This window comes from Streptomyces sp. NPDC088817, assembly GCF_044750345.1.
Lineage (GTDB): Bacteria > Actinomycetota > Actinomycetes > Streptomycetales > Streptomycetaceae > Streptomyces.
This window is the reverse complement of record NZ_JBIVJN010000002.1, coordinates 228275-284451: the sequence shown is the minus strand read 5'-3', so window position 1 is coordinate 284451 and position 56177 is coordinate 228275. Positions and strand designations below refer to the sequence as shown.

Sequence of the window (56177 nt, the reverse complement as noted above, 5' to 3'; positions counted from 1 at the left end):
TGCAGGTCGCGAGATCCCCGGCTGGCGGCCCCCATCCGTGGAATACACCTATACGACACCGCTCGCCCGTGACTCGGCTGAGGCCATCACTGTCGTCTGCACCCATACGCCAGGCATGGGGGTGACGGTCGTCTACTACTTCCGTGATCCTCAGGTGGTCGACTGAGGCCGTTGTCCAGTCCTTTGGCTGAAGCTTTCGGATTGCTTTCGCCACACCTCCCTCACCGGTCCATCCCCTGAACAGACCGTTCCTGTTCGATTACTGTGCTGAACTGTTGGGCGTACGGACGGGTAACTGCCGGGAGGTCTCAGCGTGGGTGCGACGTCCGGGGGCCTCTGGGGGCGTGGCGAGCAGCAGGACTTCCGGAGCCGGGTGCGGGGGACGTTGCTCGGGGTGGCCATGGGGGACGCGCTCGGGGCGCCGGTGGACTGCCTGGGCCTCGGAGCGATCAGGCAGGCCCACGGACCCGAGGGGATCCGCGACCTCGTGCCCGCCCACGGCCGCCGCGGCGCCGTCACGCACGTCACGCAGCTCACCTTGTTCTCCGTCGACGGGCTCATCCGGGCGCAGGTCCGCCGCGACACCGGCGCCTGGCACCCGCCCACCGATCTGCACCGCGCGTACCTGCGCTGGGCCGCCACCCAGCGCGACTGGGGGCCGGACGAGCGGCGCGAGGAGGACGGCTGGCTGGCCCGCGAGGAGTGGCTGTACGCCCGGCGCGCTCCGAGCAGGCCGCTGCTGATCGGGTTCGGCGACGACACCATGGGCACCCTGGAGTCGCCCAAGAACCCCGCCGAGGCCGGTCCGGAGGCGGTCGCCAGGTCGGCGCCCTTCGGGCTGCTCGTCGGCTGGGAGCCGCAGCTCGTCACGCAGCTCGCCGTCGAGTGCGCGGCGCAGACCCACGGGCATCCCACCGCCTGCCTCGCCGCCGGCGCCTACGCCGTGATCGTGCACGCACTCGCCCGCGGCGACAGCCTCGACGGCGCCGTGCAGAAGGCGATGGCACTGCTCGCCGCACGCCCCGGTCACCAGCCGGTGTCGGAAGCCCTCCAGCACGCGCTGGGCGCGGTACGGCAGGGCATGCCGACCCCGGACCGGGTGGAGGAACTGGCGGGGCAGGGGACGGCGGCGGGGCTGCTCGCCGTGGCCGTCTACTGCGCGCTGGTGAGCGAGGACGTACGCCACGGTCTGTGCCTGGCGGTGAACCACAGCGGGTCCTCCGGCGCGGCCGGTGCCCTCACCGGCGGGCTGCTCGGCGCCCTGCACGGAGAGACGGCCCTCCCGCCGGCCTGGCTGGCCGAGCTGGAGGGCCGTCCCACTCTGCTGGTCCTGGCGGACGACTTCGCGATGGAGATGACCCAGGGACCCGCGCTGCACGGGCCCACCGGGTCCTCCCCGGCGTGGCTGGCACGCTATCCGCGCGGGACCCGGTAGCCGTACGGGCGCGCCGCTACGGCTGTTTCCCCACCACGTCGTCGCCGGCGTCCGCCGGGGCCGGTACCGCGGCGGCCGCCGCCGGGTCCCCGTCCCCGTCCGTGTTGACCTTCTCGATGACCGCGAGGCGTTCCGGTGTGTCCTCCGGCTTGGCGAAGCCGATGCCGATGTAGAGGACCAGCGAGACCGCGAGCGGCACCGACACCTGGTACTGCAACGGCACTCCGCCGTCGACGTTCCAGTTGATCGGGTAGTTCACCAGCCAGAAGGCCAGCAGGCCCGCCGCCCAGCTGGTGAGCGCCGCCGTCGGACCGGAGCGGCGGAACGGGCGGAGCAGGCCCAGCATCATCGGGATGGCGATCGGCCCCATGAGACCGGCGACCCACTTGATGACGACGGTGATGATGTCCTTGAACGTCGGCGAGTTGACCTGCGTGGCCACCGCCATGGACAGCGCGAGGAAGACCACCGTGGTCAGCCGGGCGGCGACCAGCCCGCTGCGCTGGTTCCAGGCCCGAGCCCGCGCGGAGACGACGGGCGCGATGTCCCGGGTGAAGACGGCCGCGATGGCGTTGGCGTCGGAGGAGCACATGGCCATCGTGTGCGAGAAGAAGCCGACGATCACCAGACCCAGCAGGCCGTGCGGCAGCAACTGCTCGGTCATCAGGGCGTAGGAGTCGGAGCCGTCCGGCTTCTGCGCGTGGACCAGCAGCGGCGACATCCACATGGGGAAGAACAGGACGAGCGGCCAGACCAGCCACAGGACGGCGGAGAGCCGCGCGGAGCGGGTGGCCTCACGGGCGGACGCGGTGGCCATGTACCGCTGCGCCTGGTTGAGCATTCCGCCGTTGTACTCGAACAGCTTGATGAAGAGGAAAGCGAGCAGGAACACCGTCCCGTACGGGCCGACCAGCGGCTTGGCGTGGCCGTGCAGCGCCGGCTCGTCCCACACGCCGAAGAAGCCGCCGTGCGGGCCGAGTTCGGCGACCACGGCCACGAACATGGTGATGCCGGCCAGCAGCTGGATGACGAACTGGCCCAGTTCGGTGAGGGCGTCGGCCCACAGGCCGCCGATGGTGCAGTAGACGGCTGTGATCACGCCGGTGATCAGGATGCCGTGGTTGAGGGACATGCCCGTGAACACGGAGAGCAGGGTGGCGATGGCGGCCCACTTGGAGGCCACGTCCACGACCTTCAGCAGCATCCCGGACCAGGCGAGGGCCTGCTGGGTGGGCAGGTTGTAGCGGTTCTTGAGGTATTCGAGCGGCGAGGCCATGTGCAACCGGGACCGCAACCGGTTGATGCGCGGGGCGAACAGCCTCGACCCGATGGCGATGCCGAGCGCGATGGGGAAGGACCAGGTGACGAAGGACGTGACGCCGTAGGTGTAGGCGATGCCCGCGTAACCGGTGAACATCACCGCGCTGTAGCCCGACATGTGGTGCGAGATGCCCGACAGCCACCAGGGCATTCTGCCGCCCGCGGTGAAGAAGTCGCTGACGTCGCCGACGCGCCGGTGGGACCAGACACCGATGGCCACCATGACACCGAAGTAGCCGATGAGCACGGCCCAGTCGAGACCGTTCATGGGTTCATGGCTCCCTTCCAGGGTCCGCCTTGTGAACTCCGCCCAGCTGGTTGGCACTTCGCCTGAACGGGGTAGGGGCGAGGAAGGTCGCGAAGTGCCCGCTCATCGTGGGTTCGATGAAGTGGGCACGACAAGCGAGCATCAGGTCAAGGAGAGGTAAAGATGTTCGACTTGCTGACCTTCGTTCACATGTATGAATGAGTGCGAGGCCGACGTCGAGACACAAGCGGAGCCCCCTCGGCAAGGACGGCGAACTCGTCGAGAGGGCCCATCAGTTGGTGCTTGTTGCAGTTGTCGTGCGGTTGTCTTCTCAAGCCTTGAGCGACGTCACGAACGTGTTCCACGAGTCGGCGCGGAAGCCGAGCACCGGGCCCGCGGGGACCTTGGAGTCACGGACCGCCATGGCCGCGACCACCGGTGACTTGACTTCGACGCACGCGCCGTTGCCCGTGGAGTACGAGGACTTGGTCCACGTCTCCGTGACGCCCTGACGAATTGCCATTTCTGCTCCGGATTGCGAGTGGAGTGGTTTGCGCCACCGTTGTTGCTCGATGGCGTGATCGACGCTACCCGCCGCACTCCGAGTCCGAAGCGACGATTCATCCTTATGGATGGCATATTCCAATGGAGTCTTCCGCATTGGCCTGGTGAAGGTGTACGGTGCGGCACCTTCAAGCCGTATTGCCGTAATGCGGAAGCGAAACAGCCCGCTCAGCGCGTGTGCCCCTTCGCCATCTCCGCGATGAACTGCCGTGACTGCTCCACGTTCAGCGCCTGCGCGCGCAGGTGCTCGTACATCACGCTGTACTTCTGGACGTCGTTCGCCTTCTCCAGATACAGGTCGCTGGTGACGCCCTCGATGTAGACCACGCTGGAGTCCGCGGTGTCCGGGAACTCCAGGATCGCGTACTGCCCGTTGAGCCCCGGATGCGCGCCCATCTCGAAGGGGATGACCTGCACGGTCACGTGCGGCAGCCGGGTCTGCTCGACCAGGTGCTCCAACTGGTCCCGCATCAGGGCGGGGCTGCCGACGACCCGGCGCAGGGCGGCCTCGTCCAGGACCGTCCACAGCCGCAACGGGTTCTCGGCGGCGGAGATTCGTTCCTGCCGGCGCATTCTGACCTGCACCCGCTTCTCGATGTCGGCGGGCGCCGTCTCCGGCAGGGCGCCCGCGATGAGCGCCTCCGCGTACTGGCGGGTCTGCAGCAGCCCGGGAACGACCTGGGGGTCGTAGATCCGCAGGCTGGCCGCGTCCGTCTCCAGGCCGATGTAGACGCTGTAGGGGATGTCGCCGAAAGAATGCCACCAGCCCTGCTGGCGCGAGTCCTTGGCCATCTGCATCAGCGAGTCGACGATCCGGTGGTCCTCCACCTCGTAGACCCCGCACAGATCGCGGACGTCACGCTGGCTGATGCTGCGCCGGCCGTTCTCCAGGCGGCTGATCTTCGACTGGGACACCAGCAGCCTCTCGGCCACTTCCTCGGCCGTCATGCCCTTGAGTTCACGCAGCCTGCGCAACTCCTGGCCCAATCGGCGTCGCCTGACAGTGGGATTGACATTGGACGCCACGGGACGTGCACCTCCGGCCGCATGCCTCTACTTTGCGTATCTGCTGCTGAGCAGATTGCCACCAAGGGGCTTACTACCGCTGGAAAACGCCGGATATGCAGCGGGTACACGTCAGTTCGGCACCGCGCTGTGCACCCGGACGTGGCCGCGAGGGCGGCGGGACGCGTACGAGGTGTACGGTCCCGCCGCTCCTGTCGAACCTGCGGCTCCCGGACCGTCGTTCCGGGACGGGGGACTGCGGTGCGGCGTTGTCGCTCTGCGGTGCTGCGTCGTGCGGTGCTGCGTCGTGCGGTGTGGCGCTGTGCGGCGTGGCGCTGTGCCGCGTGGCTCAGTGGGCCACGGCACGGGCCATGGAGCCGCGGCGTGGCTGCATCGGAACGCCGCGAGCGGGTTCCGCCGCGGGCCTGGCGCCCGCGCCGCGGCGCGGCTGCGCCCCCACGCCGTTCTGGACGTCCATCACGGCGTGTGCCACGAGGCCGCCCATGGGGTCGTGCCGGATCAGGTCCCTGAGCCGGGACCGTGACGACCGTCCCTCGTTGCCGGGGTACAGGTGCTTGCCGAGGCCGACCGCGTGCGCCAGCGCGGCGAGCGCCGCGGTCCGCGGGTCCGGCGGTACGCCGGTGCGGATCGCGGAGTCCAGCCGGGCCCTGATCTCCCGGCTGATCTCGGTGTCCGTCGCCTGGTAGCGAGTTGTCGGCAGCACCCCGCACATCTGGCCGGCCACGGCATGCACCATGCCGCACCGCTCCAGATGCGAGAGATACGTCTGGCGGAGCCCGAGACGCGGCCCGCCGATCCAGTGGACGGCCCGTACCGGAGCGCCGCGCCTTCGCAGCAACTCCAACGCGCAGTCCAGAGTTGGATCTCCTGTCGGCCGTGGCGCCACCACGGCGATACGATCCCCGTCTGGGGCTATCCGTCCGGCCAGCGCCAGCTCCACTAGCTGTGCTCCGGCCAGACCCAGGTCGAGCGACTGCGGCTGTGCAGTGGTACCCGTGGCCGGGTCCAGTGCCAGCAGCAGAAGCTCCTCCGGAAGTGTTCTGCGGCTCCTGCCCATCCATGCCTCCCCGCGTGGATGAAAGACAGGGTGACCCCTCTCACATTGGTCTGTCGAGGGTGCGTGACCGGTTCGTAAGGGAACCGGTAGCTATGTCGTTCTCGTCTACCGCGTGGGTTTGGCCCGTACACAGGACACTGGTACATGGTTCGGACAGCGGTACGGCCAAGGGTTCGGCCGCGTCGTCCGGGTGGCGGTTCAGATCGTGATTCACGGTTCGGTAGCGGCACGTTGGGCGTGCGGCACATGAGGAGGCATCGGTGGCGGGCGAGTCCCCCGACAGGTCGAAGCAGCGCGAGTCGTCGGCACGAACGACGTCGGGGAGCGCGGACTCGGTTCCCGAGTCCAGGAAAGAGACGGGCGACCCCCGCCTCGCGTTGACCGGGGAGCCGGACGGGGCCGGCGCGTCCGGCGCGTCCGGCGGTTCCGAGGGGCGCGGCGGGGTCGACACGGCCACTCGGGTGCTTTCGGTACGGGATGTGAAGACGAAGTCGGAGACGGATCCGAAGACGGAGACCGACGTCGACGACGTCGATGACACCGAGGCCGCCGCGGAGAGCGAGGAGGAAGCCTCCGAGGCCGCCGCCGACGGCGACGAGACCGACGGGGCGGGCAACACACGCCTGCGTTCGGCGGTGGCCGCCTGGGTGGACTCCGACGCGGACGGGAAGGACGCGGAGGACGCGTCCGGGGCCGGCACCGAGGAGACGGAGGCATCGGAGGACGCCGAAGACTCCGACGACGCCGACGACTCCGAGCCTGCGAAGGCCGGGGCCGCGCCCGAGAGCGACGCGGAGGAGCCCGAGGGCGCCGCGCGCGGCAAGGACGGGGCTGAGCCCCAGGGCGCCGACGAGGCCGCGGTGGACGCTTCCGACGCGGAGGACGCCGACACTTCCTTCGACGACGACGACGAGCGTGCCGACGCCGAGGCCGGGACCGCGTCCGAGGCCCCCGAGCGTGCCAAGGCCGTGGCCGAGCCCGAGGACGACGCCGAGGCGCCCGAGGACGGCGACGGCGAGCGTGCCGAGGACGACGCCTCCGGGGCCGGTGACGACGACCGGGACGGCGACGAGGGCGACGGCGACGGCAAGCGCGCCGAGGACGACAAGGCGCCCGCGGGCGACGCGGGTCCGGGTGAGAAGCCGCCCGTGGACCAGCCCACCACCATGCTGAAGCTCGGCGGTGCCGCCAAGCCCCAGGTCGACCAGCCCACCACCATGCTCAAGCTGGGCGGTGCCAAGAAGCAGGCCCCCGAGGCCGAGGCGGAGCGGACCAGCAAGTTCGTCGCGCTCAAGCCGCTCGACGCCCCGCCGGCCCGCAAGCCGCAGCTCCCGAAGTCGCCCACGCCCCCGCAGTCACCGACGTCCGCGCCCAAGCCCGCGCCCGCGGCCCCCACGGCTGCCGTCCCGCAGCTCGGCCCCGAGCGCACCACCCAGCAGCCGCTGCCGCCCAAGCCTCCGCTGGACCTGCTGGCCGAGCTCACGAACACTCCGCCGCCCCCGGAGACCCCGCTGCGCACCACGGTGCGCCGCGTCAAGATCTGGACCCCGCTGGTCATCCTCCTGCTGATCGTCTTTGCGGTCGTGCAGTCCGTGCGTCCGCTGCCGGAAACCAGCCTCGCGCTGACCGCCGAGGACACCTACACCTTCGACGGCGACCCGGTGAAGCTGCCCTGGCCGGACGAGGGCCAGGGCTGGATGGACGTCGACGGCGTCGGCACGATGGACCATTTCGGCGAGCAGAAGCCGGTCCCCATCGGCTCGGTCGCCAAGACCATGACCGCGTACATCATCCTGCGCGAGCACCCGCTGAAGCCCGGCGAGGAAGGCCCGAAGATCGAGGTCGACCCGACGGCCGAGAAGGAGGCCGGCTACAGCAAGGACGGCGAGTCCACGCTCGACAACGTCAAGGCCGGCAGCTTCCTCACCGAGAAGCAGGCCCTGTCCGCCGTCATGATCCCCTCCGCGAACAACATCGCGCGCCTGCTGGCCCGCTGGGACGCCGGCTCCGAGGCGGAGTTCGTCAAGAAGATGAACGCCACCGCCAAGGAACTCGGAATGTCCAACACGACGTACACCGACCCCTCGGGCCTGAACAAGACCACCGTCTCCACCGCCGAGGACCAGGTGAAGCTCGGCACCGCGGCCATGAGGATCCCGGCCATGGTGGCCATCACGAGCGCGGCCAGCTGGACCGACCCGACCGGAAAGAACTGGCCCAACTACAACCAGTTGCCCTTCACCATCGGCGCGATCGGCATCAAGACCGGCTCCACCACCGCGGCCGGCGGCAACCTGCTCTTCGCCGCCCGCAAGGAGGTTGGCGGCCGGTCGGTGACCATCGTCGGCGCGATCCTCAGCCAGTACAAGGCACAGTCGATCCTCGACCTGGTCAACGCGGTCAGCAAGACCGCGCTGCTCGCCGCCCAAAAGGTGCCGACCTCGGCGAAGATCCTGAAGAAGGGCGACGTCGTCGGGTACGTCGACGACCGGCTCGGCGGTCACACGCCGGTCGTCGTCACCAAGGACGTCACCGCGGTCGGCTGGGGCGGCCTGCGGCTGAAGCTGTCCCTCACCACCAAGGACGCGCTGCCGCACACCGCGAAGGCCGGCACGGAGGTGGGCATGCTCACCGTCGGTGAGGGCGCGGAGAGCGCCGTACAGGTGCCCGTGGCCCTCCAGGACGACCTCGCCGAGCCGGGCTTCCTGGCCAAGCTGACCCGCGTCGGCTGATCTCCGCACCGTTCCGGCGGCCGTCGCCGCCCCCGCCCACCCCGTCGGGCAGCCCCACCCGGGAGCTGGCCCGGCGGGGTGCGTGCTAGCGTCACGAAACGGACACGTCGCCGGTCGCGGGACCCGGCTGCGAACAGAGAACAGGACACGGGGAGAGCCGTCAGGTGGCCACAGCGGATCCGACACGTGCCGACGACGCCGATCCGGGCCGCCCGGAGGACGGACCGCGAATAGGCGGGTCGACGACGGACACGAACGACGACCACCGACGGCAGGACGGCCCGGCGGACAGGTCGGGGGACGGTCGTGGCGGCGACCGGGACGGGGAGCGGGGCGGCGAAGGTTCCCGCGCCCGCGCCGCGGTCATGGCGGTCCGGGAGCGGATGCTGCGGCACCCCGTGCTGTCCGTCACCGCCCTGGCGGGCCTGCTGCACGTCGTCTGGTTCTTCACGCTCGCCAACAGTGGCGGCGACCTCGCGGCGCAGGACGCCTGGGCCGAGTTCGTCGGCCGGCACCCCGACTCGGCGTACAACCTCGCCTGGTACGGCGGCATGCACCCGGTGTCGTACAGCGTGGTGTCGCCGTACCTGATGTCCCTGCTGGGCGTCCGGACGACGATGATGATCGCGGGCACCGTCTCGGCGGGCCTGCTGATGCTGGTCCTCATCCGCAGCCGCTCGGTCAGGAACCCCCTGTGGGCCGCGCTGACCGGTGTCTTCGGGCTGCTGTGCAACGCGGTGTCGGGCCGGGTGACCTTCGGCCTGGGCACGATGTTCGCGCTCGGCGCGGTCGCAGCCGTGTTCTGCTGGCCGCACCGCTGGCGCTTCAAACGCTGGGCGAAGGCGCTGGTCGCGGCCCCGCTGGCCGCGCTCGCCACCATGTCCTCGCCCGTGGCGGGCCTGTTCGTGGGCCTGATCGCGGTCGCGCTGTTCTTCCAGAAGCGCCGCCCGGGTGCCTGGGCGCTCGGCCTGGCCCCGGCCGCGGTGGTGGCCGTGTCGGCCTGGCTGTTCCCCTTCTCCGGCACCCAGCCGATGGCGTTCGCCTCGGTGATCCTGCCGCTGATCTACTCCGTGCTCGCCGTCGTCCTCGTCCCCCGGGACTGGAAGACGGTCCGGATCACGTCCGCGGTGTACGGCCTGGCGGTCGTCATGGTCTGGTTGATCAGCTCCCAGATCGGCTCCAACATCACCCGGCTGGCCATGCTGTTCGCGGGGGTGGTGCTGGTGGCGGCGCTGCCGTTCGCGGTGCCGCGCTCGCGCACCTGGTACACGATCGTGGTGGCCGTCGTCGGCTTCGTCGGCTGGATAGGGTTCAAGTCGGTCGACGACACCGTCAACACCACCCCCGCCGCCTCCTGGGCGCGCGAGCTGGCCCCCCTGGTCAACCAGTTGCAGCGGGCCGGCGCGGAGAAGGGCCGCGTCGAGGTGGTCCCCGCCCGCTCCCACCGCGAGGCCTCCGCGCTGGCGCCCTACGTGAACCTGGCCCGCGGCTGGAACCGCCAGGCCGACATGCAGCGCAACCCGCTCTTCTACGACGACACGCTCAACTCGGCGAACTACCACGACTGGTTGCAGCGGTGGGCGGTGCACTACGTGGTGCTGCCCAAGGGCGACGTCGACGGCAACGGCGCCGAGCGCGAACGCGCGCTGGTGCAGGAGGGCATGCCGTACCTGAAGCAGATCTGGGGCGACGCCAACTGGCAGCTCTTCAAGGTCACCGACCCGGCGCCGCTCGCCGAGCCGGACGCGGTCGTCGAACGCGCCGAGCAGGGCGAGATGACCCTCCAGGTGCGCACGGCGGGCCGCATCCTCATCCGCATCCCGTACTCGCCCTGGCTGAGCCTCGTCGACGACCAGGGCAAGAGCCTCAAGGCGCCCCAGGAGACCGACGCCTCCAAGCACCGCGCCGAGGGCGAGCCGAAGACGTACGACAACGTCAACGGCTGCCTCATGGAGACGGAGCAGGACAGCGAGGGCGACAAGTGGACCGAGCTGCTCGCGCCGAAGCCGGGCACGTACCGGCTGGCGGCGCCGTACCAGCTCCCGCGCGGCACTCCCTGTCCCGACGAGCTGAAGAAGTGACCGTCCGCCGGCCCGGGAGCCTCGGCCCAGGGCCGGCGAACCGTTCACCTCTCGGGACGGGGCTCGTCAGGCGAGCTGCTCCTCGACGGCCGTGACCAGCTCGGTGGCATCCGGGGCGGTCTGCGGGGAGAACCGGGCGACGACCTTGCCGTCCCGTCCGACCAGGAACTTCTCGAAGTTCCAGCGGATGTCCCCGGTGTAGCCCTCGGCGTCGGCGAAGCCGGTCAGACGCTCGTAGAGCGGGTGGCGCCCCTCCCCGTTCACCTCGGCCTTCTCGGTCATGGGGAAGGTGACGCCGTAGGTGGCGGAACAGAACGCGGCGATCTCCTCGGCGCTGCCCGGCTCCTGCCCCATGAACTGGTTGCACGGCACGCCGAGCACGGTGAAGCCCTGCCCCGCATACCGCTCGTGCAGTTGTTCGAGTCCGGCGTACTGCGGGGTGAGCCCGCACTTGGACGCCACGTTCACGATGAGCACGACCTGCCCCGCGTACTGCCCGAGTCCGGCCGCCCCGCCCTGAAGGGCACCGATCTCCACGGCCAGGGGGGAGTCCGGGGCCAGGGCGCTGCTGCTGTCTGAAGTCGTCATGAGCGGATGCTAACTGTGCACCGTTGCCTCCGAGGCTGCCGCCTCGACGAGGACCTGGCCCGCGCCGGTCCGTGAGTACAGCACCGAGCGTCCGGCCCGGCGGCGTTCCACCAGGCCCGCGTCCAGGAGTACGCGCAGGTGGCGGCCCACGGAGCCCAGGGTCTGGCCGGTCACGGCGGTCAGCTGGGTGGTGCTGAGGGGGGAGGCGAGCAGGAGCAGGACCTCGGCGCGGGCGCGGCCCAGCAGGGCCCCGAGGCCCGTGGGTACGGAGGCGCGGCGCGCGTCGGTGTCGGCGAGGGCGCCGGCGCAGGGATAGACGACGGCGTAGCGGCGACGCGGTTCGTCCCACGCCACCCAGCCGGCCTTCGGGGTGACCGGCACGAAGACGAGCTGGGCGCCGGAGATCTCCCGCGGCGGATACTCGTGTGGTTGACCTGGAACCGGTTCTCGCCGAGCCAGCGCGTGCCCGGCCGCAGGGTGTCCAGCACCGCGGCCCAGCCGCCCCGGCTGACCTGCGCGGTCCGTGCGACGACATCGGCTTCGAGGATGTGCCGCCGCCGGGTCCAGGAGGGCCGTACGGTCTCCGCCCAGACGTGCTCGAGGAGCCGGGCCGCGCGTTCGGGCAGGTCGTCCCGCTCCAGCGCGGGCGGCAGCGGTCCGGCGAGCGAGGTCCGCAGGTGCGCGCGGGCCGCCGCCGGGTCGGTGGCGCGCACCCGTTCGACGCCTTCCTCGAAGGACTCCTCGTCCAGGGGTGTGGGGGTGAGGAAGTCGGCGATCCAGTCCCGGCCGAGTCCGGCGCGGACGAGGAGCGCGGTGACGGGGTCGCCGGCGAGGAGCCGCCGGTAGGCGGGCAGGTGCGCGCGCAGCCACGCCTGTTCGCCGGGGTGGGTGCCGGCGCCCGCGTGCAGCAGTTCCAGGCTCGCGAAGGTCTCCGCGAGAGGCGAGAGCACGAACCGGCTCCCGGCGAGTGTGTCGGCGTTGATCTGCCACCAGCCCATGGACTCTCCCCCCGGCGAGCTTTCGCGCCCGTGCGAAACAATAACCACCGGCCCCGTGCCCGCCGGAGACTCCGGCGCATGCGCAGCTACCAGCAACTCTTCCGCACCCCGGAGTTCACTCCGCTCTTCCTCGCGTCCTGTGCGCAGACGGTGGCCCAGACGGCGAGTGGACTCGCGCTCGGCACCCTGGTGTACCGGGCGACGGACTCGCCCCTGCTCTCGGCGGTGAGCATGTTCGGGCCCTCGCTGGCCCAGGTGCTCGGCGCGACCCTGTTCCTGTCCGGTGCGGACCGGCTGCCGCCGAGGCGTGCGCTGGTGGGCGTCTGCCTGTCCTTCGCGGCGGGCACGGCACTGCTGGCGGTGCCCGGCCTGGCGCTGTGGGCGGTCTTCGCGGTGATCCTCGCGCAGGGGCTGGTCGCATCCCTGGGCGGGGGAGTCCGCTGGGGCCTGCTGAACGAGATCCTGTCCAAGGACGGCTATCTGCTGGGGCGTTCGGTGTTCAACATGATGAGCGGCGTTATGCAGATCATCGGCTTCGCGACGGGCGGGCTGCTGGTGGCGGCCCTGTCACCGCGGGTCTCGCTGCTGCTGTCCGCCGCGCTGTACGCGGTGGCGGCGGCGGTGCTCCGCCTCGGCCTGACCCGGCGGCGTCCGCGCACCTCCGGGCGCCCGTCCATCTCGGCGACCTGGCGCACCAACGCCCTGCTGTGGTCGTCCCGTCCGCGCCGGCTGACCTACCTGGGCCTGTGGCTCCCCAACGGCCTGGTGGTCGGCTGCGAGTCCCTGTACGTGTCCTACACCCCCGCGGCGGCGGGCACGCTGTTCGCGTGCGCGGCGTTCGGGATGCTGGCCGGGGATGTGGCGGTGGGCCGCCTGCTGCCTCCGGCGGTACGCCGCCGGGCGGCCACGCCGCTGCTCCTGCTCCTGGCCGCCCCGTACCTGCTCTTCGTCCTCCACCCGCCCGTACCGGTGGCCGCCTGCCTGGTGACCCTCGCCTCCGTCGGCTTCGGCGCGAGCCTGGTCCAGCAGGAACGCCTGATGGCCTCGACCCCCGACGAACTGGCCGGCCACGCCCTGGGCCTGCACTCCGCGGGCATGCTCACCCTTCAGGGCGCGAGCGCAGCCCTGGCCGGCACGATCGCCCAACTCACGTCCCCGGCCACGGCGATGACGGCGACAGCAGCGGCCTCCACAGCGATCACCCTGACCCTCGCCGCAGCCTCCCGCCGCCCTAACCCCGATAACCCCGCCTCACCCAAGCCCGACACCCCCACCACCCAAGCCCCCCAACCCCCAACCCCACAAGAAGAGCACCCCAGTCGATGACATGCGGCAACCCGGGAAAGAAGGCGAAGAAGGCAAGGACGACACCGAACCCGACGAGGAAGCCGCAAAGTCCGGCCCGCCGCCGCACCGTGTCGGCTCGCTCCTCCGCCGGTCCAGCCGCCTTCCCCTGCTGCCGCTGCTGCTCGCTCATACTTGGCTCACTTCGTGACGTGATGGCACTGACTGACCCGCCGCACGCCGTTGACGTGGAGGTGGGCGCATGTCTTGCCATAACGAGGGAGCGTCTGAGGAGAGTTGCTCCGCATGGGGTCGATCTTGCACTCGTCGTGCGTCCTGCCGCGCGAGGTGCGGTAGGTGCGGTTGCCGGTGTCGGCGTAGGTGAAGTCGATCCGCCAGTTGCAGAAGCCACTGCTGAGCGCCCCCACGAAGGCGCAGTCGACGCCGGCGTTCTGGTAGGTGATCCGAAGTGCGCTGCCTCGGATGATGTGCGTGAACATGCAGCCCGTGGGGACCTTCATGGTCACGCCGCCCACGCTGTACTCGAAGGTCCGCACGGGTGTCGAGCCGACCGCGCCGGCACTGGCGCCCGTCGCCGAGGTGAAAACCAGCGCGACGGCGGCGCCCAGGACGGTGATGAGACGCGCGACCTGCGGAATGACCATGGTGATCCCCTCCTGATGGCCTCTTGCCAATCACGGAGGACAACCGCGCCCAGGTCGGGCGGGTTGCGGGGCTCCCGTCCGGTTCACCGTCCCAGGTGATCGCGAAAAGCCCGCGCTGACCTGCAGAAACGTTATGGGCGGCGCGGCGGGTTGTGCCGCCCGCCGCGGCGCGGAGGGTCCACGCCGCTCGGTGGGTGGCTTGGTGCGGTCGTCCTAGTCCTTGACCGCCCCCGCGTTCGCGCCCTGGACGAAGTGGCGTTGGAAGGAGAAGAAGAGGAGGGCCACGGGGAGGGTGGACAGGAGGGCCGCGGCGAGTTTCAGGGGGTACTGGGTGCCGCCGCCCAGGCCGCCCGAGACCATGCGGGCGAGACCGGTGGTCAGGGTCTCGTACTGGCTGGACTGGGTGGCCACCAGGTAGTGGGTGAACTCGTTCCACGAGCCCTGGAAGGCCAGGATCGTCACGGTGATCAGGGCCGGCCGGGCCATCGGCAGGACGACCGACCAGAAGGTCCGGAAGACACCGGCGCCGTCGACCCGCGCGGCCTCCTCCACCTCCCGGGGGATCGACTCGAAGAACTGCTTCATGATGAACACCTGCGTCGCGTCCACCAGCAGCGGCAGGATCATGGCGGCGTAGGTGTCGAACAACCCGAAGGCGTTGAGCACCAGGAACCGCGGGATCAGCAGCACGATCGGCGGCACCGCGATCACGGTGAGCAGGAAGCCGAACAGCAGCGTGCGGCCCGGGAAGCGCAGCCGGGCCAGCGCGTACCCGGCCATGGAGGCGAACAGCACCCGCCCCGAGGTGATGACGACCGTGACGAAGACCGAATTGCCCAGCCAGCGCGGGAACGGCACGGCGTCCCCGGCCTGGCTGATCCCGAACAGCCGCTGGTAGGCGGCGATCGTCGGAGTGATGGGGAACAGCCCGAGCGGATGGGCCGCCGCCTCCGGATCCGTTTTGAACCCGGTCGCCAACTGGATGGCGAACGGCAGGACGTACAGCAGCCCGAGCCCCACCACCAGCGTGTACCCGAGGATCCGCAGGGGCCGGGGAAAACGTCCGAGCACCGGACGCCCCTGCGCCCGGGCGGCCGTGGAATGCGCGCTCATCGGTTCCTCCGGGGACGGGCGGCACGCTCGCGCAGCAGGAAGCGTTGCAGGGCCGTCATGGTCAGGATCAGTACGAGCAGGATGAAGGCGATGGCCGCACCCTGGCCGAAGTCCGCGTCGTCGAACGCGGTCGAGTAGGACAGGAAGGCCGGCGTGAGCGTCGTGTTGCCGGGCGCGCCCTGGCTCATGACGTACACCTGGTCGAAGACCTGCCAGGTGGCGATCAGCCCGAGGGTGAGCACGAGGAACAGCACGGGCCGCAGCGCGGGCAGCGTCACGTACCGCAGCATCTGGAGGCGACCGACGCCTTCGATCGCGGCCGCCTCCTCCAGCTCGCGCGGCACGTCCTGGAGCGCCGCGAGGAAGATCAGCATGAAGGTGCCTGAGGTCGTCCACACCGCGAGCAGGATGATCGTGCACATCGCGACCGACGGCCCCGACAGCCACTCGAACCAGGACAGCCCCATGAAGGAGTGGTCGGCCAGCACACCCGAGGGATGGCCGGTGTCGACGACGCCCAGTCCGCCGAGCAGCAGGGACAGCACTCCCCGCGGGTCGTTGAACCAGTTCGGGCCCTTCACCCCGATCCAGGACAGCGCCGAGTTGACGGCACCGCTGCCCTGGAACAGGAACAGGAAGATCGTCGAGACCGCGATCGAGCTGGTGACGGAGGGGAAGAAGAACGCGGTGCGCAGGGCGCCCCGGCCACGCAGCAGCCGCTGATTGACGACGAGCGCCAGACCCAGCGCGAGGAAGGTCTGGAGCGGCACGGTCAGCAGCACGTAGTACACGGTGTTGCGCAGCGAGGTCGCGAACAGGGTGCGGTCGAGGCCGTCATCGGTGAGCAGCGCCCGGTAGTTGTCCAGGCCGGCGAAGTCCGCCTGCGCGCTGAACGGGTTGGACTGCCCGTCCCAGTGCAGCAGGCTCACCCACAGCGCCATCAGCGTCGGCAGGACCAGGAACAGGCCGAGGACGAGCACCGCGGGGCTGACGAACAGCCAGCCCCAGGCGCCCTCCGAGCGGCGCCCCACCCGCCGGGCGGGTGCCGCCGACTTCGGGCCGGGCCCGCCGGGCGTGTCAGGTTCGCCCGGCGGGCCGGCCGTACGGGACCCCTGGCCGGCGCGGGAACGCGGCTCCGGCCCGGGGTGGTGTGACGTACGCACGGACACGGTGGGTCAGTTGCCCTTCGTGAGCGCGTGTTCGCCGTTGCGCTGGAGGTCGGCGAGGATCTTCTTCGGGTCGGCGGTGGCCAGCCCCGCGAGGTCCGTGTTGAACTGGCCGAGCACCTTGTCGAATCCGGCGAGCGTCACCGGGCCCTGCGCGTAGGCGCTGCCTTCGACCCACGCCTTCGCCGCGGGGTTCTGCTTCGCGTACTCGGCCAGGGCGCTGGTGCGCGAGGGCATCACACCGAACGCGTCGGCGTTCTTCAGCTGCTGCGCGCTGGAGTTGAGGTACGTCACCAGGTCCACGGCGGCCGCCCGGTGGGCGCTCTCGGCGGCGACGCCCCAGCACTGGCTGAAGGCGAGCGTGCCCTGGCCGGCCGGACCGGCGGGCAGCGGCACCACCTTGTACTTCACGTCGGGGTAGTCGGCCTTCATGGCGCCGTCGAGCCAGTTGCCCTCGATGGTCATGGCGGCCTTGCCCTTGCCGAATGCCTCGCCGCCCCAGTTGGTGTCGACCTGGCTGGCGTACTTCATGGAGCCGGACTTCAGCAGGGACTGCACGTACTGGAGCGCCTGCACGTTCTGCGCGCTGTCGGCGGTCATCTTCGTCTGGTCGGCGTTGGTCATCCAGCCGCCGGCCTCCCTCATGAAGACGCCGAGCCGCGCGTGCTCGGCACCCACGACAAGACCGGTCGCACCCTTCCCGGTCAGCTTGCCCGCGACCTTCTTCAGCTGGTCCCAGTCCGCCGGGTAGTCCTTCTCGGTCAGGCCCGCCTTCTTCCACAGGTCGGTGTTGACCGCCAGGGCGAGCGTGGAGGTGTCCTTGGGCAGGCACACCAGCTTGCCGTCGTGGGTGAAGGAGGCGCGCAGCTGCTCGGAGAAGTCGTCGGCGTCCTTGACCTTGTCGCCGTAGGCGTACAGGGAGCCGCCTCTGGTGTAGTTCGCGAACTGGTCCGAGTTGACGTAGAAGGCGTCCGGCGGCTTGTGCCCGGCGAACGCCTGGGCGAGCTGCTGGTTCATGTCCTTGGCGACGTCGACGGTCACCGTGTTGCCGGACTGCTTGGCGTACGCGGCGGCCGCCTCCTTGACGGCCTTGGTCTCGGCGTCGCCGGAACTGGCTATCAGCACCCGCAGGTTCTGGTGGGAGCCGGTGTCCTGCTCGGTCTTCTTGTCGCCGCCGAAACTCGACGAGCAGCCCGCGGTGACCAGCAGTGCCGCGCAGGTGGCGAGGGCCGTGGCGGCCGTACGGTGGGACATGGTTTCCTCCGGGGTTCGGGGATGGTGAGTACGAGTACGACTCCGCCCGGCGGCACGAAGGACGGCCGGGGTGGAGGCGAGGAGAACTCGGGTTGGGCCGGGGGCGGTTGGACCGACACGGAGGGGGGCGGGTCGGGGCGGGATGGGGGCGGTGGGGACGGTGGGGACGGGGAAGGACCCCGTGGGGACGGGGATCGTCGGGACGGTGCCGACCGGGACGGGCCCGGGTCGGGGCGGGGACGGTCGGGCAAGTGCCGACCGGGACGGGGCCGGGATGTGCCGGCCGGGATCGTGCTGATCGGGACGGCCGGCCGGGATGGTTCCGGTCGGGACGGTGCTCGCCGGGGGTGACCGGCGTCCGCCAAGTCCGTCAGTCGGTTGGGCCGTCGAGCCGTCGAGCTGTCGGGGGCCTTGGTCCGTCGGACTGTCGGGCCCTTGAGCCATCGGGTCCTTGGGCCGTCAGCCCGTCAGCCCGTCGGCCCGCCGTCAGACGGTGGTCGCGGTCACGGCGGGAGCGGCCCGGGTGCTGTCCCGGACGACCAGGGACGGCGGCAGCAGGATGCGTTCGGGCGGCGCGTCAGGCGCCGCCAACCGCGCCAGCAGCAGTCGTACGCACTCCCGGCCGACCTCCTCCAGCGGCTGGGCGATGGAGGTCAGCGCGGGCGACAGGAGCTCGGCGGTCGGCGAGTCGTCGAAGCCGACCACGGCGACGTCCCGACCGGGGGCGTCCCCGCGTTCACGCAGCGTCTGGTAGCAGCCGAGCGCCAGCATGTCGCTGGCCGCGACCACCGCGGTCGCCCCCGCGTCGAGCAGCGGCTTCACGGCCGCGCGGGCCGCGTCGATGTCGTTCACGCTCTGCGCGCGCCGCCCGCGCGTCGGCAGCCCGTGCCGTTTCATGGCCCGCTGCCAGCCCTCGGCCCGGTCGTCACCGGCGCCGGAGGAGCCGCGCCCCCAGCCGAGGAAGGCGATTCTGCGATGCCCCAGACCGATCAGGTGCTCCACGGCGGCGTCCGTGCCCGAGGCGCCGTCGACGTCGATCCAGTCGCCGATCTGCCGCCGCGACCACATCCGGCCGAAGGCGACGAACGGCACGCCCCGCTTGGCGAGCCAGGCCTGGCGCGGGTCGTTGTGCTCGGTGCCGCTGAGCACGAAGCCGTCGACCTCGTGCTGGTCAAGCAGCTCCTCGTAGCCGTCCAGCGTCGGAGTGCCGGGCCGGCAGGCGAACAGCAGGATCCGGTACCCGGCCTCGTCGGCGGCCTGCGACAGGGCGTGCAGGAACCGGTCGAGGACGGGACTGCTGGCCGGAAGGGGCTGGATGCCGTATCCGATCAGCCTGCTGGAGCGGGTGCGCAGGGTCTGCGCGGCGCGGCTGGGGCGGTAGCCCATCTCGTCGATCACACGGCGGACCCGCTCCAGGGTCTCGGAACGCAGCAGGTCCGGCGAGTTGATCGCGTTCGACACGGTCTGCGGGGAGACCCCGGCCCGGCGCGCGACCATGGCGAGCGTCACCGGACCGCCCCTGGCGGGCGGGTCGTTGCTGGAGCGGGGCATTGCGGCCTCCGGCGTGCAGAGGGAACGAGGAGCAGTTTTAGCGTTCCAAAAGCATTGTCAGCGCTCCGACGAGTCACTTAATGTCTTTGGAACGATCAAACGCTGAGAGGTTCTACTCCCTTGGACTCGACTGTCAAGACCCCGGACGCCAACGGCTCGGTCACGCCGCCCCCCGCGGTGACCGAGGGCCTTCAGCCGTTCCTGCACGACGCGGTCGTCACGCTGCACGCCCCCAGCTTCGTGATCTCACGCGCCGACGGGGCCTTCGACGGAGGCGCGGACGGCTTCTTCCACGGCGACCGCCGGGCGCTCTCGCGGCTGACCGTCACGGCCGAGGGCGTCCCGTTGGCGCCCGTCGGACACGGGCTGCGCGGGGCGGACCGGGCGGACTTCCGGTCGATCCTGCGGGGCCTCGGAGAGGTGACGGCCGACCCCGCGGTCGCCCTGCGCCGCCGCCGGACCACGACGTCCGGAGGGCTGGAAGAGGTCCTCGACGTCACCAACGCGGGCACGCGGTCGGTCCGTTTCCGGCTGACGGTCACGGCCGGCACGGACCTCGCCACCATGGAGCAGGTCAAGTCGGGCCGCCCGGCCCAGGCGGCACCCGCGCGGGCCGCCGGCACCGGCGAACTGTCCTGGGCGAGCGACGGGTTCGCCGTACGCCTGGCCAGTGAGCCCGCGCCCGACACGCTGGACGTGCCGGCCGGCCGGCTGTCGTACGACATCGCCCTGGACCCGGGCGCCTCGTGGACGGTCACCCTGCGCTGCACCGCCGCCCACGCGGACGGCGACCAGTTCCCGGCGCCCCCCGCGGGCTCCCTGCCGTGGCGCACCCCCGTCCTGCGCAGCGCGGACCGGGGCCTCGACCGGTGGCTGGAGCAGTCGCTCGCCGACCTGGACCGGCTGCGCCTGACCGACCCGCGCTCGCCGGGGGACCGGCCGGACCAGTTCCTCGCCGCGGGCGCGCCCTGGTTCCTGACCCTCTTCGGCCGCGACTCGCTCTGGGCCGCCCGCATGCTGCTCCCGCTCGGCACCGAGCTCGCGGCCGGCACCCTGCGCACCCTCGCCCGTCGCCAGGGCGGCGTCGACGACCCGGCCTCCGAGGAGCAGCCGGGCAAGATCCTGCACGAAGTCCGGCGGGACACCTCGTCGTTCAGCGACACGTTCTCGCTCCCGCCGGTGTACTACGGCACGGTCGACGCCACCCCGCTGTGGATCTCCCTGCTCCACGACGCCTGGCGCTGGGGCCTGGCGCCGGAGCAGGTCGAGCGGATGCTGCCGCACGCCGAGTCGGCGCTGGCGTGGATGCGCGACCAGGGGGAGGCCGGCGGCGACGGCTTCCTCAAGTACGTCGACCAGTCGGGCCGGGGCCTGGCCAACCAGGGCTGGAAGGACTCCGGCGACTCCATCCGGTACCGCGACGGCAGCCTCGCCCGCCCGCCGATCGCGCTGTGCGAGGTGCAGGCGTACGCCTACGAGGCCGCGCGCGGCGGAGCGGCGCTGCTGCGGTCGTTCGGCCGCCCGGGGGCCGACGAGTGGGAGGAGTGGGCGGACCGTCTCGCCACGCGCTTCCGCGAGCGCTTCTGGGTGGAGGACGAGGGGGGCCCGTACCCGGCGGTCGCGCTGGACGGCGACGGCAGGCCGGCCGACTCGGTCACCTCGGGCTTCGGTCACCTCCTGGGAACGGGGCTGCTGAACCACGAGGAGAGCGCCCTCCTGGCCGCCCGGCTCTCCGGCGGCGACCTGGACTCGGGGCACGGTCTGCGCACGCTGAGCGGCGAGGCGGCGGGCTTCAACCCGTACGGCTACCACATCGGTTCGATCTGGCCGCACGACACCGCGATCGCCGTGCACGGCCTGGTCAGGTCCGGCTTCCCGGACGCCGCGGCGTCGCTGGCGGACGGCCTGCTGACGGCGTCGGCGGCGTTCGAGGCCCGGCTGCCCGAGCTCTTCGCGGGCCACGGCGCCGAGGCAGGGCCGCGTCCCGCGCCCTATCCGGCGTCCTGCCGGCCCCAGGCGTGGGCGGCGGCGTCCTCGGTCCTCGTCCTCCAGTCGGCCCTCGGCCTGAGCGCGGACATCCCGGCCGGCACCGTGACGGTCGCCCAGGGCTTCGCCCGCGCCTACGGTCCGCTGACGGTCACCGGGCTGGAGGCCGGGGGGAAGCGGCTGGACATCGCGGTGGCGGGGGACGGATCGGTGGAGGTGTCGGCGCCGGAAGGGGTGACGGTGATCACCGGCTGACCGTGTGCCCCAGGAGTCGGCGTCACGCGTAGGAGTCGGCGTCGGCGTGGGCGAGCGTGTCGGTGTCGGTGTCGGTCGTGGGGGTCGGCGTCACTCGTCGTCGGGTGGCGCCGCGGACTCCGCGAGCCGTTCGCCGATGTCGTCCGCCCATTCCTGGGCCCAGCGGCGGAGCTCGGCGATCGCCCGGTCGCCGAGCCCGCAGGCGGCGAACTCACGGTCGTCGATCCACTCGGACCCGACGAGGCGGGTCTGGAGATCGGCGAGGTCGAAGACGTCACCGGCGTGTCGGCGGCCGAGTTCCTCCAGCTCCGGGTGGCTCCACCGGTCGGCGGCGGCGTGGACGTCGACGAGATCGGGGGCGAGACCCTGCCCGGCCAGTGCGCGCACCCTGGTTCCGACAAGGTCCTCAAGGGAGAGAACCGGCCCGAACTCGCCCACCTCCAGCGGCCGCCACAGCACCTCCTTGACCACCTGCACGATGAACTCTTCCGTGGCACTGGTCTCGGTCCCGGCTTCGGTCCCGGTCCGGGCCTCGGTCTCGGTCCGGGCCTCGGTCTCGGTCCGGGCCTCGGTCTCGGTCCGGGCCTCGGTCTCGGTCCGGGCCTCGGTCTCGGTCCGGGCCTCGGTCTCGGCTGCGGGCCGGGCGCCCGTCTCGGCCCTGGTCTCGGTCCCGGCCTCGGCTGCGGCCCCGGTCCCGGTCTCGGTCCCGGCTCCAGCCTCCCGGCCGCCCACCCCCGGCTCACCGACCACGAGCCGGGCCGCGAGTGGTTCCGTCTCCGACGTCCGCACCCGCCAGCCGCGTTGCTCCAGGCCGGTGAGTACCGCCGTGACGATGTCGCCCGCCCCGACCGGGCTCTCGGTGGCCACCTCGATGTCCCGGCCGGGCCGGTCCACCAGCCCGTGCGCCCGCACCGCGTCCGCACCGGCGAGCGCCAGCCCGTACGGCGCCCCGACCGCCAGCAGATCGCCCAGCAGCCGCCGTCGCACCTCACCGCCGTTCACCCGACGATTATCACCACCGCGCGCCGAGCGGGGCGGGACCGGCGCCAGGCCGCGCGTCGGCGTACGCGGCCGGCCACTTCGCGAAGAAATCTCGCGTGGGTGTCATCCGGAAGCGGTCCCGACGGGGTTTGAACGGGTGGAGAGGCGCCCTCCTTCCACCAGCCGTTCCGGATCCCCCTGGGGTCCGTGTTCCACGAGGAGTTGCCCGTTCATGAAACGGACGCTGAAGTACCTGGCCTGCGCCGCCGCCGTCGCCGCCGTGGCGGGGACGGCCACGGCCGCGTACGCCGTACCCGCGAAGGCACCGCACGCCACGGTCGCGCAGGCGGGAACGGCGCAGACCCAGGCCGCTTCCGCCGCGAAGGCCCAGGCCTCCACGCCACTGCGGCCGACCGCGAAGAAGACCGCCCCGACGCCCCGGATCGTCGCCTCCGGTGAGCATGTGACGGCGGCCCCCGGCTTCGAGCTGTGGCTCACGGCGGAGGGCAAGTACTGGACGACGCCTTCCATGCCCGACGATCCGCAGTTCCGCAGCGTGGTCGACGGCAACATCGACCGGAGCACCCCCGGCGTCTCGATGCAGTCCGAGGGCGACCGCAGTCGCGTCTACCTCTCCGGCGTGTACTACGGCGGCAAGGGCATTGCGTCGAGCGTCGAGGTCGAGACGGCGGACGGGACCGTACGGGGCAAGCTCATCGAGCTGCCCGGCAAGCCCGGCTGGGGCGCCTGGTACGCCGTCGCCGACGTCAAGTCCGGCAACGGCTCCTGGGACTACGTGTCCCGGATCACCGTCCACGACACCAAGGGCAAGGTCTACGCCCAGTTGAAGCTGCGCTGACCTCCCGGGGCGGGGGCCCGCGCGGCCCCCGCCCCCGGAGCGCCCCGGCTCTCCTCCTCCCCGTACCCGACCCACAGGGACCTTCGTGCCGCAGTACGAGAGATTCGCAGCCTCCTCCGGAAGCACCGACTTCGCCGCCTACGCCAGTGCGGCCTGGACCCGTCTGCTACGGACCGCCCTGCTGCTCACCGGCGACCACCACGAAGCCGAGGATCTCGTGCAGACCACCCTGGCCAAGGTGTACGCGCGGTGGGGTCGCATCCCGCCCGACGACGTCGACCTCTACGTACGACGCTCCCTCGTCAACAACAACCTCAGCCGGATCCGCAGAAGACGTGTCACGCATCTGCTGATGCCGTTCCTGCCCGAGCGGGTGCACCAGCCGGACAACGGCCACGCCGAGTCCGTCGAGCGCCGCGCCGCGGTCACGCAGGCGCTCGCCACACTGTCCGCCCGGCAGCGGACGGTGCTCGTGCTGCGCTACTGGGAGGACCTTCCCGAAACCGCCATCGCCGAGGTGCTCGACTGCTCGCTCGGAACGGTCAAGACCCATGCGCGGCGCGGCCTCGCGGCTCTGCGCTCCCACCCGGCCTTCGAGGCCTTCGCCGCCTCCTCCGCATCCCCCGCCTCCTCCGACGCCTCCGACGCCTCCGACCGCTCCCACCCCGTCACCGGAGCCCGCTGATGAACCACCCCAGAACCGAAGCAGAGTCAGGTCCGGGACAGGCCGAGGCCGCATGGCTGCGCGAGGCACTGGCCGAGGCCGCACACGAGTTCAGGCCGCCCCCGCTGCCGCTGGCGGACGTAGAGCGCCGGGGGCGGCGGATCCGGCTCAGGCGGCGGACGGCCGTACTCGGCGCGGGCTGCGGGCTGCTGCTGGTCCCGCTGGCCGTGGTCGTGCTGCGAGGCACGGAACCCGGCGCCGCCCACGACGCGCCTCCCGCGGCGCCCGCGTCCGTCGCGCCCTCGCCGTCCGCCTCCTCGGCGGCCCCGGCCCCGACGCCCCGAGTCGTCGCCCCCGGTGAGCATGTGACGGCGGCCCCCGGCTTCGAGCTGTGGCTCACGGCGGAGGGCAAGTACTGGACGACGCCTTCCACGCCGGACGAGCCGCAGTTCCGGAGCGTGGCCGACGGCAACATCGACCGGAACACCCCTGGAGTCGGGGTGCAGTCCGAGGGCGACCGCAGTCGCGTCTACCTCTCCGGCCTGTACTACGGCGGCAAGGGCACCGCGTCCAGCGTCGAGGCCGAAACGGCCGACGGGACGGTGCGGGGCAAGCTCATCGAGCTGCCCGGCGATCCGGGATGGGGTGTCTGGTACGCCGTCGCCGAGGTCAAATCCGGCGGCGGTTCCTGGGACTACGTGTCCCGGGTCACCGTCCACGACACCAAGGGCAAGGTCTACGCCCAGTTGAAGCTGCGCTGACCTCCCGCGCGGCCCGCGCCGGAGGTCACTCCTCGAAGCCCTGCTCGCGCAGGATCCCGTTGACACGGGCGCGGTGGGCTGCCTCCCACGCGTCGAGGGTCTCGTCCGCCTCCTTGGCCAGCCTGGCCCGTGCGGCGGCGAGGATCTCCCCGCGGCGGGCGGCGGGGACGACCACGACGCCCTCCTCGTCGGCGACCACGACATCGCCGGCGCTCACCTTCGCCCCGCCGCAGGTCACCTCGGTGTTCAGCGGCTCCACGGCCATCTTGCCGCCCGGGATCGGGATGACGCCCCGGGCGAACACGGGGAAGCCGGCCTCGCGGACCTCGCCCAGGTCGCGGATCAGACCGTCCAGCACGAAGGCCGCGACACCGCGGCGCTGAGCCACGGCGCACACGTTGCCGCCCGCCAGGGCGTAGTCCAGGTCGCCGGACTCGACGACGATGACGGAGCCCGGGGCGGCACGGTGAATGGCCGCGTGCAGCATGAGGTTGTCACCGGGAGGGCACCGCACGGTGAACGCCGGCCCGGCCACGCGCGGCACAGGCGACCACAGCGGGCGGATGCCGATGTCCATGACCTGCGCCCGGCCGAGGAGGTCGGCCAGCGTGGTCGTCGGGATGTCCGCGAAACCGGCGGCGGGAGCGGTGGGGTCGGTGGCGTCCGTCATGGCACCTCTGATCGTCTCGGGTGTGGTCGTCCCTGAGGCCGGCTGGCCCGTGCCCGACAGTAGGGGCCCTCGTCGCACGTGGTCCATCGGGTTTGCCGGACGGCGGTGTCATCGAGGAGCCTGATCAGCACGAACGACGAACGACGAACGACGACGGAGACCACTGACATGCCCCTGCGCTGCGCCGTGCTCGACGACTTCCAGGACGCCGCCCTCGCCTCCGCCGACTGGAGCCCGGTCGAGGACCGGGTGGAGATCGTCACGTTCCGCGAGCACCCCGTCGACGAGGACGAACTCGCCGGTGCCCTCGCCGACTTCGACATCGTCGTCACCCTGCGCGAACGGATCCCCTTCCCGGCCACGCTGCTCGACCGCCTGCCCCGCCTGAAGCTGCTCGTCGCCTCCGGCATGCGCAACTCGGTCATCGACTACGCCGCCGCCGAGCGCCGCGGCGTCACCGTGTGCGGCACGGGCAGCTCCTCCACGCCGCCGGTGGAACTGACCTGGGCGCTGCTGCTCGGCCTCGCCCGCAACCTGGTGACCGAGAGCAACGCGCTGCGCGAGGGTGGCCGTTGGCAGTCCACTGTGGGCGCCGATCTTCAGGGCCGCCGCCTGGGCCTGCTCGGGCTCGGCAAGATCGGCAGCCGCGTCGCGCAGGTGGGCCTCGCCTTCGGGATGCGGGTCAGCGCCTGGAGCCAGAACCTCACCGAGGAGCGCACCGACGAGGTGGGCGTAGAACTCTCCGCATCCAAGGAGGAGTTGCTCTCGACGAGCGACTTCGTCTCCGTCCACCTCGCACTGAGCGACCGCACCCGCGGCCTGCTGGGAGCCACCGAACTCGCCCTCCTCAAGCCCACCGCGTACCTGATCAACACCTCCCGCGCCGCCATCGTCGACCAGGACGCGCTGCTCGCCGCCCTGCACGAGGGCCGCATCGCCGGCGCCGGAGTGGACGTGTTCGACATCGAACCACTCCCCGCCGACCACCCGATGCGCACGGCCCCACGCCTGCTCGCCACCCCCCACCTCGGCTACGTCTCCCGGACCAACTACGCGACGTACTACGGCGACGCGGTGGAAGACATCGAGGCCTACCTGTCCGGCGACCCGGTACGCATCCTGGGCTGACACGCCCCGCGACCGACAGGTCGACGGCCACCGCCCCGGATGAAGCCCCGCGAGACCGCTGAGGTCGCGGTCCTCGCAGGCCGGGGCCGGGTCCGCACCCGAATATCCGGTCGGCGATTGTCGCTGACATGCCATACGCTGCTGCTTCGGCGGCGTCCACGCACCCGTAAGCCGGTGCGCGGGGGGACACGCGGCCTGTCCGTTTCCGCCCGGCGAGGACCGGGCTTCTTCTGTGGGGGTTCCATCACTGTGCGCAGGCGTAGCATCTCGGCCGCGACGGCACTCGCGGTCGTGTTCAGTTCCGTGGCCCTGGCCACGGGCATGGCGGGTCCGGCGGCGGCCGACTCCGCGAAGGTCCTTCCGGTGAACTCGGTCGGCGACATGGTCGTGGACGGTGTCCACCAGCGGGTCTACATCTCCGACCCTGACGCCGGCAAGATCCTCGTCACCGACTACTCGGGCACCGTGAAGGCGACGCTCAGCGGTCTTTCCGGCGTGACCGGCCTCGCGCTGTCCGCCGACTCCGGCGAGGTGTACGCCGCCGTGAAGAACGACCACCGGATCGTCTCGGTGGAGACGGGGACGTACACCCGCACCGCGAGCTACCCGGTCGACGCGGCGCCCGACGACCTGGAGGACGTGGACGGCCGGATCTGGTTCTCCTACGACGGCGACTTCGGCTCGCTCGACGTCTCCGGCCCCGAACCCGTCATCCACCTTGCCCAGCGCGGCGACGCCGGCTCCTACCCGGGCGCCGGGACGCTGCTGGCCGCCGACCCGGCCGTCCCGGGTGTCCTGGTGGCGGGCAACGGCTCCATGCTCGCCGTGTACGACGTCGACGCCGACGGCGCCACCCTGCGCGCCGAGGGCAACATGGGCAGCGGCGTCAAGCAGTTGGACCTGATGCCCGACGGCAGTCAGGTGCTCACCTCGTGGGGCCCCGGCTACAGCATCGGCGCCTACTCGGCCACCGACCTCACCCAGCGGCCCGGCTACCCCGTCGGCCCGTACCCGAACGCCGTGCGCGTCGCGCCCGACGGCACCATCGCGGGCGGCAGCTTCTCCTGGTACGACCCCGACGTCCACATCCACCGGCCCGGTGACCCGGTGCCGGTGCGGGAGTACGACTTCCCCAACACCGGCAACAGCAGCGGCGCCGACACCCTGGTGGACGGAGCGCTGGCCTGGGCGCCCGACTCGAGCCGGGTCTTCGCCGTCTCCGTGAACACCTTCGGCGTCCACACCCTGCGCGCCCTGACCGACCCCACCAAGGAACTGCCCACCCTCAAGGTGTCGGTCCCCGCCAAGTCGGAGCGCGCCAAGGCGCTCACCGTCAAGGGCAAACTGACCTCGAAGACCCTGCCCGCCGCCGGCACCGCTCTTAAGGTGACCCGCACCGACGTCGAGTCGCCGAACGGCAAGGCGCTGGCCGCCGCCAAGACCAAGGCGGACGGCAGCTTCTCCTTCACGGACACCCCGCCCGCCGGCGGCAAGGTCACCTACAAGGTCACCTACGCGGGCGACGCCGCCCACATGCCCGCCTCCGCCTCGGGCGCGGTGGACGTCTCCCGCAAGGCGGCCACGCTGACCCTGAACAACAAGGGCAAGCTGTACGCGTACGGCAAGAAGGTCACCTTCACCGCGCACCTCGGCACGACGTACAAGAACCGCACCGTCTCGATCTACGCGGACCCCTTCGGCCCCGACAAGCCGAAGAAGCTGCTGAAGACGGCCAAGGTCAACTCCAAGGGCAACCTGTCGGCGACCGTCAGCATGACCCGTGACACCACGGTCAGCGCCGTCTTCAGCGGCGACGCCCGCTATGCCGCGAAGACCGTCAAGTCGACCGCGTACGCCCAGGTCAAGGTCTCCACCGCCGTCTCCAAGCAGTACAAGACGGGCAAGATTGGCTCCACGACGTACTACTACTTCCACAAGAAGACCGACCCGCTGTTCACCACGACCATGACCTACTACCCGGGCCGCAAGCAGCGCTTCCAGCTCCAGGTGTACTACCAGGGCAAGTGGTACGACTCGGGCTACGAGTACTTCGCCCTCGGTACCAGCGGCAAGTCGGCCGTGAGCCTGGAGGCACCGGGCGAGGCCGGCATCCGCGCCCGCATGCGCTCGTCGTACATCAACGGCTCCTCGGGCGACAACGTCAACTCCACGACCCACGGCGCCTGGAAGTACTTCGCCTTCACCAAGTAACCACCCCCTGCCCCGAACCGGTACGGCCCCGACACCCGGGTCCGTACCGGTTCGGTTCAGCGAGGCGATAGGCGCCAACCGGTCTCCGACCGTCGCGGCCGTATGGCATGACGGCGAACAGCCGCGACAACAACGACCTTGCCCCCAGGGGCCGTTGGTAGATTCCCGCCATGAGCGACGACGAGGAGTACCTGGACAAGAGCCCGGCCGCCGCACGGATGGGAAAGGCCGCCGAGTACCTGGTCGCGGCCTCGTGCATCCTGGCCACCCGCGGTGAGTTGAACGTCTCCACCTCGCTGGTCGACGACGAGGGAGTGGATCTCGTCTTCCACCGGCGGGGCGGCTCAGCGACCCTGGCGGTGCAGGTGAAGGCCCGGATGTCCACCGGAGTACAAGTCCAGCAGGGCAGGTTGATGGCTTTCGTCCGGTCGCAGACCTTCCACCCTCGGGCCGATCTGGACATGCTCTTCGTCGCCGTGGACGTCGAGTTGGGGGCGGTGACGACGGCCTGGCTGATACCGAGCGGCACGTTCGGCGAGATGGTGACCGAGCCCAACAGCAAGGGCCGCTTCCGCTTCTCGGCGTCGATGAAGGCCGACTCGAAGGACCGCTGGAGCCCGTACCGGCTGACGGCCGCGGAACTCCCCAGGCGCATCCTCGCCAGGCTGGCCGAGTTGGAGACGCCCGGGAACTGAGCAGGCACCCGGCCGTCGGCGGCGACCGCCACGGACCCGCACCCGAACACGCGGTGGCTCACGCCCGCCCTACCGCAGATGCACGCCCCGCAGCCCAGCCGGACCGAGAACAGGCCCTCCGCCACGGCCGGCGCCAGCCCGGCCGAGTGCCCGTGCACCCCGGCCGCCGCACTAGCGGGGAACGAAGCGGCTGACCAGCAGCGTGATGCGGTCGGAGGCGTGGTCGGCGGGCAGCCGGCCCGCCCGGGTCAGGATGACCAGCCCATGCAGCGCGGCCCAGAACGTGTCCACGTACAACCCCGGCTCATCGGGATGTGCGTGATCGACGAGCGGATCCAGCAGCGCCTGGAACGCCTCGCGCAGCGGGGGAGGCGTGGCCTCGCCGGCGAAGGGGAGGCCGTTGTCGAGGCTGAACATCGCGTCGTACAGGGCGGAATTGCGCGCGGCGAAGTCGGTGTAGGCGCGGGCCACCGCCGCCACGGTCTCCCGGACGGCGGGCCCTTCGGGTACGGCGGCGCGCAGCGCGATCGCCAGCTCGGCGAACCCTTCCAGCGCAACCGCCCCCACGATCTCCTTCTTGCTGCGGAAGTGGCTGTAGAGCACGGGCTGGCTGTACTCGATCCGCTCAGCGAGCCGACGCGTCGTGACAGCGTCCCACCCATGGTCCTCGGCGAGCTTGCGAGCGGTGGAGACAATCATCCGCCGGCGACTGGCCCGCTCACGTTCCTTGCGTTCACGTACCGACATGAGCTCGATGCTAGGGCTGTTAGACATCAAGGCGATGACACGTCGCTCCGCAGGTGGTTTCCTTGCCCGCTAACTGTTCCGCTGAAATGCGCGCCGCAGCCGAGTAACGCGCCACGGAGTCAGCGCCATCGCGCCCCCACCCACAAGCAGGCTGCCCATTGCGATCCCCCAGCAGGGGAGCGAGTATCCGGGCTGATCCGTCCAGTCCCACTACCGGAACCGCCCCAGGTCGTCGACCTGCCAGTACGTCAGAGGGAACAGGGTGACCAGGGGAAGGATCCAGGAAAATCTCCATCCCCACACCCGCCCGGACAGCCTCACGGTCAGGAACTCCACGCAGCCACGCGCTGTACCTGACGAAATCGTAGACAGAAAAGGACGGATAGTATCCGAACTCCTGAGGCAAGTAGCCGATCATGGGGCGAACAGCCCTGGCCGTCCGCTCGGAGTGCACCGTCCTGCCGCAGACGTCCAGAGTCCCCCTCCTGGGGAGGCGCGACCGTGGCAAGGGTGCGGAGAAGCGTTGTCTTTCCGGCACCGTTGGGGCCCAGAAGTCCATAAACCCCCACGCCGAGATCCCAGTCGAGTCCCGTGATCACCTGGTGTCGGCCGTAACCCTGAGCGATCCCGGACAGCGAAGCGATCGGTTCCACGTTGTTCCTTTCAGGCGCGTGACCGGGCGCCCGCTCGGCTGGCGCCCGGTCACATCACCCTTGCCGGGCGAGAGGTGATGATCAACGCGCAACCCGTACAGTTGATGTGTACACGCTGTGCAATATGGGCGGGGGCCGGTATGACCCGTCGGACTGGTCCCCGCAAGCGCCGCGTCGTCCGGCGACCGAGAGCCGCGAGCTCGGATATCAGGTCATCCAGGTCGTACGGCGCGGGCACTGCGAACCCATGTTCCATGGGCTGGCCTCACCATCCGCAGTCGATGTCGGTCAACCCTCCACGGAGGACCGGATCGGTGCTCGTACCGCTGATCTGCAGAAGACCGCCGTCCCGACCCCACTCCAACTCGTACGTGCCTGCGTCGAAGGGCCGGTAGCCGTCGTCGACCGCCCAGGACCCCGACTCGCCCAGGGCCAGGCCGGTGCGCCTCACCGCGTACACCTCGCCAGTGCCGATCACGAGAAAGGACGTCTCCCGCACCACGGCCGTGCAGCCCCCCGGCCCCTCGGGGCGCAGCACGTGGTACTTCGCGCTCGAGATCAGGTCGTCGATCGCTCCGCATGCCGTGCCGAACACCGCCGTAGTGATCAGGAGCGTGTTCCCCAGGTGTGCCCACGTGGCCCGCTTCTGCGAGAGCCCCGAAGCACCCGCCGTGCGGCCCTTCCGGATGAGGACCCATCGGAGAACGAGCGACAGAACAAGAAGAACCGCACTCACGCCCCAGCCGGGGATCACCTGCCCCCGCACGACCAGCAGCAGGCTGCTCCAACTCGCCACGGCGGCGATGATCAGAGTGCCGGCGCCTGCTGCCGTGGAGACGGCGGGCGGCAACCTCAGACTGCGCTGCGTACGGTTTTCGGTCATGGAGGGGCCGACTCTCCGAACCTGCCGCAGGTTGCGCCGAGAGCCCGAAGCGCGGCGGGCGACGGATCGGAAGCCTCGGCCTCCCGGGAATGTCAGTGGCTGGTGGCAGACTCCGTAGGCATGAGTGATCAGGTGCGTTTACGAGACGTCGAAGCGGCCGACCTGGAGGAGTTCTTCGCGCAGGAGCACGATCCTGAGGCCGTGCAGCGGTCGAAGTTCGCTCCCCGGGAACGGGAGACCTTCATGACCCACTGGACGACGAAGGTTCTCGGGGATTCCACCGTCTTCGTGCAGGCCGTCACCGTCGACGGAGAACTGGCGGGCAACGTGGTGGCGTGGTGGAGTGAGGGCCGGCGCTTCATCGGGTACTGGCTCGGCAGGCAGTACTGGGGTCGGGGGATCGGCACACGGGCCCTGGCGCTGTTCCTGGAGCAGGAGAAGGCCCGTCCCCTGCACGCCGATCCCTTCGCCGGGAACACCGGCTCAGTACGACTGCTGGAGAAGCACGGCTTCCGGCGCACCGAGACGGTCCGGCACGGCGAGCACGAGCACATCATGCTGGTGCTCGACGAGAAACCCACCCTGGGAACTCAGGGTCGGTCCGGCGGCTTTCCGTCCGGCCGTCGGCAGGGCGGCGGCTAACCGGGACCCGGAGACTGAGCAACCCCGCCCGGCAGGCCGCCGGATCCGTCATGCCCTCGGGAGCCGTGCGAGCGCGGAAGTCCCCGTGGCCCCCGCTACCCTTGCGGGCACGCCGCGCTGTCGATCATGGCGGCCGGCTTCGCAAGCGACACCGGTACCCGCTCGACGTACCCGAGTACGTGCGTTCCGGGGCCGGTTGGGAGGGGGTCCCTGTGACAGAGAAACCACCTGCGCCCGCCGAACCGCCTGAGCGGTCCCGGCAGTCGGGGCGAATACCGGCGGGAAAGGCCGCGGACACGGGAGAAGCACAGCGGGCGGGAACATTACCGGAGGGCAGGTCGCGCGCGGCGACGGACACGCGGCCCGGCGACGCCGTCGGTGCCGGGTTCCCGCCGCACCTCCCGCCCACTCCCGCCAACTCCCTGTACGAGGGCGCCCACCTCTACAAACCCTCGTTCCCCGCCCTGCACCGCGAACCGCCCTCCACTGTGAACACCGCCGTCCTCTGGGCGGCACTCGCCACCGGCGTGCTCAGCATGCTGCTGCTCAACGACGGCGTGGGCGCCAACCTGTTCCTCGTCGCCCTGCCGGCCGCGGTCACCGCATACTTCGCCGCACGCCAGACAGGCCGCGTACAAGCCCGTCCCTGGACGCTCGCCTGGGGCAGCGGAGGACTTGTCCTCCTGCTGGTTCCGGCGGTCCGCGCCGCCGAGTGGCCTTCCCTCCTCGCCGTGGCCACCGCCATCGGCCTCGCTTCGCTCGCCCTCCACGGCTCGCGGTCCTGGTACGGCGTCGTCCTCAGCCCCTTGGGACTGGTCGACTCGCTGCCCAAGGGCGCAGTCTGGGGCTGGCGAGGAGTGCGCACCCGTGCCGGCAACGCCTCCGGCAACCTGGGCTCCGCGCTGCGCGCCCTTGCCGTGACGGCCGTGCTTCTTCTCGTCTTCGGCGCACTGTTCGCCGGGGCCGACGCGGCCTTCGCCGACCTGCTGAGCAAGCTGGTCCCGGACACGTCCGTCGGCGACGGCCCCTGGCGCCTGGTGCTGTTCGCCCTCGGGCTCTTCGGCGCCCTCGCGGCGGCACACACCGCCGCCGCCCCTCTGCGGTGGGACAGCTTCAAGGCAAGCCCGGGCCGCGCACGAGGCCGGGCCGAGTGGGCGCTTCCCCTGCTCGTGCTGTGCGTGCTGTTCGCCGTCTTCAACGCCATCCAACTCGCCGTTCTCTTCGGCGGGTACAAGGCTGTCCTGGACAAGACCGGCCAGACCTACTCCGAGTACGCGCGGCAGGGCTTCTGGCAACTCCTGTTCGCGACGCTCCTCACGCTCCTGGTCATCGTCTTCGCGCTGCGCTGGGCACCGCGCGGCGGGCCCGGTGACCGGAACCTGGTGCGGGGAGTCCTCGGCACCCTCTGCGCACTCACCCTGGTCGTGGTCGCTTCGGCGGTACGGCGCATGGGCATGTACGTCGAGGCGTACGGGCTGACGCGGCTGCGGATCTCCGTCGTGACCATGGAACTGTGGCTCGGCCTGGTCATTCTGCTGATCATGGCCGCCGGAGTCTGGGGCGCACGCTGGCTGCCCCGCGCGGTCGCCGCGTCGGCCGCCGTCGGGGCCCTCGCCTTCGGCCTGGCCTCTCCCGACGGGCTGATCGCCGAGAACAACGTGCGGCGGTACGAGAACACCCACAAGTTCGACCTGGACTACGCGCGTGGCCTCTCGGCGGACGCGGTCCCGGCTCTGGACAGGCTGGAAGAGCCCATGCGGTCCTGCGTCCTCGGCCCCCTGGCGGAGGGGTTGGGTCCGGCAACGGCGTCCTGGTACGAGACCAGTTGGGGAGAGGTCCGCGCGCGACGGATCCTGAAGGAACGGCCGCCGGTGACGACCGGCCCGGGAACCTGCGAGAGCGGCGGGGAGAGCCTCGAGTACGACCGCTGACCGGACGCCCCGTTCCGCCGGGGCGGGCAGCCGACGAAGGGCCGGTCCGGGAGGAGCCCCCTCCCGGACCGGCCCTGCTGCTTGGCCGTCTGCAGGTGCCGTATCGCTCGTTCGGGTGCGTATCCCGGGCAGGTGTCGGCCCCCATGCCCAGGATTGACCTCGCGATGTGTTTCCTCGTGAAGGTGGGAGAGCATGCCGACGTACATCACTCTGATGAACTGGACCGATCAGGGCGTCCGAGAGTACAAGGACACCGCGAAGCGCGCCGAAACCTTCGGCGCGGCGGCACAGAAGATGGGGGCGAAGCTCCTGAACATCTACTGGACCGTCGGTCCGTACGACCTCGTGGCCGTCGTCGAGGCACCCGACGACGAAACCGCCACCGCGGCACTCCTGCACCTCGGCGGGGTGGGCAACATCCGTTCCACGACTCTGCGGGCCTTCGACCGAGGGGAGATGGAACGCATCATCACCAAGGCGACTGGCTGACGACCGCCACGCTGCCACGCGGTGCTGTTTCCCCTCGGGCGACCTCGTCGTGGGCGTCGAGCAGCACGCCCACGCCTGCTGCCCACGTTTCCATCACGGCCTCGACGGCCGGGAATCCGGCGGCGACCGGCACCGTCACCACGATGAACCGCCGCTCGGCAGGCGCCTCCACACGGCCACCCAGTGGGACGAAGGCGCTGATCAGGGATTCCAGCGACTCAGCGGCAAAGGGCGGCTCGCCGAATGCTTGGACGCAGAGGTTCGGGCCTCGCCGCTCGGTCTGGAACAGGCCATCGGCATCGATCTTCAGCAAGTCTCCGGGCGCTCAGCCCTCGACGGGAGTGCGCCGAACTCTCGATGCTCATTCCGGCATGCTCGCAGAGGCTGTCCGAGGTCCGCGTAGCGACTTCGGCCGGGTGCCGCTCTGAAGCGAGTGATCACGGCTCCATGAGCTTCCGGCGCGTCGGGCAGTCCGTGGACCTGCCCGTCACGTGCGACGTCGCCGAGCCTCCCCGCAGCTACGACCGCAGGCTGAGTCCAGCTGGTGCGCCGGGGGGGTCGACGTCGAGCACATCTGGACCCAGGACGGGGGCCTGCCCGAGATGCCGACGGGAGCGCGCGTGGTGGGCCGTGGCAGCCGCGAGTGGTACGAGGCACTGGCGCGCAGCCGCTACATCGTCGTCAACACGACGGTGGGCGATTGGTTCGTCACCCGCCCAGGGCAGCGGGTCGTGCAGACCTGGCACGGCACGCCGCTGAAGAAGATCGGCAAGGACCTCCAAGGCACGACCAAGTCGAATCCCGCCTATATAGCCAGCCTGCCGCACAGCTACCGGCAGTTCGACTTCGTGGTGTCCCCGAACGCGTACACCACAGAGATCATGCGCAGGGCGTACACCATCGAAGGGGAAATGCTCGAGAGCGGTTATCCGCGCAACGACGTCTTCCACGCCCCCGACCGCGACGCGCGGGCCGCGCGGGTCAGGGAGCGGCTCGGCCTGCCCGAGGGCAAGAAGGTGGTGCTCTACGCACCTACCTGGCGAGAAGACCAGAAGCACGCGAGCAAGCTGTACAAACTCGATCTGCGGATCGACCTGGCCGCGGCCCAGGCCGAACTCGGTCACGACCATGTGCTGCTCTTCCGCAAGCACCCGAGGGTCCATGACAACGTGCCGGGTGCCGGCCGGGGCTTCGTGTGGGATGTCACCCGCTACCCGGACATCGCCGACCTGTACCTCGTCGCCGATGTACTGGTCACCGACTACTCCTCGGCGTTCTTCGACTTCGCGCACTCGGGTAAGCCGGTGCTGTTCTTCACCTACGACCTGGAGCACTACCGGGACACGCTGCGCGGCTTGTACTTCGACCTCACCACCCGGGCGCCCGGCCCGCTGCTGGAGACCTCCGAAGACCTGGTCAAGGCCCTGCGCGACGTCGATGCCGTCGAAGCGGAGTACCGGGAGAAGTACGCTCAGTTCATAAGGGACTTCTGCGAGCCCGGGGACGGTCTCGCGACAGCGCGGGTCGTGGACCGCATGCTCGACGGCGGACCGCACGCCGCAGCCCCGACCGACGGCTGAGCGTACCGCGCAGGGCCGGGCGGCACCGGCCCTGCGCGGATGTGACGCGCGGCGCGAGAGCGAGACGCGCATCTTTCCCCTTACCCTGCAGAGCTTGGTGAGCGTGCGGTGCGCATGGTCGCGTAGGTCCGCCCCAACTACCCGACTGAGTGGGGCGCCATGAAGGCGGTCGCCGTGAGGCTGGGCATCGGTTCCGCCGAGACGGTGCGGACGTGGGTCCGCAAGGCTGAAGTCGACACCGGCCGGCGTCCCGGGGTGACCTCGGAGGAGGCCGCGGAGATCAAGCGGCCGAAGGACTGCCCGTTGATTTCCGCTCAGTCCGGCATACGGTGGATACGACGGAGTCGCCAGGCGCGGATCTCGCCGAAGATCACGGATGCCGCAAGTATGAAGAGCGCGGTTTCTACGCTTGCTGACCACGGTTCAGGCACCCACCGGTGACCTATGACCGCCACCCCAGCGAGGATCGGCACGGCGAGGACGTAGCCGCGCAGACGCACACGCAGCCGACGCGCGTCGTGCCGTGGTTCAACTGCCATGATGGTCCTGTCTCATCGCGGGGCGATGCCTGATCACAAACGTATGCTGCTCACCTTTGCCCGGTAGGGCAATGCGCCGGCAGGGACTCGGTGTTGGATCACGTAGCGGCTGGTCTTCTGGAAGTGATGGCCCAAGTCGCCCGGTGTGCGGCGGCTCACTGCGGCTGAGTCCCGATGGGGCCCGATGTTCGGCCACCCCTCCCCTCGACCGCCGTCACGGCCGACACCTGCACGAGCCCGCTTTCCGAGGCTGAGGCGGACCCGGTGATCGCCGAGGCCGCAGCACGGCTCGTCCCGCGCGCCGGCGCCACCTCCGAAAACACCGCCCCCTGATCATTCCCTGCCTTTGCATGGCCTTCCGTTCCCATGACGTTCCCATGACGTTCCCATGAGGGGCCCCATGAGCCCGTGGGAACGAGGGCAGGACAGCCTGCCGAGACCAGCTGCGTCGTCGAAGAGGTGAGCACCGCAGACCATTTGGGGGCGACAAGGCCCGCCTCCAACACCCGTCGACGACACTGGGACCCGGACGTCCCACGGACAGGCTCCACAGGGACTTCCGGACCGCGGCTTGACACGCCTGATGAGGGTGGGAGGGTGGAAGAGCGGTGGTGCGGTAGTGGTCACCGAAGGTCGAGGGCGTTGCGGAGCGCGGGATTGTTCCGGCGCCTGAGCGGGACGAGCCGGCGTGCCGGTTTCCGTCGCCTGAGTCGTCCAGAGTGACCTGTTCCCCCGCGCGGCTCCTGATGCCGGCCATCGCGTGGTGAAGCAATCGAAGGGGAAGCCATGAAGGCTGTTGTCTATGACGGGCCGCGTACCGTCAGTGTGAAGGATGTCCCCGACGCGCGCATCGAACGGCCCACCGATGTGCTGGTGAGGATCACCAGCACCAACATCTGCGGTTCGGACCTGCACATGTACGAGGGCCGCACCGATTTCGAGCAGGGACGGATCTTCGGCCACGAGAACCTGGGGGAGGTGACCGAGGTCGGCGCCGGGGTCGACCGGGTCAGGGTCGGGGACCTGGTCTGCCTGCCGTTCAACATCAGCTGTGGTTTCTGCCGGAACTGCGAGCAGGGGCTGACCGCGTTCTGCCTGACCACTGCCGACAATCCGAAGACGGCTGGTGCCGCCTACGGCTTCGCCGACATGGGCCCGTACAGCGGCGGGCAGGCTGAGCTGCTGCGCGTGCCCTACGGTGACCACAACTGTCTGGTCCTGCCGGAAGAGGCCCGGGAGCGGCAGACCGACTACGTGATGCTCTCCGACGTCTTCCCCACCGGTTGGCACTGCACGGAACTGGCCAAGGTACGGCCCGGTGACACCGTGGTGATCTACGGTGCCGGCCCGGTCGGCCTGATGGCCGCACTGTCGGCGAACCTCAAGAGCGCATCCAAGGTTATGGTCGTGGACCGCCACCCGGACCGCCTCGCGCTGGCCGAGCAGATCGGGGCAATTCCCATCGACGACTCCAAGGCCTCGCCCGTCGACCAGGTCAACGAGCACACAAACGGGCTCGGGGCGGACCGGGGCTGCGAGTGCGTGGGCTACCAGGCCCATGACCCCCAGGGCCATGAGCACCCCAACATGACGCTGAACAACCTGGTGGAGTCGGTGAAGTTCACCGGCACCATCGGCGTGGTCGGCATCTTCATCCCGCAAGACCCCGGCAGCCCCGACAAGCTGTACCAGCACGGTGAATTCGCCTTCGACTACGGCCTGTTCTGGTTCAAGGGCCAGTCGGTCGGCAACGGGCAGGCCAATATCAAGGCCTACAACCGCCAGCTGTGCAACCTGATCCAGCAGGGCAAGGCCACACCGTCCTGGATCGTCTCCCACGAGCTCCCGCTGGACCGGGCCGCCGAGGCCTACCAGCACTTCGACGCCCGTGACAACGGATGGACCAAGGTCGTCCTGCACCCCGACGGCGGCGCCCGTTGAACAATCGTCACCGGCAACCTGACCGCGGGCAGGCGCGGCATCGGCACCATCCTCGCGGCTCGGGCATCCCAAGGGCCCGCCGTCCCCACGCGCCGTCCCCACGGAGATCCCCGTCGAGACGGGGCTGGCTCCTCACAGCCAGCCACACAGCGACCGAGGCAGGGCACTGTCAGCGCCTGCCCCACTCTCTGACAGAGCGTCTTGGCGCGCCGCTGCGCGACAGACGGCTCGTTGTCGGACCCTGCGGGAAAGTACCTCCCGGCGGTCCGCAAGGAGGTGAACGCGTCGATCTGCGCAGGCATCCACGACCGCACGAGCGTGATCGAGCGGGCGGGGCTGCCGCGGCTGGTGGAGGAGCGTTACGCGGTCGGCACCGTCCGGGCCCGTACGCCGGGCGCGGCTCACCGCAGACTGCGTACGTCCAGGTGGCGCAGTACCCGGTCGACGATCTCCGGGTCGGCCCCCGGCTCCCTGCGCGCCGCCAGCACCTCGTGCCGCGCCGCGCTCAGCATCTCGCTCTGGATCCGCCGCAACCGCTTCAGCCTCCGTACGCGCTTGTCATGGCTCTCCCTGCGCTCCTCGTCCCCCAGCTGCGGGCTGATTCGCAGCCCGATGTCGGCCACCCTCCGCAGCAGCTGTTCGGCCACCTCCTCAGGCAGGTCCTCGACCTCCTCGATCTCCCGGAGCCGCCGCCTGGCCGCCTTCGCCGCCCGCGCCGCCAGCTCCTCCTCGAACGCCTTCTCCCGCTCGGTGTCCGCCCGCACCCCCAGCCACTTCACCAGCCACGGCAGCGTGAGCCCCTGGACCACGAGCGTCGCCATGATCACCGCGAAGGCGATGAACACGATCTCGTCCCGGTCGGGGAAGGGCGCGCCGCTGTCCGTCTTCAGCGGAATGGCCAGGGCGAGCGCCACCGAGGCCACGCCGCGCATCCCGGACCACCACATGACGACGGTCTCCCGCCAGGTCGTGGGGATGTCCTCGTTCTGATCCCGCCGCGCGTGCAGCCGTTTGGTGAGCCAGGTGGCCGGCAGCAGCCACACCAGCCGTACGAGCACCACCACGCCCACGACCACGCCCGCCCAGCCCAGCAACTCGCCCCACCGGCCCGACGCCGTGCGCAGGGCGTTGTGCAGCTCCAGGCCGACCAGTCCGAACGCGACCCCGGTGACGAGCGTGTCCACGACGTCCCAGACGGTGTGCCCGGCCAGCCGGGTCATCACGTCGTCGGCGTCGGAGGCGTACTCGGCCAGGAACAGCGCGGTGGTGAGCACGGCGAGGACCCCGGAGCCGTGCAGCTCCTCGGCCAGCACGTAGGAGGCGAACGGCACGAGCAGCGTCAGCCCGATCTGCAGCGTCGCGTCCCCCAGCAGGCCCAGCAGCTTGTTCGCGGCCCAGCCGACCGCCAGGCCCACGACCACCGCCACCACCGCGGACAGCACCAGGTCGAGCCCGGCCCGCCAGGCCGAGAACTCCCCGCTGACGGCGGCGGCGATGGCCACGTTGTAGAGGACGATGGCCGTGACGTCGTTGAACAGCCCCTCGCCCTCCAGGATCGACACCAGGCGGCGCGGCAGCCCGAGCTGCCCGGCCACGGCGGTCGCCGCGACCGGGTCGGGAGGCGCGACCAGCGCGCCCAGGGCCACGGCGGCTGCGACGGACAGCCCCGGCACGATGCCGTGCGAGACGAAGGCGACACAGAAGGTCGTGACGAACACCAGCGCCACGGCCAGCAGGAAGATCGGCCGTTTGTTCGCCGCGAACTGCCGCCAGGAGGTGCGCCGTACGGCGGCGTAGAGCAGCGGCGGCAGCAGGGTCGGCAGGATCAGCGCGGGCGGGATGTCGACGTTCGGCACGAAGTCGAGCAGCGCCAGGACGATCCCGAAAAGCGTCATGAGGACCGGCGCGGGCAGCCCGAGCCGGTCGCCGACCGGGACGCTGATCACGGCCCCCAGCAACACGACGAACAGCAGGGCCAACTGATCCACGCTCAGCGCTCCGGGACGTCGGACGTTCACACGGCAGGCTTCAAGCCTGCCATGCCGCCCCGCTCACCGGCCGCTTCGGACCCGCGGCACAAGGCGCGCCGCATCGCCCGGTGCGGGATGCCCGCGAACGTCAGCCTGGAGTCGATACTGCGGGAGAGGTACCTGGAGACCGGGTCCCCGCACCAGACCCTGCGCCGTCGGCCTGCTGCTTCGTCCAGGCTGGGGTGCCGGTCCGGCCGAAGCGGCAAGCCCTGGCTTCGGAGGCACTACCCGGGGCCGCGCACGATCTGACCGCGGCCCGGACCCACGGCATTCCCGCCGCTCCCGCCGCCGATGGCATCAAGTGCTGGGCGGACAAGGCGTATCAGGGAGCAGGTCCTGCTGTCCGCGTCCCGTTCCGGGGCAAAGGTCTGCGTGGATGACGTCGGCGTCACAACCGCGATCACGCCAAGATCCGAAGCCTCGGCGAACGCGCCATGGCCACCCTCAAATGCTGGCGGCTCCTGCGGAAGCTCCGTTGCAGCACAGACGCCGGAACTACAACTGCCGTGACGGACACGGATATCGCTCTCCGCGGGCACGGCGTTTCCTGCCGCGCACTTCCGCTCACAACCCTATGACCTCCGTCGACGGGAGATATACCGCTGCCACCGTCGTCAGCGGGTGGCGCAATGGTGAACGTGCCGAGACTCCACTACCGCGATGAAGGCCACATCCCCAGCGAAGAGCGCGACGGCCGGTGGTCACCAGGTGGTCGGACTGACCCGACCCGGGCGCCACGTCAGTCACCCTGAGGGGGTGCAGCCGAATCTTCTTCCTCCTCCATGAAGCGGATGCCCTCATGGGTCAGCGAGGTGGTGGCGGGAGTCTTGTGCGATGTCCAGTCGACCATGATCAGGCCTGCGTCGGCCAGGTAGGCGCAGGCTGCGGAGAGGTCCGCGTCGGGAAGACGGACCTCGTCACGGAGCGTCGATCCGCTGACCTGGGGGCGATTGCGTTCGACTGCCCCGTACAGGGCTCGGAGAATCGCTTTGCGGTAGGTCTTGCGTTCACGGAGTGTCGTCATGGCTGTCGCTCTCGGGCTCGTGGCCGACGGTGCGGGCGCTGACGGGGGCTGATCCACTGGATGCCGGCCAGGACTGTGCGGGCTGTGAGGCGTGTCCGCCAGTCGATGGGTGAGACGGAGACGGGACGCGCGGCCGGTGGGGCAGCTGCGCTGCTCGGTCGAGGTGAGCAGCGGCGCACGACCTCGGCGACGCCATGAGGGGCCTCCGGTCGCCGCGACGAGGCGGACCCAGGTGTTGCCCGCGGAGGCCAATGGCTTGTCATCCACGCGTCCCCTCCTGCGGGCGGTGGCGCTGAGGACATATGCGGCCACTGCTCGGAACGTCCGGCGTCCGGTTGCCGCTGCACTTCCGCATACGCCCCTTTCCTGAAGCGTAATGCCGCGACTGCGGTTCCTCCCGTCGACGCGGAATCACCGGGGTCGGGCCGATCCCGGTGATTCCGGCTCCCGGGGCTACACGGAGTAGGTGGAAGGGACGAGGCGAGTCCCGTGTTCGCACCGTTTCTGGAAGACGGGTGGTCCCTTATGACCGGCTCCGGCTCACCCCCTGTTTCCCGGCATCTGCCGAGTGGTGTTCACGCGGCCGTGCGGCCGGGGTGTGCGCTGCTCCGGCTGGGGACGACGGAGTCGCGTGAAGGAGTCCTGGACGGTGCGTGGTGGCCGCGGCCGCGCGACATCGGTGCCGAGCTGCCCGGGCTGCTGAGCGCCCTCATCGCACATCTCGGCCCCGTGACGCGTGTCGGGTTGGACGCCGCGGCCTGGGAAGGCCTCCCGACGCGGATCGTCGTCGACGACCGGGTGGTGCACATCGACTCCTTCCCGGTGGGCGATGGCACCGTCCTGATCACCCGGGGCGACCAGGACGTGTTCTCGCTGCTGGTGGTCCCGCCGCACGCGACACCAGCAGCCGCACATGCCGCGATGGCCCAGGCCGTCCGGGCCGACAACATCAGCCAGGCGGAACAGATCCTCATCGACACCGGGAGCGGGTAGGGGCAGTCGGGACTGACGAGCCGTCCCTCGGCCGAGGCCGGCGGACGTGCGGACGACAGTGGTGAGTCAGCCGCGCCACTCCACCAGGAGCAGCGTCGCGTCGTCGGTGGTGTGTCCGCCCCGCGCCCGCTTGAGCGTATGGGACAAGGCGCGCGCCACCGCCCGGATCCCGCGGCCGGTTCTCTCCAACTGGTTCACCCAGTTGATCAGATGGCCCTCTCCGAACTGCTCTTCACCCATCGCGTGTTCCTCGATCAGTCCGTCGGTGAAGCAGAGGAGGCGGTCCCCCGGCTCCAGCTTCATCTCGCACACCTGCGGCTCCGGACCGCCGAAGCCGACAGGGAGGGTCGTCGGACCGGTCAGCCGGAGGGCTACTCGATGATCACGGACGAGCATCGGTGACGGGTGCCCGGCATTGACCCACTGAAGATGCCCCGTCGTGGTGTCCAGCTGCAGCATCTGCGCGGTGACGAAGTGCTCGGGGCCGAACTGGTCCGCCACAGCGCGGTCCATGAAGCCGTAGATCTCCGGTAGCCCGGTGCTGGCGCGGCGGGCGTGGCGGTAGGCACCGATGGCCACGGTGGCCATCGTGGCTGCGTCCAGGCCGTGGCCCATCGCGTCGATCATGGCCACGTGGAGGGTGTCTCCGTTGAGGGCGTAGTCGAAGCTGTCCCCCGCAACGTCGTAGGCGGGTTCCAGGATCCCGGCCACGGCGATGCGAGGCATGATCATCGCCAGCGGTGGCAGCAGGGACCACTGGATCTCCGCGGCGACGCTCATCGGTTCACCGCGTCGGACACCGAAGAAAAGGTCGGAGTAGCCGTGCTTGGTCACCAGTAGGTCGGCCACCAGGCCGGCGATCCTGCGCAGTATGCGGCGGTCGTGGTCATCGACGCTGTCCAACGTCACTGCCATGACCCCGACCTGGTCGCCGCCGTCCAGCAGCGGGAGGTGGACCCGCACGCCGTCGTCCTCGGGCAGCTCGACGGGGTGAGCGTCGAGAAAGCAGCGGCCCGCCTCGGAGTCGTCGATCACCAGCGGTTCGCCCCCCGTGAGGCCGTCGCCGGGCAGCGGCACCAGCAGCAGTTGTCCGTAGTCCTGCAGCAGCACCTGCGGTCGGCGGCCCCCGAGCCGCTCCATTACGTCGGCGACCAAGGGCCCGATGAGATGGGGCGGCAGTTCATGCGCGCGATCGAGGACCTCGCCCAGCAGAGCTTCCCCGAAGCTCTCGGAGCGGTCCGCGCGCCGTCCGGTCGTCATCCACTCACCCGCCACGGGCCGGGCTGTCCGGCGGACTGGGACGACGCAGGGTCTGTCGGTGTCATCGCTCCATCAAGGGGTCGTAGACGTCCGCATCGGCACGGGCACGCGCGAGCCCCACCGGATCGGGCTGCTCATCTGAGTCCCGCTCCTCCTTCCGACTCCCATGTGTCCTGGCCGTCGGGGCCGCGCTCGGCGAGTGCGAGCAGGCGCGGAGCCGGCAGCGAGTTCCCGGGGTCGGCGGCAGCGATCAGCAACCCGGCAGCCGTTCCGGCCGGCTCGTCCGGTGGGATCACCAGCAGTTCCCAGCGTCCCACGGTGCCGCAGTCCACGGTGATGGCATGCGCCTCGGCGGCGAGGTCGGTCAGAACCACCTCGATCACATGCCCGGGCGCCATCACCTTCTGCGGGGCATCGGGCCAGGCGGCGGTCCCCACGGTGACGTGGGTGACGGTGCCGACGCTCGGATCCAAGGAGCCGACCAGCGCGGGCAGCTCCAGCTCCAGTGCGTCGCAGCGCGGCCACCACGCTCCGTCCAGCGGGCCGTGGCCGACGTCCCGCGTGAGGCGCAGCCGGGGCGAGGGCATCCGGTAGGTGTGTCCGTCAGCTGGTGCCGGATCTTCGGCGGGCTTGGTGATGGCGTCCATCGTGCGGTCCCGTCCCGGGCGGCTTGCGGCTGCCCGTGTCTGTTACTCGCCGGGAACGGCGCCGCCGTGGTCGCGCGCCCGAAAAGCTCTCGGTACCTGCCAGGTTACTCCCGGCCGTCGCGGGCGGCGCGGTGCGCAGCCGTTGCGCGGAGATACGTTCGTACGGCAGGCGACGGGTGGCGTGACCGCCGAGGCCGGTACGAACGCCGGCTCATCGTCCCTCCGTCACATCATCGGCGTGCCGGGGACAAGCCCTTCGGCAGGCAGGCTCAGCACGCAGGGGGCGACGGGGCCGGGCAGCCCGACGACCTCACCCATGTTCTGCCAGCCCCAGGACGAGAAGGAGGCTTGTCCTGCCTGGTCGGCAGGGTGCAGCAGGGTGACCCCGAGGGAGGAGTGCAGGTCTGCGAGCAGACGCTGTTGCAGGCGGCGGGCGATGTCGCGGTGCTGAGCGTGCGGATGGGCCACGACCTGGGTGAGGACGACGAACCGCGCGCGGGAGGTGAGCCGCTGGATGGTCTCCTGGAGCGTTCCGTCGAACCCCCGTCGGCCGGAGCCGTCAGGGCCCACCGGAAAACCGAAGGCGCAACCGACCAGCACCGTCGTCTCGGCGACCAGCAGCGCGAAGCCGGGGCGGTGGGCCGTGACCGCCAAGCGGCGCAGGAAGTCTCCACGGTCGTGGTACGCCTCGCCGGGGGTGTCCGCGACAGACTCCGCGGCCAGGTCCGCGATGTCCTCGCGCATGTCTTCGGCCTGCCAGCGGGTCAGCCGGCGAAGGCGGATCGCGTCCTTGAGGACCGGCTGATCCGGCCGACGAGCGGGGTCCTCGGGCGCCCGCGGCGCGGTACTCATGAGGTCGCCGGGTGCGGCGGGCGGAACGGGGCTCACGGGAGCCGCAAGGAGCAGCGAAGCGGATCCGGTGACGGCGAGGAGCTGGGTGATCTGCGCGCACGGGTGGTGCAGCCGCAGGGAGGCGTGAACCCGGCCGGCGCGCCGTGACGCCGACAGGAGGATGTCCAAGCCCCTGGCGTCGCAGGAGCCGACCGTGGCCAGGTCGATGTCGATCACGGTGACACCGTCCAGCAGACACTGCTCCAATGCGGCCCGCAGCAGCGGCGTCGTGGCCGGTCCGATGTCACCGGCGAGCGTGACTTGCGTCCGCTCCCCTCGGTTCCGCCGACGGATGTCCAGCCGGGGAAAGGCCATCACGCTTCCCCTGGGGCGTGGACCAGCGCGGGTGCTCAGCGCGGCCCCAGCCATGATGCGCTTGCGTGGAGTTGCTTCGACCGCGGCGGACATGATGCCGACCCGTCTCCGCGCCGACCGCTGGGGGCGGCCCGGGTTCGTCTCTCGCCGAGGACGGCCCGGCGCGGCGGCCGGAGTGCGTGGTGCCCTCGGTACGTCAACCCTACGTCGCCTGCGACGGGAAGCGGCTGCGCCGAGGGTGCCAGGAGTACGGTGGGGAGGGTCGAGGGTACTTCGTACACCGGTGACAGGGCTGGTCTCGTCCTCGGCGCGCGGCTCGGTAGGGGCCGCGTGACACCTCACGGGCCGTTTCCGGCCCGGGACAGGTTCCGCCCGATGACCACCGAATCCCTGCACTCACCGTACTCATCCCTGACCTTGGACGTTCTGGATGCCCCTCCCGCCGGGGGCAGGGTCGAGGTCCGCATCGTCTCCATGGACGCCGAAGCGGCCCGGCACGTCGCGGACGCTCTCCGGCTGCTGTTCGCAGGGGGCGAGCAACGCAGTTACCCGGCGTTCCCGTCAGGTAGAGGGACGCGTCTGCACCTCACGCTCGACCCCGAGCGGGGCGCCGGCTCGCTCCGCCCCTGGCTGGAGGCCAGCAGGCCGCCGGTCGACCGGACACATCCGGGCGAGACGGCGTAATGCGTGTGGCCGCCGGGCGGGCCGTCGCCCGCCGAACCCCCGACCGTGGCGAGTCCCCCACCCCTACCGCCCCAGGAGTCCTCATGACCACCACCCTTTCGCTTCACCCGCCTTCCGCCCGGCTCCGGCTGGGAGAGCAGACCTTCCATGACGGCTCCGCCCGTCGTATCGACGGGGCCTGGTGGCCGAGGTCCTACGACCTGACCGCCGAGCTCCCCGGACTGCTCGCCGGGCTGCCGCACCGCTGGGGGCACATCAGCAGCGTTCTGGTGAACGGGGCGATGTGGTCGCTGTCCGGGGACGGGATGCTCATCGAGGACCAGAAGGTGCACCTGCGCCGGACGGACTTGCCGCGAGCCGAACACACCATCTGCCTGCTCGCTCCCGGGTACGGCCGCTGGGACCTGCTCGTCGTGCCGCCCGCCGCCACGGAGGAGGAGGCCGGGCGGCTCATGGAGACGGTCACGGCGGACGCCCCGCTTGCGAGGCGTACTGCCTGACCTGGACGGGCCGGCCTGTGCACGTGCGCTGCCGTGCCTCACAGGCCACCGCAACGCTGCAGCGTGCTCAGAGGGCGGGTTCCTCGCAGGTCGTCGGCCAGGGACTGCGCGGCATTCTCCTGGACGTCGAGAGCCTCGAGTAGGGGCTGGATGTCCACGCGGTCGCCGCCTGCGCATCGCGCCAGGTGGGAGTGTTTGCGCCGGTGAGGCGGCGGGCCATGACGTGAGTCATCGCCCAGTAGACGCGGGGGGCGGAGGAAGCCGGGCGGTGTTCGTAGTCGCGGACCAGGCGCCGGTGCAGTATCAGGATCCCGTAGGTCTGCTCGACCCTCCACCGCTTCGGCTGCGGGACGAAGCCGGTGTCCTGCGGGTTGCGTTCGACGAGTCGATGCCCAGGTCGACGCCGTGCGCGACGACCTGGTTCTTGAAGCCCTGGTCGACCAGGGCCTTCTCGACGGTGCCGCCGACGTGCTCGGCGACCTGGTCCAGCAGGACGATGCCCGCGGCGTTGTCGTGAGTGTTCGCGGCGAGGACGATGACGGCGATGACCACGCCCAGCACATCGACGGCCAGGCCCCGCTTGCGGCCCGGCACCCGTTCCACCGCATGCGCGCGTCGGGGACATCCTTCACACTGACGGTACGCGGCCCGTCATACGAGGGCCGCACCGACTTCGGCGCCCGTTGAACAATGTCACCGGCAACCTGACCGGGGCAGGCGCGGCAGAACAAGCCAGCATGCGGCCCCGGCCGAGTACCGGCCGAAGACGAGCCAGGCTCCACGGGCCGCCGCGAGCCTTCCGCGCGAGGCCATGCCTCGTTGACCCACCCGGCGACGGCGTCGTCGTCCCGCTCCATCGCGCGTCGGGCCGGGACCTGGCAGGACCAGCCGTTACGCACCAGGAGCTTGCGCACACCCTGGATCGTGCAGGTCAGGTGGAAGCACCGGCCGATCACTGTCTTCACACGGCTCAGAGTCCAGCGTTGGTCCTCCGGGCCGTGTGCGGCCGGTCCCTTGGACGGCTCCGCCTCCAGTTGTGCGAACTGCTTCTCGCTCAGCCTCGGCAGCGACGCCGGCCCCTGCGACCGCAGAGCACGTGGACCGCCCTCCTCCCACGGCCTGTCGCCATCGCTGCACCGAGCGGACGCTGACGCGCAGGTCTTTGGCGATCACCGAGCTCGCCTCGCCCCGGGCGAACCGCTCAGCCGCCTGAAGCCGTAACCCCTCGCGAAACTGATGCCGTTCGGCGGTCAGCCCGCCACCCTGTGGATACCGCATGCCCCGGTGATACCGCAGCGGACCACGGCCCGCCAGCCCCTACGACTCCACGAGTTTTAACCTCAGTAACGGCACCGTGACGCGTGCTCCTCCGGTTGGATCAGCCTAGAAGGCGGATTACCAGCGACCGTGATTTCGTGCACTCGCAGGAAGTGCGCCCGCTTCCGGCGAGAGGCCGGGCGAATGTACGGCGCACGCATCGAATCGAGGAGAAATGGCCACGTACAAGGTCGGCTACATCGTGGGAAGCCTGGCGACTCAATCCATCAACCGAACACTCTCCAAGGCCCTGATCCGACTGGCTCCACCGGACCTGGAGTTCAATGAGATCCCGATCAACGACCTCCCGCTCTACAGCTACGATTACGACAGTGACTTCCCCAGCGAAGGTAGGAGGCTCAAAACTGCGATCTCTTCCGCCGACGCCATTCTATTCGTCACCCCGGAATATAATCGGTCAATCCCCGGCGCTCTGAAGAACGCCATCGACTGGGCCAGCCGCCCCTGGGGAGACAATTCATTCACCCACAAACCGTCCGCGGTAATCGGAGCCTCCCCCGGTGCCATCGGGACGGCCATCGCCCAGCAGAGCCTTCGCAGTGTCCTCAGCTACTGCAACTCTCCACAAATGAACGCACCCGAGGCCTACATCAGATTCAACCCGGAGGTATTCACGGACGATGGCCAGGTCGCCAATAGCGATATGGAACAGTTTCTCCAGCGCTTCATGGAGGAATTTCGCGATCACATCGTGCGCGTGCTCTCCGTGCTGCCTCCCAGAAACATGTGATGCCCTACATGTCTTCCGTGGAACCACCTGACTCGGAGACCGCCTCAGACTGCACTGGGGGTAACAGCATCCGCGTTCTGGGCGCGCTATCCACAGCGGCGGCAGGACCGGCTCACTGCCCTCGGGGCAGCCGGCCGCCGGGGCCGTCATCACTTCGCTGGTCCAGACGTCCCCCACCGCCGTCGAGGAGATCCTCGACGCAACGTACGGAGTAGCGGGCCGAGCGCGCTCCGGCTGGCTCTGAAATCATCTTCACGGGTGGGCTGAATCCAACAGTCACTGGCCATACCGAGCAGGCTGTCGGATTGGACCCAGCACAGCTCGAAGGCGGAATGTGCTTTCGCGGCGGTAGGGCGAACGGGTTTTCGCCGACCGTGGGCGCCGGATCACGGGTGCCGTGATGGCGGCGGAACGGCACACTGATCGATGGAGGTGGTGATGGCTGAAGGCCTGCGCAATCGGCTGATCGGTGCGTGGAAGCTGGTGTCGTACCGGGAGATCCCGGTGGACGGTTCCGAGCCGTTCGAGCCGTTGGGCGATGAACCGCAGGGCATCATCATGTACACCCCGGACGGGTACATGTCCGCGCAGTTGTCCAGGCCCGACCGTCCCGGTTTTGCCTCAGGGGACTGGTTCGATGGCACGACAGAGGAGTACACGGCGGAGGCGACCTCCTACATCGCCTACTCGGGACCCTTCCACGTCGATGAGGAGAAGCAGACCCTCACACACTCCATGTTCGTGTCCCTGTTCCCCAACTGGACCGGCCAGACGCAACCGCGCGGGGTGAGGGTTGAGGGCGACACGCTGCATCTGAGCACCGCATCACCCATCACGTCGAGTGGCAAGACCGTCAACTCGGTCCTCACCTGGCGCCGGGCCGAGCCCAACTGATCCCGCACAGGAGGACCCGCATGAACAGCGGACGACGGGTTGTCGTGACGGCGGGAGCCGCCGGCATCGGACTCGCGACGGCCAAGGCGTTTGCTGCCAACGGCGACCGTGTGCACATCTGCGATATCGACGAACAGGCCCTGGGACAGGTCACCGAGGCCAATCCGGGGATCACCGCGGCAGTCTGCGACGTGTCCGACCGGCGCTCGGTCGAGGCCTTCATCCAGGCCGCGGTCCACGCCCTCGGCGGTATCGACGTGCTGGTCAACAATGCGGGCATCGCCGGCCCCACCAGCCCGGTGGAGGAGATGGACCCCGATCAGTGGGAAGCCGTCTTGGCCGTGAACCTTACCGGCACTTTCAACGTCACCAGGCTCTCCATCCCCTTCCTGAAGAAGTCCGACGCCGGCGTCATCCTCATCATGAGCTCCGTCGGCGGACGCTACGGCTACCCGAACCGCAGCCCCTATGCGACCACCAAGCGAGGATTGATCGGCCTCACCGAGACCCTCGCCATCGAACTCGGCGACGTCGGCGTCCGCGTCAACGCGATCGCCCCCGGCGCCGTCGCCGGCGAGCGCATCCAGCGGGTCCTGCAGGGCCGGGCCGATGCCAGTGGCCGCAGCCTGGCGGACGTCACCGCCGACGCCCTGAGCATCCAGTCCCTCAAACGCTTCACCGACCCCGACGACATCGCCGCACTGGCCCTCTTCCTCGCCTCAGACAGCGCCAAGTCCATCACCGGACAGACCATCCCCATCGACGGCGGCTCGCAGGCCGCGCAGTGAGAAGCCGTGATCCTATGGCGGTGGTGGAGGCCGCGGAGCGAGGTGATCCAGCCGCGCAGCTGAAAGCCCCGCAGCGTAGCTGTCCGGTGCCTTACCGCACAGGGTGGCCGGCTCCGCCCATGCTCGATCCGTTTGTGGTCAGCAGTCGGGCGTCGTGCGGCCGAGTTGCTTCCACCCGGACCGCCAGGGGCACTCGGTGCGTGCGTTGAGGCTGATGTTGAGGAAGGTGAGACCGGCGTCGGCCGCGCTGCGGGCGGCCCGGCTCATGCGGGCCGCGTGGTCCTGCTCGGTGAGGGCTGCCGGTGCGCGGGTCATGGTGCCGCCTCGCCTAGGTTTCGCTGTGCCCCTGCGTGAGTGCTTCGCCGACCACGAGGCCGATGGCGAGGGCGGTGACGATCGTCACCAGCTTCAGCAGGTCCTGGAAGCCCTCGACGTAGCCGCCGACCAAAGTGGTCAGGCCGCGCATGCCGAGCGAGCCGACGGTGAGCGTGAAGAAGCCGGGCAGGATCAGGATCAGCCGGGGTGGACGGCGCGGCCCGCGCGCGATCAGCGTGGCCGCGGCGGCGAGGACGACCGCGGCGACGAAGGTGCTGCCCGTCTCCCCGGCGAGCTTCGTGAGTGCCGACTGCACGCCGACGGTGACGTAGACGAGCAGGAGCAGCGGCCAGAAGAAGCGCAAGGGGATCGCGAAGGCGAGCACGGTGCCCGCTGTGAAGACGATCCAGGCCAAAAACAGCGCCCACCGGGGCAGATCGGAGTGGGCGGCGACATCGAAGAAAGCATGCGGGGAGGCGCCGGCGAAGAGGACGCCGAGCAGGACGCCGACGTACAGCTGGACCAGCAGGAAGACGGAGTAGACGAGCCGTATCGCACCGGTGGTGATCAGACCGGCGGCCAGCTCGGCGGTCGCCGCGCTCAGGTAGTCGCCGGGAATGAAATAGAACAGTGCCGGGAGCATCAGCAGGACGGGACCGCCGTGCGCAGGGTCGTTGGCGAACAGCTCGATCGTGACGACGGAGACCGCCGTCGACACAGCGAGCGGAAGGAACCGGTGCAGCCGGGGCACACGGTCGGCGGTGACCGCGAGAGCCGCGGCGAGCGCGCCCAGTACGGCCGTGGTGGCGATCTCGTACCAGGTGGGCTGCATCAACGGTGCGAAACCCAGCGCGAACAGCACGATGCCGAGGAACTTCAGCCACCACGGGTACGGCGGCGGCGCCGCCTCGATCTCCATCAGTCTGCGGTCGGCCTCCGCGATTCCGGTCCGGGCTGTCCGCACTTCGGCGAGGAACGGCTTGAGCGCGGCGACCTGGTCGAGGCGGAAGACCTCCGGGAAGCCGTGCACGATGACGGTGCGGGTACCGCCGTCCGCCGCGGTGACCGTGAGCGTCGCCGCCTCCGGCACCAGCAGCAGGGACGCGTCGCCGCCGAAGGCACGGGCGCTGTCGGTCACGGCTCGCTCGATGAGATGGGCGCCCTCGCCGGACGAGCGCAGCAACAGACCGGCCAGCCGGGCCAGGAACGCCGTGAGATCGTCGAGATCCGCGACCGATCGCTGCTCCACGCCCGCCTCCACCGCCTGCATCCTCGCTCCAGGGCCAGGAGTTCCTGCTTACACGAGCGGCCGCCTCGGGGCACCTCGGGCGGCACGATCCCCGTCAGGATGAGGGCTCGAAAGCCCGCCCGTGCGCCGAGATGCTGCCACGCACATGTCGGCGTGGAGCGGCTGGAGCATCCGCCGGGCCTCGACGAGTCGTCCCTCGGACAGTTCCAGGAATCCGATGGCGCGCCGCAGTTCTATCGCTTCGTCGCAGGCGTCGCTGTCCACGGCCCGCACCCGGCGGAGGACGGCCTCGAACCCCTGCAGGGCGACGGTCACCTGGCCCAGGTGTTGGTGGGCTTGAGGTACCGGTGGACGACCGGGACGGCGTGCGCATGGGACAGCACCGTGCACACCTGCGCTGTCACCGCGGCTGCCCAGGACACTGGCAGCGGCTCGGTCGGGGTCGACGCAGTCGCCGAACGGGATCCCGTCGGCGAGTTCCAGCACCAGGTACAGCCGCTCGTACGACTCGTCGAGTACGGCGTCGTAGATCCGCGGGACGCCGGGGTGCTGAATGCGGGTGGTGACGCGTGCCACCCAGGAACCGGAGGAGACGCCCGTCGTTCCCACGGAAGGCGAAGGCGACGTTCCCACGGAGGGCGCTGCCTGACGGCGCGTTCCCATGCGTTCCCATGCAAGGCCAAAAAGCCCCTCGGAGATCACTTCCGAGAGGCCTTTCTGATACTCCGATGCAGGTCAGAGCGATAACGCGTTGTGCCCCCGGCAGGATTCGAACCTGCGACACCCGCTTTAGGAGTTTTCCCCGGGCAAGGCCGTGACCTGCGGAGATTCGGGCCGTGGTGTGTCTGAACAGGGGAAACGCTCCTCCGTGGTTTTCACGGGTTCACGGTATTTCCCGTCCCCATGTGTGCTGAACACGTGCCGGTGGATGCCGTCCGACGAAGACACGGGTTGCTCAGGGGGCGGGGGTCTCGTAAGTCAGTTGCACTCGCGTCACGCAAGAAGGTCTACCGGTCCAGACCCCGCCACGAGGGCGAAACCCACAGATTGATCACGACTCGATACGCGCCCTGGTGCAGTCGCTGGTGCGGCTGCCGTCGGAGGAGAAGGTGTGCGACTTCCGGCCGGGTGCACCAGGAGACGGCGGACTCCCGCCGCGCATTCCACGGGCCCGCGACCTGCGAGTAGTCGCAGCACGAGTGGCGTGCGGGATGCGGGTCTGGCTGATATCGCAGGCTGGTCGGGCGTTCACCGGAATGAGTAGCCTTCCCTTTTGTGACTACGCCGTTACCCGTGCCCCTCAACGCCCGGACTGCCGCCGAGTTCGTCGTCCTGCTGCGTACCGCGAAAAACCGGTCCGGCCTCTCTTACCGGGCGTTGGAGCGCAAGGCTCGAAAGGTCGGCGACCACTTGCCGGTGAGCACCCTGGCGAGCGCGCTCAGCCGGGGATCGCTACCGAGCGAGGACGTGGTGGCGGCGCTGGTCCGGGCGTGCGGCTGTGACCCGGCGACGGTGGAGGAATGGGTCGAGTTGCGTGCGGCGCTGGCCCAGCGGGAGAGCTCCGCACGAGCGGAGGACGTGCCCTGGTCGTCCCAGGCGCTGCCGGGCCCCGCCGCCGGGCGCGGTGACGAGGATGAGGGCAGGGGGACCGGCCGGCGGCTCGTGCCCTGCCTGCTTCCGGCGGACCAGCCCCTGTTCGCCGGTCGGCAGGACGAGTTGAGCACGGGATGTCGGGTGCTGGACCGGGAGGGACCGGGCCCGGTAATCCTGTTGGTCACTGGCCCTGCCGGTGTCGGCAAGACGACCTTCGCCGTACGCGCGGGGCACCTGCTGGCCTCACGCTTCCCGGACGGCCAGCTGTACATGGACCTGCGGGGGTTCGATGACGAACCGGCCGAGCCGTTCACGGTCCTGGGGGCGTTCCTCCGCGCGCTCGGCGTACGCGGAGGCGCCGTGCCCCCCAGAATGACCAGCCGCGTCCATCTCTACCGCACCCTGCTGGCCCAGCGGCGGACGCTGATCGTCCTGGACAACGCGGCCGATGCCCGGCAGGTGAGCGACCTCCTTCCCAACGGCGCACGCTGCGCCGCCGTCGTCACCAGCCGGACCACGCTGGCCGACATGAGCGGGCACCGGCTCCCCCTCGGCGTACTCGACTCCGCGACAGGGCTGGCCCTGCTGCGCGAGATGCTGGGCCTCGAACGGGTTGCCGCGGAGCCCGACTCGGCGCACTCCATCGTCGAAACCTGCGGCGGGCTTCCCCTCGCGGTATGGGTTGCCGGGGCCCGCCTGGCCGCGCGGCCGCACTGGCCGCTGGAAAAGGTCGCCCGGGCGCTCGCCGACGAGCAGCGCAGGCTCGACGAGCTGGCCGTCGGGCACATCGCCGTAAGGGCGAGCCTCGAACTGACCTACCGGGGAATGGCTCCGACGACACAGCACGCGCTGCACCTGCTCTCGCTGCTGCCCATGGCCGACTTCGGTGCCTGGGCCCTTGCCGCCTTACTGGGTGTGGGGCTGTCCGAAGCAGAGAACGTGCTCGATGACCTGGTGGAGGTGCATCTCGTCGGGGTCCGGGCCGGTGGCGCGACGGGGTTCCGTTATCAGCTGCACGACCTGGTGCGAGTGCTCGGCCGCGAGCGGGCCCGGAGCGAGGTCGGTCGGCAGGAGCGCGCCGCGGCCCTCACCCGGCTCCTCGGCACGAGCCTCCACCTCGCCGACCTCGCCGCGGACACGCTCAGCGTCGATTTCCAAGGCGTCTCTCAGACTGATCTGGTCTCCTGGTGGCTCTCCCCCACGGACACGGACCAGCTCCTCGTCACTCCCCTGGCCTGGTTCACCGAGGAGCGCCAGTTCCTCATCAGTGTGGCGGACCAGGCACTGGACAGAGCGGACATCGCACCGGCGGCCGGGCTGGCCACAGCGTTGACGACGCTCTTCCAGGTCGGCAGTCACTTCGACGACTGGGAGCGGCTGCAGGAGCGGTCGTTGAAGGCGGCGCTGCACGTCGGGGACAAGCGCAGCGCCTCTCAGCTCCACCGCTGCCTCGGCGAACTCACCACCATCCTCGACCGCTATCCGGAGGCGCTGGCCCATTTCGAGCAGGCCCTGCTTCTGGCCGAGGGGCTGGGTCCGTCGTACCGGGCCAGTGCCACGGCCGGGCTCGCGTACGTGCACCGGCTCCTCGGCCAGTACGCCGCGGCCGTGCGGCGGTTCGAAGAGGCCGTCGAGCTGGCCCGGGCAGCCGGCAACGTCAACTGTCTCGTGTACGCGACCAACGGCATCGGTGTCATCGACCTCGAGCATGGCCGTGTCGAGGCCGCCATGGAGCGCTTCACGGAGTGTCTGCAGGTGAGCCGGAGCGAGGGCTATCGGCCCGGCGAGGCACAGGCCCTGCGGTGTCTGGGGCAGAGTCATCGCGCCCTCGGCGCCTACGCCCCTGCCGCCGACTCCTTCCGGCTGGCCGCCGCGATCAGTGAGGACCTCGGCGACCGGCTCGGCGCCACTCACGCGACCTGCTGGCTCGGGGACGTCCTGGTGCGCCAGGGCGCCCCCCGCGAGGGCCGCCGGCTGCTGGCCCGGAGCCTGTGGGCGTATCGCGAATTCGGCAACCTGTGGGGTGAGGCGGCCACGCTGTACGCGCTGGCGGAGGCGCAGCTGTCGGTCGGCCGTCCGGAGCAGGCCCGTCGACGCGCCGAGGTCGCCGTGGCGCTGTGGCGGCAAATCGGCGCCCGGACGTGGCTGGCAACCGGCCTCGAAACCCTGGCGAAGGCCCATGCGATGGCCGGTGACCATGTGGCCGCGGCTCAGGCTCGCGACACGGCT

General features: G+C 70.3%; 47 protein-coding genes and 8 pseudogenes (2 of these 55 running past the window's edge). 26 read left to right on the top strand and 29 right to left on the bottom strand.

Translation table 11 applies throughout. The features are described 5' to 3' along the window. Both ACIP4X_RS04955 and ACIP4X_RS04950 read left to right on the top strand, forming a co-directional pair. Window positions 1–166 carry the 3' portion of a hypothetical protein gene (locus ACIP4X_RS04955; RefSeq protein WP_358736652.1) on the top strand. The gene continues 101 nt to the left of window position 1, outside the view, so only the last 166 of its 267 coding nucleotides appear in the window; its start codon lies off the left edge, out of view; it ends in the stop codon at window positions 164–166. Window positions 167–313: 147 nt separating this feature from the next. Continuing rightward, a complete protein-coding gene (locus ACIP4X_RS04950) occupies window positions 314–1435 on the top strand; it encodes an ADP-ribosylglycohydrolase family protein (RefSeq protein WP_358736650.1) in 1122 nt (373 codons plus the stop codon). 16 nt (window positions 1436–1451) lie between these two features. On the opposite strand, the gene ACIP4X_RS04945 is transcribed toward ACIP4X_RS04950, so the two are convergent. The 4 genes from ACIP4X_RS04945 to ACIP4X_RS04930 form a co-directional block, all read right to left on the bottom strand. Continuing rightward, window positions 1452–3023 carry a sodium:solute symporter family protein gene (locus tag ACIP4X_RS04945; protein WP_358736648.1) on the bottom strand — a complete coding sequence of 524 codons (1572 nt, stop codon included), beginning with the start codon at window positions 3021–3023 and terminating at the stop codon, window positions 1452–1454. A gap of 310 nt (window positions 3024–3333) precedes the next feature. Next, window positions 3334–3525, bottom strand: a complete 192-nt coding sequence (locus ACIP4X_RS04940; protein WP_358736646.1) for a DUF397 domain-containing protein — start codon at window positions 3523–3525, stop codon at window positions 3334–3336. 209 nt (window positions 3526–3734) lie between these two features. Continuing rightward, window positions 3735–4592 carry a helix-turn-helix transcriptional regulator gene (locus tag ACIP4X_RS04935; protein ID WP_358736644.1) on the bottom strand — a complete coding sequence of 286 codons (858 nt, stop codon included), beginning with the start codon at window positions 4590–4592 and terminating at the stop codon, window positions 3735–3737. A 328-nt stretch (window positions 4593–4920) separates the two neighbouring features. After that, the gene (locus ACIP4X_RS04930; RefSeq protein ID WP_358736642.1) at window positions 4921–5649 is read right to left on the bottom strand and encodes a GPP34 family phosphoprotein; all 729 of its coding nucleotides are present in this window, start codon (window positions 5647–5649) and stop codon (window positions 4921–4923) included. A gap of 260 nt (window positions 5650–5909) precedes the next feature. Between ACIP4X_RS04930 and ACIP4X_RS04925 the strand changes: the two genes are divergently transcribed. Both ACIP4X_RS04925 and ACIP4X_RS04920 read left to right on the top strand, forming a co-directional pair. Further along, window positions 5910–8381, top strand: coding sequence for a D-alanyl-D-alanine carboxypeptidase family protein (locus tag ACIP4X_RS04925; RefSeq protein ID WP_391454170.1), 2472 nt, complete (start codon window positions 5910–5912; stop codon window positions 8379–8381). A gap of 164 nt (window positions 8382–8545) precedes the next feature. Then, window positions 8546–10462, top strand: a complete 1917-nt coding sequence (locus tag ACIP4X_RS04920; protein WP_391454168.1) for an MFS transporter — start codon at window positions 8546–8548, stop codon at window positions 10460–10462. Window positions 10463–10528: 66 nt separating this feature from the next. Here the strand turns inward: ACIP4X_RS04920 and ACIP4X_RS04915 are convergent, their stop codons facing one another. Together ACIP4X_RS04915 and ACIP4X_RS04910 are read right to left on the bottom strand one after the other, a co-directional pair. Beyond that, window positions 10529–11050, bottom strand: a complete 522-nt coding sequence (locus ACIP4X_RS04915) for a glutathione peroxidase (RefSeq protein WP_391454166.1) — start codon at window positions 11048–11050, stop codon at window positions 10529–10531. 9 nt (window positions 11051–11059) lie between these two features. Further along, window positions 11060–12048, bottom strand: a pseudogene (locus ACIP4X_RS04910) (helix-turn-helix domain-containing protein). A gap of 78 nt (window positions 12049–12126) precedes the next feature. Here ACIP4X_RS04910 and ACIP4X_RS04905 point away from each other — a divergent pair. After that, window positions 12127–13374, top strand: coding sequence for an MFS transporter (locus ACIP4X_RS04905; protein ID WP_401346666.1), 1248 nt, complete (start codon window positions 12127–12129; stop codon window positions 13372–13374). A gap of 158 nt (window positions 13375–13532) precedes the next feature. Here ACIP4X_RS04905 and ACIP4X_RS04900 read toward each other — a convergent pair whose 3' ends face one another. The 5 genes from ACIP4X_RS04900 to ACIP4X_RS04880 all read right to left on the bottom strand — a co-directional run bounded on the left by ACIP4X_RS04900 (window position 13533) and on the right by ACIP4X_RS04880 (window position 19081). Continuing rightward, window positions 13533–13997, bottom strand: coding sequence for a hypothetical protein (locus tag ACIP4X_RS04900; protein WP_401346664.1), 465 nt, complete (start codon window positions 13995–13997; stop codon window positions 13533–13535). Between the two features lie 213 nt (window positions 13998–14210). Beyond that, the gene (locus tag ACIP4X_RS04895) at window positions 14211–15110 is read right to left on the bottom strand and encodes an ABC transporter permease subunit (protein WP_391454160.1); all 900 of its coding nucleotides are present in this window, start codon (window positions 15108–15110) and stop codon (window positions 14211–14213) included. After that, window positions 15107–16141 (bottom strand): sugar ABC transporter permease, encoded by a 1035-nt coding sequence (locus tag ACIP4X_RS04890; RefSeq protein WP_358736628.1) that lies wholly within the window; start codon window positions 16139–16141, stop codon window positions 15107–15109. The genes ACIP4X_RS04895 and ACIP4X_RS04890 overlap by 4 nt, the downstream gene beginning before the upstream one ends. Before the next feature lie 144 nt (window positions 16142–16285). Next, entirely contained in the window at window positions 16286–17530 is a 1245-nt protein-coding gene (locus ACIP4X_RS04885; protein WP_358736626.1) for an extracellular solute-binding protein, read from the bottom strand. Window positions 17531–18016: 486 nt separating this feature from the next. Further along, the gene (locus ACIP4X_RS04880) at window positions 18017–19081 is read right to left on the bottom strand and encodes a LacI family DNA-binding transcriptional regulator (RefSeq protein WP_358736624.1); all 1065 of its coding nucleotides are present in this window, start codon (window positions 19079–19081) and stop codon (window positions 18017–18019) included. Between the two features lie 120 nt (window positions 19082–19201). On the opposite strand from ACIP4X_RS04880, the gene ACIP4X_RS04875 reads away from it, so the two are divergent. Further along, a complete protein-coding gene (locus ACIP4X_RS04875; protein ID WP_358736622.1) occupies window positions 19202–21322 on the top strand; it encodes a glycogen debranching N-terminal domain-containing protein in 2121 nt (706 codons plus the stop codon). Between the two features lie 90 nt (window positions 21323–21412). On the opposite strand, the pseudogene ACIP4X_RS04870 reads toward ACIP4X_RS04875, so the two are convergent. Beyond that, window positions 21413–21793 (bottom strand): annotated as a pseudogene (locus ACIP4X_RS04870) (hypothetical protein); the annotation flags it as partial. Between the two features lie 742 nt (window positions 21794–22535). Between ACIP4X_RS04870 and ACIP4X_RS04865 the strand changes: the two are divergent. From ACIP4X_RS04865 to ACIP4X_RS04855, 3 genes are all read left to right on the top strand, one after another. Continuing rightward, entirely contained in the window at window positions 22536–23162 is a 627-nt protein-coding gene (locus ACIP4X_RS04865; RefSeq protein WP_391454154.1) for a hypothetical protein, read from the top strand. Between the two features lie 85 nt (window positions 23163–23247). After that, window positions 23248–23847 (top strand): SigE family RNA polymerase sigma factor, encoded by a 600-nt coding sequence (locus ACIP4X_RS04860; RefSeq protein WP_358736618.1) that lies wholly within the window; start codon window positions 23248–23250, stop codon window positions 23845–23847. Further along, window positions 23847–24587 (top strand): hypothetical protein, encoded by a 741-nt coding sequence (locus ACIP4X_RS04855; RefSeq protein ID WP_391454152.1) that lies wholly within the window; start codon window positions 23847–23849, stop codon window positions 24585–24587. The genes ACIP4X_RS04860 and ACIP4X_RS04855 overlap by 1 nt, the downstream gene beginning before the upstream one ends. A 25-nt stretch (window positions 24588–24612) precedes the next feature. On the opposite strand, the gene ACIP4X_RS04850 is transcribed toward ACIP4X_RS04855, so the two are convergent. Next, entirely contained in the window at window positions 24613–25257 is a 645-nt protein-coding gene (locus ACIP4X_RS04850; protein ID WP_401346658.1) for an RraA family protein, read from the bottom strand. Between the two features lie 168 nt (window positions 25258–25425). On the opposite strand from ACIP4X_RS04850, the gene ACIP4X_RS04845 reads away from it, so the two are divergent. The 3 genes from ACIP4X_RS04845 (at window position 25426) to ACIP4X_RS04835 (ending at window position 29291) form a co-directional block, all read left to right on the top strand. Beyond that, a complete protein-coding gene (locus ACIP4X_RS04845) occupies window positions 25426–26385 on the top strand; it encodes a D-2-hydroxyacid dehydrogenase family protein (RefSeq protein ID WP_358736612.1) in 960 nt (319 codons plus the stop codon). 249 nt (window positions 26386–26634) lie between these two features. Then, the gene (locus tag ACIP4X_RS04840; RefSeq protein ID WP_401346655.1) at window positions 26635–28596 is read left to right on the top strand and encodes a YncE family protein; all 1962 of its coding nucleotides are present in this window, start codon (window positions 26635–26637) and stop codon (window positions 28594–28596) included. A 170-nt stretch (window positions 28597–28766) separates the two neighbouring features. Then, window positions 28767–29291: a hypothetical protein gene (locus ACIP4X_RS04835; protein ID WP_391454145.1), complete on the top strand. Its 525-nt coding sequence runs from the start codon at window positions 28767–28769 to the stop codon at window positions 29289–29291. Window positions 29292–29462: 171 nt separating this feature from the next. Here ACIP4X_RS04835 and ACIP4X_RS04830 read toward each other — a convergent pair whose 3' ends face one another. From ACIP4X_RS04830 to ACIP4X_RS04815, 4 genes are all read right to left on the bottom strand, one after another. After that, window positions 29463–30038, bottom strand: coding sequence for a TetR/AcrR family transcriptional regulator (locus ACIP4X_RS04830; RefSeq protein ID WP_401346652.1), 576 nt, complete (start codon window positions 30036–30038; stop codon window positions 29463–29465). A 210-nt stretch (window positions 30039–30248) separates the two neighbouring features. Then, complete coding sequence (locus ACIP4X_RS04825) at window positions 30249–30374, bottom strand: hypothetical protein (RefSeq protein WP_391454141.1); 126 nt, start codon at window positions 30372–30374, stop codon at window positions 30249–30251. Beyond that, window positions 30362–30607 carry an ATP-binding cassette domain-containing protein gene (locus ACIP4X_RS04820; protein WP_391454423.1) on the bottom strand — a complete coding sequence of 82 codons (246 nt, stop codon included), beginning with the start codon at window positions 30605–30607 and terminating at the stop codon, window positions 30362–30364. The genes ACIP4X_RS04825 and ACIP4X_RS04820 overlap by 13 nt, the downstream gene beginning before the upstream one ends. 349 nt (window positions 30608–30956) lie before the next feature. Next, window positions 30957–31574, bottom strand: a complete 618-nt coding sequence (locus ACIP4X_RS04815; RefSeq protein ID WP_391454139.1) for a hypothetical protein — start codon at window positions 31572–31574, stop codon at window positions 30957–30959. Window positions 31575–31694: 120 nt separating this feature from the next. On the opposite strand from ACIP4X_RS04815, the gene ACIP4X_RS04810 reads away from it, so the two are divergent. The 3 genes from ACIP4X_RS04810 (at window position 31695) to ACIP4X_RS04800 (ending at window position 34637) form a co-directional block, all read left to right on the top strand. Further along, window positions 31695–32216: a GNAT family N-acetyltransferase gene (locus ACIP4X_RS04810; protein ID WP_391454137.1), complete on the top strand. Its 522-nt coding sequence runs from the start codon at window positions 31695–31697 to the stop codon at window positions 32214–32216. 212 nt (window positions 32217–32428) lie between these two features. Then, window positions 32429–34147, top strand: a complete 1719-nt coding sequence (locus ACIP4X_RS04805) for a DUF4153 domain-containing protein (protein WP_401346648.1) — start codon at window positions 32429–32431, stop codon at window positions 34145–34147. A 193-nt stretch (window positions 34148–34340) separates the two neighbouring features. Next, window positions 34341–34637 carry a GYD domain-containing protein gene (locus tag ACIP4X_RS04800; RefSeq protein WP_391454134.1) on the top strand — a complete coding sequence of 99 codons (297 nt, stop codon included), beginning with the start codon at window positions 34341–34343 and terminating at the stop codon, window positions 34635–34637. On the opposite strand, the gene ACIP4X_RS04795 is transcribed toward ACIP4X_RS04800, so the two are convergent. Beyond that, on the bottom strand, window positions 34618–34950 hold the full coding sequence (locus tag ACIP4X_RS04795; protein ID WP_358736601.1) for a hypothetical protein: 333 nt from the start codon (window positions 34948–34950) through the stop codon (window positions 34618–34620). The genes ACIP4X_RS04800 and ACIP4X_RS04795 overlap by 20 nt on opposite strands. A gap of 241 nt (window positions 34951–35191) precedes the next feature. Here ACIP4X_RS04795 and ACIP4X_RS04790 point away from each other — a divergent pair. The 3 genes and pseudogenes from ACIP4X_RS04790 to ACIP4X_RS04780 form a co-directional block, all read left to right on the top strand. Then, window positions 35192–36217 (top strand): annotated as a pseudogene (locus ACIP4X_RS04790) (CDP-glycerol glycerophosphotransferase family protein); the annotation flags it as partial. A gap of 114 nt (window positions 36218–36331) precedes the next feature. After that, window positions 36332–36511: pseudogene (locus tag ACIP4X_RS04785) on the top strand (IS3 family transposase); the annotation flags it as partial. A 1031-nt stretch (window positions 36512–37542) separates the two neighbouring features. Further along, window positions 37543–38697, top strand: a complete 1155-nt coding sequence (locus ACIP4X_RS04780) for an alcohol dehydrogenase catalytic domain-containing protein (protein ID WP_391454130.1) — start codon at window positions 37543–37545, stop codon at window positions 38695–38697. A gap of 401 nt (window positions 38698–39098) precedes the next feature. Here the strand turns inward: ACIP4X_RS04780 and ACIP4X_RS04775 are convergent, their stop codons facing one another. Next, window positions 39099–40685, bottom strand: a complete 1587-nt coding sequence (locus tag ACIP4X_RS04775; protein WP_401346643.1) for a Na+/H+ antiporter — start codon at window positions 40683–40685, stop codon at window positions 39099–39101. A gap of 254 nt (window positions 40686–40939) precedes the next feature. On the opposite strand from ACIP4X_RS04775, the pseudogene ACIP4X_RS04770 reads away from it, so the two are divergent. After that, window positions 40940–41305: pseudogene (locus ACIP4X_RS04770) on the top strand (transposase family protein); the annotation flags it as partial. Window positions 41306–41466: 161 nt separating this feature from the next. On the opposite strand, the gene ACIP4X_RS04765 reads toward ACIP4X_RS04770, so the two are convergent. Continuing rightward, window positions 41467–41751, bottom strand: a complete 285-nt coding sequence (locus tag ACIP4X_RS04765; RefSeq protein WP_358736594.1) for a hypothetical protein — start codon at window positions 41749–41751, stop codon at window positions 41467–41469. A 525-nt stretch (window positions 41752–42276) separates the two neighbouring features. On the opposite strand from ACIP4X_RS04765, the gene ACIP4X_RS04760 reads away from it, so the two are divergent. Continuing rightward, window positions 42277–42744, top strand: coding sequence for a DUF5994 family protein (locus ACIP4X_RS04760; RefSeq protein ID WP_401346640.1), 468 nt, complete (start codon window positions 42277–42279; stop codon window positions 42742–42744). 66 nt (window positions 42745–42810) lie between these two features. Here ACIP4X_RS04760 and ACIP4X_RS04755 read toward each other — a convergent pair whose 3' ends face one another. From ACIP4X_RS04755 to ACIP4X_RS04745, 3 genes are all read right to left on the bottom strand, one after another. Beyond that, entirely contained in the window at window positions 42811–44004 is a 1194-nt protein-coding gene (locus tag ACIP4X_RS04755) for a GAF domain-containing SpoIIE family protein phosphatase (protein WP_358736592.1), read from the bottom strand. A gap of 134 nt (window positions 44005–44138) precedes the next feature. Next, window positions 44139–44651 (bottom strand): DUF5994 family protein, encoded by a 513-nt coding sequence (locus tag ACIP4X_RS04750; protein WP_358736590.1) that lies wholly within the window; start codon window positions 44649–44651, stop codon window positions 44139–44141. Between the two features lie 225 nt (window positions 44652–44876). Continuing rightward, on the bottom strand, window positions 44877–45857 hold the full coding sequence (locus ACIP4X_RS04745) for an STAS domain-containing protein (RefSeq protein WP_326802878.1): 981 nt from the start codon (window positions 45855–45857) through the stop codon (window positions 44877–44879). A gap of 375 nt (window positions 45858–46232) precedes the next feature. On the opposite strand from ACIP4X_RS04745, the gene ACIP4X_RS04740 reads away from it, so the two are divergent. After that, on the top strand, window positions 46233–46541 hold the full coding sequence (locus tag ACIP4X_RS04740; RefSeq protein ID WP_358736587.1) for a hypothetical protein: 309 nt from the start codon (window positions 46233–46235) through the stop codon (window positions 46539–46541). Window positions 46542–46624: 83 nt separating this feature from the next. Next, a complete protein-coding gene (locus ACIP4X_RS04735; protein ID WP_326802876.1) occupies window positions 46625–47041 on the top strand; it encodes a DUF5994 family protein in 417 nt (138 codons plus the stop codon). Between the two features lie 157 nt (window positions 47042–47198). On the opposite strand, the pseudogene ACIP4X_RS04730 reads toward ACIP4X_RS04735, so the two are convergent. Both ACIP4X_RS04730 and ACIP4X_RS04725 read right to left on the bottom strand, forming a co-directional pair. After that, window positions 47199–47647: pseudogene (locus ACIP4X_RS04730) on the bottom strand (transposase); the annotation flags it as partial. Between the two features lie 140 nt (window positions 47648–47787). Then, window positions 47788–48319 (bottom strand): annotated as a pseudogene (locus ACIP4X_RS04725) (winged helix-turn-helix domain-containing protein); the annotation flags it as partial. 214 nt (window positions 48320–48533) lie between these two features. Between ACIP4X_RS04725 and ACIP4X_RS04720 the strand changes: the two are divergent. The 3 genes from ACIP4X_RS04720 (at window position 48534) to ACIP4X_RS04710 (ending at window position 50791) form a co-directional block, all read left to right on the top strand. Then, window positions 48534–49109, top strand: coding sequence for an NADPH-dependent FMN reductase (locus tag ACIP4X_RS04720; protein WP_358736585.1), 576 nt, complete (start codon window positions 48534–48536; stop codon window positions 49107–49109). A gap of 438 nt (window positions 49110–49547) precedes the next feature. Then, window positions 49548–50003, top strand: coding sequence for a lipocalin-like domain-containing protein (locus ACIP4X_RS04715; protein WP_358736583.1), 456 nt, complete (start codon window positions 49548–49550; stop codon window positions 50001–50003). A 44-nt stretch (window positions 50004–50047) separates the two neighbouring features. Further along, the gene (locus ACIP4X_RS04710; protein WP_391454121.1) at window positions 50048–50791 is read left to right on the top strand and encodes a 3-oxoacyl-ACP reductase FabG; all 744 of its coding nucleotides are present in this window, start codon (window positions 50048–50050) and stop codon (window positions 50789–50791) included. 138 nt (window positions 50792–50929) lie between these two features. On the opposite strand, the gene ACIP4X_RS04705 is transcribed toward ACIP4X_RS04710, so the two are convergent. From ACIP4X_RS04705 to ACIP4X_RS04690, 4 genes and pseudogenes are all read right to left on the bottom strand, one after another. Then, window positions 50930–51106 carry a hypothetical protein gene (locus ACIP4X_RS04705; RefSeq protein WP_358736579.1) on the bottom strand — a complete coding sequence of 59 codons (177 nt, stop codon included), beginning with the start codon at window positions 51104–51106 and terminating at the stop codon, window positions 50930–50932. Between the two features lie 13 nt (window positions 51107–51119). Continuing rightward, window positions 51120–52355, bottom strand: coding sequence for a threonine/serine exporter family protein (locus ACIP4X_RS04700; protein ID WP_358736578.1), 1236 nt, complete (start codon window positions 52353–52355; stop codon window positions 51120–51122). Between the two features lie 48 nt (window positions 52356–52403). Beyond that, window positions 52404–52670: a hypothetical protein gene (locus tag ACIP4X_RS04695; RefSeq protein ID WP_391454117.1), complete on the bottom strand. Its 267-nt coding sequence runs from the start codon at window positions 52668–52670 to the stop codon at window positions 52404–52406. Between the two features lie 11 nt (window positions 52671–52681). Further along, window positions 52682–52928 (bottom strand): annotated as a pseudogene (locus tag ACIP4X_RS04690) (serine/threonine protein kinase); the annotation flags it as partial. 720 nt (window positions 52929–53648) lie between these two features. On the opposite strand from ACIP4X_RS04690, the gene ACIP4X_RS04685 reads away from it, so the two are divergent. After that, on the top strand, window positions 53649–56177 hold the 5' portion of the coding sequence (locus ACIP4X_RS04685; RefSeq protein ID WP_358736575.1) for a tetratricopeptide repeat protein. Its footprint extends 39 nt past the window's final position; only the first 2529 of its 2568 coding nucleotides appear in the window; the start codon lies at window positions 53649–53651; its stop codon lies beyond the right edge, outside the window.

What these genes read in the sequence shown, in the direction of transcription:
- ACIP4X_RS04945 (WP_358736648.1), bottom strand. Translation starts at nt 3,023, where the DNA reads ATGAACGGTCTCGACTGGGCCGTGCTCATCGGCTACTTCGGTGTCATG.
- ACIP4X_RS04940 (WP_358736646.1), bottom strand. Translation starts at nt 3,525, where the DNA reads ATGGCAATTCGTCAGGGCGTCACGGAGACGTGGACCAAGTCCTCGTAC.
- ACIP4X_RS04930 (WP_358736642.1), bottom strand. Translation starts at nt 5,649, where the DNA reads ATGGGCAGGAGCCGCAGAACACTTCCGGAGGAGCTTCTGCTGCTGGCA.
- ACIP4X_RS04915 (WP_391454166.1), bottom strand. Translation starts at nt 11,050, where the DNA reads ATGACGACTTCAGACAGCAGCAGCGCCCTGGCCCCGGACTCCCCCCTG.
- ACIP4X_RS04905 (WP_401346666.1), top strand. Translation starts at nt 12,127, where the DNA reads ATGCGCAGCTACCAGCAACTCTTCCGCACCCCGGAGTTCACTCCGCTC.
- ACIP4X_RS04900 (WP_401346664.1), bottom strand. Translation starts at nt 13,997, where the DNA reads ATGGTCATTCCGCAGGTCGCGCGTCTCATCACCGTCCTGGGCGCCGCC.
- ACIP4X_RS04895 (WP_391454160.1), bottom strand. Translation starts at nt 15,110, where the DNA reads ATGAGCGCGCATTCCACGGCCGCCCGGGCGCAGGGGCGTCCGGTGCTC.
- ACIP4X_RS04885 (WP_358736626.1), bottom strand. Translation starts at nt 17,530, where the DNA reads ATGTCCCACCGTACGGCCGCCACGGCCCTCGCCACCTGCGCGGCACTG.
- ACIP4X_RS04880 (WP_358736624.1), bottom strand. Translation starts at nt 19,081, where the DNA reads ATGCCCCGCTCCAGCAACGACCCGCCCGCCAGGGGCGGTCCGGTGACG.
- ACIP4X_RS04865 (WP_391454154.1), top strand. Translation starts at nt 22,536, where the DNA reads ATGAAACGGACGCTGAAGTACCTGGCCTGCGCCGCCGCCGTCGCCGCC.
- ACIP4X_RS04855 (WP_391454152.1), top strand. Translation starts at nt 23,847, where the DNA reads ATGAACCACCCCAGAACCGAAGCAGAGTCAGGTCCGGGACAGGCCGAG.
- ACIP4X_RS04850 (WP_401346658.1), bottom strand. Translation starts at nt 25,257, where the DNA reads ATGACGGACGCCACCGACCCCACCGCTCCCGCCGCCGGTTTCGCGGAC.
- ACIP4X_RS04845 (WP_358736612.1), top strand. Translation starts at nt 25,426, where the DNA reads ATGCCCCTGCGCTGCGCCGTGCTCGACGACTTCCAGGACGCCGCCCTC.
- ACIP4X_RS04835 (WP_391454145.1), top strand. Translation starts at nt 28,767, where the DNA reads ATGAGCGACGACGAGGAGTACCTGGACAAGAGCCCGGCCGCCGCACGG.
- ACIP4X_RS04830 (WP_401346652.1), bottom strand. Translation starts at nt 30,038, where the DNA reads ATGTCGGTACGTGAACGCAAGGAACGTGAGCGGGCCAGTCGCCGGCGG.
- ACIP4X_RS04815 (WP_391454139.1), bottom strand. Translation starts at nt 31,574, where the DNA reads ATGACCGAAAACCGTACGCAGCGCAGTCTGAGGTTGCCGCCCGCCGTC.
- ACIP4X_RS04810 (WP_391454137.1), top strand. Translation starts at nt 31,695, where the DNA reads ATGAGTGATCAGGTGCGTTTACGAGACGTCGAAGCGGCCGACCTGGAG.
- ACIP4X_RS04800 (WP_391454134.1), top strand. Translation starts at nt 34,341, where the DNA reads ATGCCGACGTACATCACTCTGATGAACTGGACCGATCAGGGCGTCCGA.
- ACIP4X_RS04780 (WP_391454130.1), top strand. Translation starts at nt 37,543, where the DNA reads ATGAAGGCTGTTGTCTATGACGGGCCGCGTACCGTCAGTGTGAAGGAT.
- ACIP4X_RS04765 (WP_358736594.1), bottom strand. Translation starts at nt 41,751, where the DNA reads ATGACGACACTCCGTGAACGCAAGACCTACCGCAAAGCGATTCTCCGA.
- ACIP4X_RS04760 (WP_401346640.1), top strand. Translation starts at nt 42,277, where the DNA reads ATGACCGGCTCCGGCTCACCCCCTGTTTCCCGGCATCTGCCGAGTGGT.
- ACIP4X_RS04755 (WP_358736592.1), bottom strand. Translation starts at nt 44,004, where the DNA reads ATGACGACCGGACGGCGCGCGGACCGCTCCGAGAGCTTCGGGGAAGCT.
- ACIP4X_RS04750 (WP_358736590.1), bottom strand. Translation starts at nt 44,651, where the DNA reads ATGGACGCCATCACCAAGCCCGCCGAAGATCCGGCACCAGCTGACGGA.
- ACIP4X_RS04745 (WP_326802878.1), bottom strand. Translation starts at nt 45,857, where the DNA reads ATGGCCTTTCCCCGGCTGGACATCCGTCGGCGGAACCGAGGGGAGCGG.
- ACIP4X_RS04740 (WP_358736587.1), top strand. Translation starts at nt 46,233, where the DNA reads ATGACCACCGAATCCCTGCACTCACCGTACTCATCCCTGACCTTGGAC.
- ACIP4X_RS04735 (WP_326802876.1), top strand. Translation starts at nt 46,625, where the DNA reads ATGACCACCACCCTTTCGCTTCACCCGCCTTCCGCCCGGCTCCGGCTG.
- ACIP4X_RS04720 (WP_358736585.1), top strand. Translation starts at nt 48,534, where the DNA reads ATGGCCACGTACAAGGTCGGCTACATCGTGGGAAGCCTGGCGACTCAA.
- ACIP4X_RS04715 (WP_358736583.1), top strand. Translation starts at nt 49,548, where the DNA reads ATGGCTGAAGGCCTGCGCAATCGGCTGATCGGTGCGTGGAAGCTGGTG.
- ACIP4X_RS04705 (WP_358736579.1), bottom strand. Translation starts at nt 51,106, where the DNA reads ATGACCCGCGCACCGGCAGCCCTCACCGAGCAGGACCACGCGGCCCGC.